At 66.7% G+C, this 56635-nt stretch carries 56 protein-coding genes and 1 pseudogene (1 of these 57 only partly in view); 24 read left to right on the top strand and 33 right to left on the bottom strand.

Annotation, left to right across the window (positions count from 1 at the left end; all coding sequences use genetic code 11):
* Positions 1-79 precede the first annotated feature (79 nt).
* The gene (locus EV650_RS34320; protein WP_238174664.1) at positions 80-844 is read right to left on the bottom strand and encodes a phytanoyl-CoA dioxygenase family protein; all 765 of its coding nucleotides are present in this window, start codon (positions 842-844) and stop codon (positions 80-82) included.
* Positions 845-1070: 226 nt separating this feature from the next.
* Between EV650_RS34320 and EV650_RS34325 the strand changes: the two genes are divergently transcribed.
* From EV650_RS34325 to EV650_RS34340, 4 genes are all read left to right on the top strand, one after another.
* Positions 1071-2093 (top strand): LCP family protein, encoded by a 1023-nt coding sequence (locus tag EV650_RS34325; RefSeq protein WP_134123315.1) that lies wholly within the window; start codon positions 1071-1073, stop codon positions 2091-2093.
* Positions 2090-2869 (top strand): YndJ family protein, encoded by a 780-nt coding sequence (locus EV650_RS34330; protein WP_134123316.1) that lies wholly within the window; start codon positions 2090-2092, stop codon positions 2867-2869. The genes EV650_RS34325 and EV650_RS34330 overlap by 4 nt, the downstream gene beginning before the upstream one ends.
* Complete coding sequence (locus tag EV650_RS34335) at positions 2866-3429, top strand: DUF1990 domain-containing protein (protein WP_134123317.1); 564 nt, start codon at positions 2866-2868, stop codon at positions 3427-3429. Before EV650_RS34330 ends, EV650_RS34335 begins: the two co-directional genes overlap by 4 nt.
* Before the next feature lie 133 nt (positions 3430-3562).
* Entirely contained in the window at positions 3563-4810 is a 1248-nt protein-coding gene (locus EV650_RS34340) for a GAF domain-containing protein (protein WP_202875179.1), read from the top strand.
* Here the strand turns inward: EV650_RS34340 and dhaK are convergent.
* From dhaK to EV650_RS34360, 4 genes are read right to left on the bottom strand one after another with little or no spacing between them, the layout of a single operon-like run.
* Entirely contained in the window at positions 4797-5792 is a 996-nt protein-coding gene (gene dhaK, locus EV650_RS34345) for a dihydroxyacetone kinase subunit DhaK (RefSeq protein ID WP_134123318.1), read from the bottom strand. The genes EV650_RS34340 and dhaK overlap by 14 nt on opposite strands.
* Positions 5789-6451 (bottom strand): dihydroxyacetone kinase subunit DhaL, encoded by a 663-nt coding sequence (gene dhaL / locus EV650_RS34350; protein WP_134123319.1) that lies wholly within the window; start codon positions 6449-6451, stop codon positions 5789-5791. The genes dhaK and dhaL overlap by 4 nt, the downstream gene beginning before the upstream one ends.
* Positions 6444-7232: an HAD-IA family hydrolase gene (locus EV650_RS34355; protein WP_134123320.1), complete on the bottom strand. Its 789-nt coding sequence runs from the start codon at positions 7230-7232 to the stop codon at positions 6444-6446. Before EV650_RS34355 ends, dhaL begins: the two co-directional genes overlap by 8 nt.
* Entirely contained in the window at positions 7229-8086 is an 858-nt protein-coding gene (locus tag EV650_RS34360; protein WP_134123321.1) for a class II fructose-bisphosphate aldolase, read from the bottom strand. The genes EV650_RS34355 and EV650_RS34360 overlap by 4 nt, the downstream gene beginning before the upstream one ends.
* Before the next feature lie 74 nt (positions 8087-8160).
* On the opposite strand from EV650_RS34360, the gene EV650_RS34365 reads away from it, so the two are divergent.
* The 4 genes from EV650_RS34365 (at position 8161) to EV650_RS34380 (ending at position 11568) form a co-directional block, all read left to right on the top strand.
* On the top strand, positions 8161-8838 hold the full coding sequence (locus tag EV650_RS34365) for a uracil-DNA glycosylase (RefSeq protein WP_134123322.1): 678 nt from the start codon (positions 8161-8163) through the stop codon (positions 8836-8838).
* Positions 8839-8924: 86 nt separating this feature from the next.
* The gene (locus EV650_RS34370; RefSeq protein ID WP_134123323.1) at positions 8925-9626 is read left to right on the top strand and encodes a DUF969 domain-containing protein; all 702 of its coding nucleotides are present in this window, start codon (positions 8925-8927) and stop codon (positions 9624-9626) included.
* Positions 9623-10594, top strand: coding sequence for a DUF979 domain-containing protein (locus EV650_RS34375; RefSeq protein ID WP_134123324.1), 972 nt, complete (start codon positions 9623-9625; stop codon positions 10592-10594). The genes EV650_RS34370 and EV650_RS34375 overlap by 4 nt, the downstream gene beginning before the upstream one ends.
* Before the next feature lie 8 nt (positions 10595-10602).
* The gene (locus EV650_RS34380; RefSeq protein ID WP_134123325.1) at positions 10603-11568 is read left to right on the top strand and encodes a DUF2891 family protein; all 966 of its coding nucleotides are present in this window, start codon (positions 10603-10605) and stop codon (positions 11566-11568) included.
* Here the strand turns inward: EV650_RS34380 and EV650_RS34385 are convergent.
* Positions 11516-13303, bottom strand: a complete 1788-nt coding sequence (locus tag EV650_RS34385; RefSeq protein ID WP_134123326.1) for an ABC transporter ATP-binding protein — start codon at positions 13301-13303, stop codon at positions 11516-11518. The genes EV650_RS34380 and EV650_RS34385 overlap by 53 nt on opposite strands.
* Entirely contained in the window at positions 13300-14955 is a 1656-nt protein-coding gene (locus EV650_RS34390) for an ABC transporter ATP-binding protein (RefSeq protein WP_134123327.1), read from the bottom strand. Before EV650_RS34390 ends, EV650_RS34385 begins: the two co-directional genes overlap by 4 nt.
* 145 nt (positions 14956-15100) lie before the next feature.
* On the opposite strand from EV650_RS34390, the gene EV650_RS34395 reads away from it, so the two are divergent.
* From EV650_RS34395 to abmR, 5 genes are all read left to right on the top strand, one after another.
* The gene (locus EV650_RS34395; RefSeq protein ID WP_134123328.1) at positions 15101-16288 is read left to right on the top strand and encodes an ROK family transcriptional regulator; all 1188 of its coding nucleotides are present in this window, start codon (positions 15101-15103) and stop codon (positions 16286-16288) included.
* 10 nt (positions 16289-16298) lie between these two features.
* Entirely contained in the window at positions 16299-17555 is a 1257-nt protein-coding gene (locus EV650_RS34400; RefSeq protein WP_134123329.1) for a 6-phospho-beta-glucosidase, read from the top strand.
* Positions 17543-18547 (top strand): N-acetylglucosamine kinase, encoded by a 1005-nt coding sequence (locus tag EV650_RS34405; RefSeq protein ID WP_134123330.1) that lies wholly within the window; start codon positions 17543-17545, stop codon positions 18545-18547. Before EV650_RS34400 ends, EV650_RS34405 begins: the two co-directional genes overlap by 13 nt.
* Positions 18548-18641: 94 nt before the next feature.
* On the top strand, positions 18642-19364 hold the full coding sequence (locus EV650_RS34410; RefSeq protein WP_134123331.1) for a hypothetical protein: 723 nt from the start codon (positions 18642-18644) through the stop codon (positions 19362-19364).
* 40 nt (positions 19365-19404) lie between these two features.
* Positions 19405-19935 (top strand): ATP-binding transcription factor AbmR, encoded by a 531-nt coding sequence (gene abmR / locus EV650_RS34415; protein ID WP_134123332.1) that lies wholly within the window; start codon positions 19405-19407, stop codon positions 19933-19935.
* Between the two features lie 70 nt (positions 19936-20005).
* On the opposite strand, the gene EV650_RS34420 is transcribed toward abmR, so the two are convergent.
* A complete protein-coding gene (locus tag EV650_RS34420; protein WP_134123333.1) occupies positions 20006-20860 on the bottom strand; it encodes a mechanosensitive ion channel family protein in 855 nt (284 codons plus the stop codon).
* 240 nt (positions 20861-21100) lie between these two features.
* Here EV650_RS34420 and EV650_RS34425 point away from each other — a divergent pair, with 240 nt between their 5' ends.
* Positions 21101-21556 (top strand): GNAT family N-acetyltransferase, encoded by a 456-nt coding sequence (locus EV650_RS34425; protein WP_134123334.1) that lies wholly within the window; start codon positions 21101-21103, stop codon positions 21554-21556.
* Here the strand turns inward: EV650_RS34425 and EV650_RS34430 are convergent.
* Genes EV650_RS34430 through EV650_RS34445 form a run of 4 tightly spaced genes read right to left on the bottom strand, consistent with a single transcriptional unit; the run spans position 21543 to position 25878 of the window.
* Entirely contained in the window at positions 21543-22415 is an 873-nt protein-coding gene (locus tag EV650_RS34430) for a neutral zinc metallopeptidase (RefSeq protein WP_134123335.1), read from the bottom strand. The genes EV650_RS34425 and EV650_RS34430 overlap by 14 nt on opposite strands.
* A complete protein-coding gene (locus EV650_RS34435; RefSeq protein WP_134123336.1) occupies positions 22412-23368 on the bottom strand; it encodes a neutral zinc metallopeptidase in 957 nt (318 codons plus the stop codon). The genes EV650_RS34430 and EV650_RS34435 overlap by 4 nt, the downstream gene beginning before the upstream one ends.
* Complete coding sequence (locus EV650_RS34440) at positions 23368-24654, bottom strand: neutral zinc metallopeptidase (RefSeq protein ID WP_134123337.1); 1287 nt, start codon at positions 24652-24654, stop codon at positions 23368-23370. The genes EV650_RS34435 and EV650_RS34440 overlap by 1 nt, the downstream gene beginning before the upstream one ends.
* Positions 24655-24672: 18 nt before the next feature.
* On the bottom strand, positions 24673-25878 hold the full coding sequence (locus EV650_RS34445) for a neutral zinc metallopeptidase (RefSeq protein ID WP_134123338.1): 1206 nt from the start codon (positions 25876-25878) through the stop codon (positions 24673-24675).
* Positions 25879-26115: 237 nt separating this feature from the next.
* Here EV650_RS34445 and EV650_RS34450 point away from each other — a divergent pair, with 237 nt between their 5' ends.
* Entirely contained in the window at positions 26116-26538 is a 423-nt protein-coding gene (locus EV650_RS34450) for a hypothetical protein (protein WP_134123339.1), read from the top strand.
* Positions 26539-26791: 253 nt separating this feature from the next.
* Positions 26792-28516, top strand: a complete 1725-nt coding sequence (locus tag EV650_RS34455) for a 13E12 repeat family protein (RefSeq protein ID WP_134123340.1) — start codon at positions 26792-26794, stop codon at positions 28514-28516.
* Here the strand turns inward: EV650_RS34455 and EV650_RS34460 are convergent.
* The 10 genes and pseudogenes from EV650_RS34460 to EV650_RS41600 form a co-directional block, all read right to left on the bottom strand.
* Entirely contained in the window at positions 28500-29225 is a 726-nt protein-coding gene (locus EV650_RS34460; protein ID WP_238174665.1) for a class E sortase, read from the bottom strand. The two genes, EV650_RS34455 and EV650_RS34460, sit on opposite strands and share 17 nt — an antisense overlap.
* Positions 29226-29265: 40 nt before the next feature.
* Complete coding sequence (locus EV650_RS34465; RefSeq protein ID WP_134123341.1) at positions 29266-29808, bottom strand: MOSC domain-containing protein; 543 nt, start codon at positions 29806-29808, stop codon at positions 29266-29268.
* A gap of 4 nt (positions 29809-29812) precedes the next feature.
* Positions 29813-30553 (bottom strand): aminoglycoside 3'-phosphotransferase, encoded by a 741-nt coding sequence (locus EV650_RS34470; RefSeq protein ID WP_134123342.1) that lies wholly within the window; start codon positions 30551-30553, stop codon positions 29813-29815.
* Positions 30543-32039 (bottom strand): arylsulfatase, encoded by a 1497-nt coding sequence (locus EV650_RS34475; protein WP_238174666.1) that lies wholly within the window; start codon positions 32037-32039, stop codon positions 30543-30545. The genes EV650_RS34470 and EV650_RS34475 overlap by 11 nt, the downstream gene beginning before the upstream one ends.
* Positions 32003-33001, bottom strand: coding sequence for a LacI family DNA-binding transcriptional regulator (locus EV650_RS34480; RefSeq protein WP_202875180.1), 999 nt, complete (start codon positions 32999-33001; stop codon positions 32003-32005). The genes EV650_RS34475 and EV650_RS34480 overlap by 37 nt, the downstream gene beginning before the upstream one ends.
* Before the next feature lie 17 nt (positions 33002-33018).
* Complete coding sequence (locus EV650_RS34485) at positions 33019-33894, bottom strand: carbohydrate ABC transporter permease (RefSeq protein ID WP_134123343.1); 876 nt, start codon at positions 33892-33894, stop codon at positions 33019-33021.
* Positions 33891-34847: an ABC transporter permease gene (locus EV650_RS34490; RefSeq protein ID WP_134123344.1), complete on the bottom strand. Its 957-nt coding sequence runs from the start codon at positions 34845-34847 to the stop codon at positions 33891-33893. The genes EV650_RS34485 and EV650_RS34490 overlap by 4 nt, the downstream gene beginning before the upstream one ends.
* Positions 34848-34850: 3 nt before the next feature.
* Entirely contained in the window at positions 34851-36476 is a 1626-nt protein-coding gene (locus EV650_RS34495; protein WP_134123345.1) for a type 2 periplasmic-binding domain-containing protein, read from the bottom strand.
* A gap of 166 nt (positions 36477-36642) precedes the next feature.
* Complete coding sequence (locus EV650_RS34500; RefSeq protein WP_202875181.1) at positions 36643-37464, bottom strand: DUF11 domain-containing protein; 822 nt, start codon at positions 37462-37464, stop codon at positions 36643-36645.
* A gap of 2227 nt (positions 37465-39691) precedes the next feature.
* A pseudogene (locus EV650_RS41600) lies at positions 39692-40216 on the bottom strand (adenylate/guanylate cyclase domain-containing protein); the annotation flags it as partial.
* Positions 40217-40264: 48 nt separating this feature from the next.
* On the opposite strand from EV650_RS41600, the gene EV650_RS34510 reads away from it, so the two are divergent.
* Entirely contained in the window at positions 40265-40888 is a 624-nt protein-coding gene (locus EV650_RS34510) for a hypothetical protein (protein ID WP_134123348.1), read from the top strand.
* Between the two features lie 162 nt (positions 40889-41050).
* Here the strand turns inward: EV650_RS34510 and EV650_RS34515 are convergent, their stop codons facing one another.
* Both EV650_RS34515 and EV650_RS34520 read right to left on the bottom strand, forming a co-directional pair.
* Positions 41051-41659: a VOC family protein gene (locus EV650_RS34515; protein WP_134123349.1), complete on the bottom strand. Its 609-nt coding sequence runs from the start codon at positions 41657-41659 to the stop codon at positions 41051-41053.
* 57 nt (positions 41660-41716) lie between these two features.
* Positions 41717-43906 (bottom strand): carbohydrate-binding protein, encoded by a 2190-nt coding sequence (locus EV650_RS34520; RefSeq protein WP_134123350.1) that lies wholly within the window; start codon positions 43904-43906, stop codon positions 41717-41719.
* 192 nt (positions 43907-44098) lie between these two features.
* On the opposite strand from EV650_RS34520, the gene EV650_RS34525 reads away from it, so the two are divergent.
* Positions 44099-44458, top strand: a complete 360-nt coding sequence (locus EV650_RS34525) for a YciI family protein (protein WP_134123351.1) — start codon at positions 44099-44101, stop codon at positions 44456-44458.
* A gap of 84 nt (positions 44459-44542) precedes the next feature.
* On the top strand, positions 44543-45061 hold the full coding sequence (locus EV650_RS34530) for a P-loop nucleotide/nucleoside kinase family protein (RefSeq protein ID WP_202875183.1): 519 nt from the start codon (positions 44543-44545) through the stop codon (positions 45059-45061).
* On the opposite strand, the gene EV650_RS34535 is transcribed toward EV650_RS34530, so the two are convergent.
* Both EV650_RS34535 and EV650_RS34540 read right to left on the bottom strand, forming a co-directional pair.
* Positions 45058-45393: a hypothetical protein gene (locus tag EV650_RS34535; protein ID WP_134123353.1), complete on the bottom strand. Its 336-nt coding sequence runs from the start codon at positions 45391-45393 to the stop codon at positions 45058-45060. The genes EV650_RS34530 and EV650_RS34535 overlap by 4 nt on opposite strands.
* A 241-nt stretch (positions 45394-45634) precedes the next feature.
* Positions 45635-46228, bottom strand: coding sequence for a sigma-70 family RNA polymerase sigma factor (locus tag EV650_RS34540; protein ID WP_166678377.1), 594 nt, complete (start codon positions 46226-46228; stop codon positions 45635-45637).
* Between the two features lie 132 nt (positions 46229-46360).
* Between EV650_RS34540 and EV650_RS34545 the strand changes: the two genes are divergently transcribed.
* Entirely contained in the window at positions 46361-46744 is a 384-nt protein-coding gene (locus tag EV650_RS34545; RefSeq protein WP_166678378.1) for a nuclear transport factor 2 family protein, read from the top strand.
* A 31-nt stretch (positions 46745-46775) separates the two neighbouring features.
* Here EV650_RS34545 and EV650_RS34550 read toward each other — a convergent pair whose 3' ends face one another.
* Complete coding sequence (locus EV650_RS34550) at positions 46776-47255, bottom strand: MarR family winged helix-turn-helix transcriptional regulator (protein ID WP_134123356.1); 480 nt, start codon at positions 47253-47255, stop codon at positions 46776-46778.
* A gap of 81 nt (positions 47256-47336) precedes the next feature.
* On the opposite strand from EV650_RS34550, the gene EV650_RS34555 reads away from it, so the two are divergent.
* Positions 47337-48245, top strand: coding sequence for an alpha/beta fold hydrolase (locus EV650_RS34555; protein WP_134123357.1), 909 nt, complete (start codon positions 47337-47339; stop codon positions 48243-48245).
* A gap of 34 nt (positions 48246-48279) precedes the next feature.
* On the opposite strand, the gene EV650_RS34560 is transcribed toward EV650_RS34555, so the two are convergent.
* The 3 genes from EV650_RS34560 to EV650_RS34570 form a co-directional block, all read right to left on the bottom strand.
* Positions 48280-49161 (bottom strand): hypothetical protein, encoded by an 882-nt coding sequence (locus EV650_RS34560; protein WP_134123358.1) that lies wholly within the window; start codon positions 49159-49161, stop codon positions 48280-48282.
* Positions 49158-49730 carry an RNA polymerase sigma factor gene (locus EV650_RS34565; protein ID WP_134123359.1) on the bottom strand — a complete coding sequence of 191 codons (573 nt, stop codon included), beginning with the start codon at positions 49728-49730 and terminating at the stop codon, positions 49158-49160. Before EV650_RS34565 ends, EV650_RS34560 begins: the two co-directional genes overlap by 4 nt.
* A gap of 137 nt (positions 49731-49867) precedes the next feature.
* Entirely contained in the window at positions 49868-50167 is a 300-nt protein-coding gene (locus EV650_RS34570) for a hypothetical protein (protein WP_134123360.1), read from the bottom strand.
* Positions 50168-50919: 752 nt separating this feature from the next.
* On the opposite strand from EV650_RS34570, the gene EV650_RS34575 reads away from it, so the two are divergent.
* Genes EV650_RS34575 through EV650_RS34585 form a run of 3 tightly spaced genes read left to right on the top strand, consistent with a single transcriptional unit; the run spans position 50920 to position 54152 of the window.
* The gene (locus EV650_RS34575; RefSeq protein WP_202875185.1) at positions 50920-51471 is read left to right on the top strand and encodes a hypothetical protein; all 552 of its coding nucleotides are present in this window, start codon (positions 50920-50922) and stop codon (positions 51469-51471) included.
* A 52-nt stretch (positions 51472-51523) separates the two neighbouring features.
* Positions 51524-52843 carry a Shedu immune nuclease family protein gene (locus EV650_RS34580; RefSeq protein WP_166678379.1) on the top strand — a complete coding sequence of 440 codons (1320 nt, stop codon included), beginning with the start codon at positions 51524-51526 and terminating at the stop codon, positions 52841-52843.
* A gap of 13 nt (positions 52844-52856) precedes the next feature.
* Positions 52857-54152, top strand: coding sequence for a Shedu immune nuclease family protein (locus tag EV650_RS34585; RefSeq protein ID WP_202875187.1), 1296 nt, complete (start codon positions 52857-52859; stop codon positions 54150-54152).
* A 243-nt stretch (positions 54153-54395) separates the two neighbouring features.
* On the opposite strand, the gene EV650_RS34590 is transcribed toward EV650_RS34585, so the two are convergent.
* From EV650_RS34590 to EV650_RS34600, 3 genes are all read right to left on the bottom strand, one after another.
* Positions 54396-54983, bottom strand: coding sequence for a hypothetical protein (locus EV650_RS34590; protein ID WP_134123362.1), 588 nt, complete (start codon positions 54981-54983; stop codon positions 54396-54398).
* Between the two features lie 398 nt (positions 54984-55381).
* The gene (locus EV650_RS34595) at positions 55382-56110 is read right to left on the bottom strand and encodes a hypothetical protein (protein ID WP_134123363.1); all 729 of its coding nucleotides are present in this window, start codon (positions 56108-56110) and stop codon (positions 55382-55384) included.
* Positions 56111-56463: 353 nt separating this feature from the next.
* Positions 56464-56635: the end of a hypothetical protein gene (locus tag EV650_RS34600; RefSeq protein WP_134123364.1), read on the bottom strand. The gene runs 335 nt beyond the window's last position; 172 of the gene's 507 nt are visible here — the last part of the coding sequence; its start codon lies beyond the right edge, outside the window; the stop codon is at positions 56464-56466.

Raw genomic sequence — 56635 nt, forward strand, 5'->3', positions numbered from 1 at the left:
CTCCTCCGACTCGGTTCACACTTCCGAGCGGCACCTTAACCGAAATGAATGTCGTTAGCGAGAAGCATCCGGATATCGGTCACAACCCGTCGCGGTCGTGCCAGTGGTTCTGCCAGCGGGCGTCGATGGCGTCGACGGCCCGCTGGTACCGGATGTCCGTCGACAACCGTAGCTCGGTCGACACGTTGTCCAGAGCGGCGTGGACAGTGTGCGCCGTGTGGACAACCACGTCTCCCGCGGCGTAGTCGGTGACCAGCCAGTCAGCGTCGTACTCCGTCGCCAGAGCGGGCAAGTCCGCGGTAATGGACGCCGCAGGTCGCTTCAGTCGACCAGCGGCCTCCTCAGCGAGCACGCGGTGGTGGCTGCCTGCCAGGTAGGCCAGTCCGCCGCGGCTGACCGGACAGTCCCCCAGTGGGATCCACGCGGACAGCACCTGGTCAGTCCCGTCCCGCAGGTACAGCAGGTCGTAGTGCGCCTGCGTCGCCGTACCAATCCCGTTCTCACCTGGCGCCGTCTGCCGGATGATCTTCCGGCGGTGCAGAAACGGCTCACCGCCGAGGAACCACTCGAACCAGCCCTTCAAGGCCGGCTGAGCACAGAAGGCGGCGTACTCCGGTCCCGGCACAATCTCCTCGAACAGCACCTTCCGGTACGACGCTCTGTCGGTCACAGCGCCCGTCAACCCGAAGTAGTACTCGCGGAACGCCCGTACGACCGCAGGGTCCAGCAGCCCGCTCAGGAACAGGTACCCGTCCCGCTGCAGCCTGGACCGCAACCGCGTCCGATCACCACGCTCCTCCTCGGGCACCGGGACCAGTTCGCCCAGCCGTCGTTCATCCAGCACGTATCCGTTAGACGTCAGCACCCCTCCATTCCAGCGGTGTCCGGCGCCGAGCGGAATGGACCCGAATGGCCGTCTCTTGGACTCTTCTGCCTCCGCGTTCCGGCCGTCTGGTTCGCTCTCGGAGCCGATTTCCTCCCTTCGAAGGAGGCGGGATCTACTTTTGGACGTGTAAAACCATTCAGTGGGGTGACGTGCTCAGGGGGCGGGCACCGATACGGTCGTGGCTATGAGTGATACGCAGCCAATCGACCCGCGACGCGCGGACCGGTCACCGCGACGCCCGAAGAAGCGCCGCAACTGGTTCCTCCGGACCGTCGGACTGATCGTCCTGCTGTTCGTTCTGATGCTGATCGCGGTCCCGCTCTACGCCTGGAGCCGGATCGACAAGATCGACGCGATGCCGACCGGCCAACGGCCCGCCGACACGCCAGGTACGACGTACCTGATGGTCGGGTCGGACGCCCGCGAGGACCTCAGCCGGGCCGAGCGCGCCCGGCTGCACACCGGCGGCGACGCCGGGCCGGCCCGGACCGACTCGATCATGCTCATGCACGTGCCCAAGTCCGGGCCGACGGTGCTGATCAGCATCCCGCGCGACAGCGCGGTCAACATCCCGGGCGTCGAGGGCAAGCAGAAGATCAACGCCGCCTTCAACAAGAGCCCGGCGCTGCTGATCCAGACCATCGAGAACGTCACCGGGCTGCGCGTCGACCACTACGTCGAGGTCGGCTTCGGCGGCTTCGCGTCGGTGATCGACAGCATCGGCGGTATCCAGATGTGCTTGCCCAAGGCAATGAGTGACGACAAGGCGCACATCAACCTGCCGGCCGGCTGCCAGAAGCTCGACGGCGTGAACGCGCTCGGGTACGTGCGGTCGCGGCATGCGGACGGCAAGAACGACTTCGGCCGGGTCGAGCGGCAGCGGCAGATGGTCGGCGCGGTCGCGAAGAAGGCCAGCTCGCCGTCGACGTTCCTGAACCCGGTCCGCTACTACAACGTCGCGACCAAGGGTGTGGACGCACTGACCGTCGACAAGGACATGGGCCTGTTCGACTTCGTCGGGTTCGCCCGCGGCATGCGAGCGATCTCCGGCAGCAGCGGCGTCACGCTGACCGTGCCGATCAGCGATGACAACTACAACCTGGGCCATAACCGCGGCGTCGCCGTGAAGTGGGACACCGCCAAGGCAAAGGCCCTCTTCGACGCCATCAAGCAGGACAACACCAGCGGCCTCAAGAGCAGTAGTTGACCGTACTGGTCCACGCGGTGGTGAGCCTGGGGTTGCTCATCGTCGTACCACTCGGCCTCACTCTGCTCCCGACGCGAACCACCAGCACTCGCTGGTGGTTCGCGTTCGCCGTTCCCGGCGCAGTTGCTCTCTGGCTGCCCCGCGGCGCGGTATCGATCACCCTGGCGTCGATCTACCTCGCCGGCACACTCGTCCTCATCACGCTGGCCGCCCGCCACTTTCTGCAGCACAGGACACTTGGCGCGCGTCAGGTCGCGCTGTACACCGCGCTGGCGACTCCGTCGATCGCAGCGCTCGCCCTGGTCGCCGAACGGTCGTCGTACGAGCTGTTCGGGTTCAACCTGACGGTGCTGTCGCTGACAGTCGCCCACTTTCACTTCGCCGGCTTCGCGGCCGCGCTGATGGCGTACTTGTCTGCAGACGGTCTGGCAGCTGTGAGTGTTCCGCTGGGCACACTGCTCGTGTTGCTCGGGTTCTTCCTCGGTGATCCAGTGGAACTCGCAGGTGCCGTCGTACTGACCGCAGGAATGTGGTTGGTCGGCTGGAACCTCTGGCGCCGCTCGCAGCGCACTGACCGGACCACAGCGATCCTGCTGGTCGTGTCGGCTTCGGTGCTTGTGGTGACGATGCTGCTAGCAGTCAGCTGGGCCTTAGGGCACGTGGTGGATACGCCGTATCTACCGTTGGAGTGGATGGTTGCCACGCACGGTGTGGCCAATGCGGTTGGGTTTGCGTTGTGTGGCGTACTGGCGATGCGGCGGGAAGGTGTCGGATGAAGCTGGCGGACCTGGCGGACCTGCGGTTCAACTATGACGTTGTGGGGTCGACGCGATACGACGGGACGCCGGAGGGATATCACCGGCTGGAGCACCGTGAGCGAATCGGCACCGGCGACGAGGTGTTTCAGCGGGCCGGTGAAGCGTTGTTCCAGTGGCGCATGCAGCGGACGGCCGGCCTGCCGGTGACGGCGACCGATACGCCCCCGCGGGTTGGCACCAACTCGCTGGCCCGGCTTGGGCCTGGACTGTTGGTGGGGAGGCTGCGGACGCTGGTGCCTATCGCCAACCTCGGGCTCCCGGTCCCCTGCCGGGTTGTCTGGATCGTCGACGAGGCGGACCGGATCGGCTTCGCATACGGCACGCTCCAGGGCCATCCCGAGTCCGGCGAGGAGTCCTTCGTCGTCACCCGGGACCCGGACGGCATCTACTTCACCATCCGCGCGTACAGCCGCGCAGCCTCCTGGTACACCCGCCTGGCCGGCCCAGCCACCCGGATGGCCCAGTCGTACGCCGCCCGTCGCTACGCAGCAGCACTCCGCCATCTGTCCGCGGCATGACAAGGCCCCGCAAGCTCATACCGTTGCGGGGCCGCAGCCTTTGTACCAGGCGTTTGAATCCCACCAGGTGAGCAACACGCCAACACCAGAAGACGCTCTGGACTTTCTGGGGTTTCGGCAGTTCCCTGGAGGCGTGGATCCGGTGGACCGGTGGTTGCGCCGCCGGCACGAGGAGTTTCTCGAGGGTGACGCGCAGCAGCGCGTCCGTGGACTCGTCGCGGCCTCGTGGACCCGGTCGATCGCAGCCGGGCTCCAGTCCGACACGGCTGCCCCGTTCGCGTTCCAGGACGGCGAACTGGCGTCGTACCGGGCCGAACACCCACTCGCCGCAGTCTTCCCGATGCTGTACGACGTACTCGGCCGGGCGGCTGTGGACAGTGACTGCGTGATGGCCGTCGGCGACAGCGACGGCAGACTGCTCTGGGTGTGCGGCCGTCCCGACGTACTGCGGGCCGCGGACGGCATCCACTTCGCCGAGGGTGCCTGGTGGGCGGAGCGACACGTCGGCACCAATGCGCTCGGTACGTCGCTCGAGCTCGACACCGCGATCCAGATCCGGTCCGCCGAACACTTCACCGTCCTGGTGCAACCCTGGTCCTGCGCGGCCGCGCCCATCTACGACCCAGCAACGCAACGGATCCTGGGCGTCGTCGACATCACCGGCACCGCCGACGCCGCCACGCCACAGTCACTCGCGATGGTCCGCGCCGCGGCCCGGATGGCCGAGGCAGAGCTCGGCCGCCTGATGGTTCTGCGCACAGTCCAAGGCGACGCGGGCCAGCGCATCCAGATCCAGGCGCTCGGCCGACCGGACGCCGAAGTACGCATCGACGGCCACGAGTTCCGCCTGAGCCGCAGGCACAGCGACATCGTCGCCCTGCTCGCCGAGCACCCCGAGGGCCTCAGCTCTGAGGAGCTCTCCGACGGCCTGTACGGCGAAGCCGACCACCGCTCGTCGCTCCGCGGCGAAGTCACCCGGCTGCGTGCACTACTAGGCGCAGACATCGTCGAGTCCCGCCCGTACCGGCTCCGCCACGACATCACCGCGGACTGGTTGGAGACCGCCGACGACCTCGACGGCCACCGCCTCTCCTCAGCACTCCGCCGGTACGTCGGTCCGCTACTGCCCCAATCCGACGCACCGGGCGTGGTCGCGGCCCGGAACCGGCTGGAGAACCGCATCCGGGCCGCAGTACTGCAGACCCACGATGTCGACCTGGTGGTCGCATGGACCCGCTCGTACGCCGGTGTGAACGACCTGGGCGCCTGGGAGCACCAACTCGCCCTGCTGTCGCCCACCTCGCCACTGTGGCCGGCCGCGCAGGCAGAGGTACGCCGCCTGCGCACCGACTACGGCCTCAGCACGTTCAGAACACCCTGACGGCGATCTCCGCCGGTGCGGCCAGCAGACGCTCGATCTCGTCGTCCAGCTTCACCAGCGTGACCGACGCACCGGCCATGTCCAGCGACGTGCAGTACTCGCCGACGTAGTTGCGCCGGATGTTGATCCCGCGGTCGGTCAGCACCTGGTGTGCCCGGCCGTAGAGCAGGTACAGCTCGCTGATCGGCGTACCGCCCAGGCCGTTGATCATCAGCGCCACGTTGTCGCCCGACTCGTACGGCAGGTCCGAGCGGACCGCCCCGAGCACCTGGTCGATGATCTCGTCCGCCGACGCGAGCTTCTCCCGGCTGCGGCCTGGTTCGCCGTGGATGCCGACACCCATCTCCATCTCGTCGGCGCCCAGCTCGAACAGCGGCGAACCCTTGGCCGGCGGCGTGCAGGCGGTCAGCGCCATGCCCATCGTCCGCGTGACCGAGTTGACCTTCTCCCCGATCCGGACCAGCTCGTCGAGGTCCGCGCCCTGCTCGGACGCCGCACCGACAGCCTTCATCACAAAGAAGTTGCCGGCCACGCCGCGCCGCCCGACGGTGTACGTCGAGTCCTTGACCGCCACGTCGTCGTCGATGATCAGCGTCTTCACGTTCAGCCCGTCCGCCGCGCTGAGCTCCTGCGACATGTCGAACGCCATCCGGTCGCCGGTGTAGTTGTTCACCAGCAGCAGCACGCCCTTCTCGGACGCGAGCAGCTTGGTGGTCTCGTACACGTAGTCCATCGGCGGCGCCGCGAACACGTCACCAGGACAGGCCGCGTCGAGCATCCCCTTGCCGACCGTCATCACGTGCGCCGGCTCATGTCCGGAGCCGGAGCCCTGGATGACCGAGACCTTGTCGTCGCGCGGTGCGTCGGTTCGCATGATCAGGTTGTACTCCGGGACGTACTTCAGCGTCTCGGGATTGGCCAGCGCGATGCCGCGCAGCATCTCCGGCACGTAATTCTTGGGATCGTTGACGAACTTCTTCATTCCGATGCCCTCCCCTTTTCAGCAATTAAGAGCTGCCAGCTTGCTGCTATTTGCTCCATCAGTACGGCGACAGCGGTGGCTCCCGCATCGACCGAGCCCCTGCTGCGTTCGCCTGTGTAGGCGGCCCGACCGCGCCGCGCGACCATGTCGATCGTGGCGTCGGCGGCCGATCGCGCGGCGACCGCGGCCCGTGCGGCGACCTCGGCGCTGCTCAGCCCTTCGGCGACCGCCGCCTCGATCGCGTCGGTCATCGGGACCAGCGCGTCAAGCAGCGTCTTGTCTCCCAGCTCGGCGCTGCCGCGGGCCATGATCCCGGCGATCGCGGACCGCAGCATCGCCACGACCGTGGGTCCGTCCAACGAGGTCGTCGTACCGGCGGTCATCCCCGCGCGGAGGAAGCCGGTGCCCCAGATCGGGCCGGACGTGCCGCCGATCCGGGAGGTCACCAGCATCCCGACCCGCTTCAGGAACGTGCCGATATCGGTCCGGTCCAGCTCGCCGTACTGCGCCTTGAGCTTCTCGAAGCCGCGGGCCAGCGAGTACCCGAAGTCGCCGTCGCCGACCACCGAGTCCAGGTCGCCGAAGTACTTCTCGTTGGCGAGGCAGGTGTCGACGATCGTGGTCAGGACGAGGTCGACCTCGCTCCAGCTGTCACTCATGTCCGCCCTCCTTATGGCCGGTCAGGCGAGCGAACTCGTCGAGGGTGAGCGCGCCGACCGGGCTGATGTTCCAGGGATCCGCGAGTACCTCGAGCTGCTCGCCGTCGGGGTCACCGAGGCTGGAGACGACGAGCGCGGCCCCGGTGAAGTCCTCGTCGCGCGTATAGCCGGACACAGTCACGACCGTCGCCAGTCCGGCTCCGGTCGCGGCCTGCAAGCCGTTGCTCGAGTCCTCGATGACGAGGGTGTGATCCGGGACCAGCGCGAGTTGATGCAAGGCCAACTCGTAGACCGCAGGGTCCGGCTTCTTCCGCGGTACGACGTCACCCGCGAAGATCGGGATCCGGGCCGCCAACTCCGCGCCGACCGCACCGACTAGCACAGCGCGGACCGATGCGATCGCCGACGTGGACGCGACGGCGACCGTCCAGCCGGATCGCAGGGCTTCGGTGATGATCCGCCGTACGCCGGGACGCGGCGGAACCACCCCGGCTGCGATCAGATCGGTGAACGCCTTTGTCTTGTACTTGTGCCAGCTCGCGATCACGTCAGCACGCTCATCCGCCGACGGCGAGCCCGCCGCCTTGAACACCTCGGGGTCGTCAAGCACGGTGGCCAGGCGTTCCTTGCCGCCACCGATCTTCAGCAGTCGCCCGTACTCCTCGACCGACCAGCGGACCGGGAGCCCGAAGTGGTCGAAGGTCGCGTTGAAGGCCGGCAGATGACCGTCGCGTTCGGTGTCGCCGAGTACGCCGTCGCAGTCGAAGATCAATGCGTTCATGCGTGCCCACCGCTGCCGAAGATCTCGATGTGCTCGGCGGCCATCGCCTTGACCGCGGCGTGGATGTGGCGGAAGAGCGACGGCGGGTCCCACTTGTTCGCAGCGCGGGCCTGCTCGAGGTGCTCCAGCGACGAGGTCATGTAGGCGACCTTCAACGCGGTGGAGATGTTGACCTTCGCGCAGCCGCGGCCGATCAGGTCCTGGAACTGCTCACGAGACAGACCGGAGCCACCGTGCAGAGCCATCGGGATGCCGGTCGCGGTGACCAGATCGGTGATGCGCTGGTAGTCGAGCTCCGGCGCGGAATGGTAGATGCCGTGGGCGTTGCCGATCGCCGGCGCGAACACGTCCACACCGGTCGTCTCGACGAACGTGGTCGCGATGTCGAGCGACTGCCGTTGCGATGCGGTGTCCGATCCGACCCCGTCCTCGACTCCGGTGATGCCTTCGATCTCGCCTTCGACATGAGCGCCGTACTTCCGCGCCTCGGCGACCACCTCGACCGTCTGCCGCTGGTTCTCCTCGACCGGAAGGGACGACGCGTCGAACAGCACCGAGTTCCAGCCAGCCTCGAGACAAGAGCTGATCACGGCGCGATCCGGACAGTGGTCGAGATGCAAAGCCACCGGGACCGGCGCGGGCGTGACCACCGCGTCGAACATCGCCTTGAGTACGTCGCGACCGATCGCCTTCACCGTCTTCACCGAGGTCTGCACGATCAACGGCGACCGCAACTCCACCGCGGCATCCACCACCGCCTGCAAACTCAGCTCGTCCACCACGTTGATCGCCGGCACCCCGTACCCCTTGGCCAGCGCCTCGTCCACCAGGCCCTTCAACCCCGCAACACCCATCACAACCCCTCTCCACCCACTGCCAATCTCCCTCGCCGGACGCTGCACGAGTGCTGCATGCGAGACTGTGGCGGGTGAGTCCAAAGACGTTGTCGGATCTGGTCGCGCCGGACTGGGCGGAGGCATTGGGTCCGGTCGAGGAAACCGTCGCGCGGATGGGTGAGTTCCTCCGCGGCGAGATCTCCGCCGGACGCGCCTACCTGCCGGCCGGCGAGAACGTACTGCGAGCCTTCCACCGACCGCTGGCCGAAGTGAAGGTGCTGGTCGTCGGCCAGGATCCGTACCCGACGCCCGGACACCCGGTGGGGCTCAGTTTCTCGGTGGCTCCCGACGTACGGCCGATCCCGCGGAGTCTGGCGAACATCTACCGCGAGCTGATGGCGGACGTCGGCGTACCGGCGCCGTCGAACGGTGATCTGACGCCGTGGGCCGACCAAGGCGTGCTGATGCTGAACAGAGTGCTGACCGTGCAGCCGGGCAAGTCCGGCGCGCACCGCGGCAAGGGCTGGGAGAGCGTCACCGAGCAGGCCATCCACGCGCTGGTCGACCGCGGCGGGCCGCTCGTCGCGATCCTCTGGGGCCGCGACGCCCAGACCCTCAAGCCGATGCTCGGCAGTACGCCGTACGTCGAAAGCGCACACCCGAGCCCGATGTCCGCGGACCGTGGCTTCTTCGGCTCCCGCCCGTTCAGCCGCGTCAACGCGATGCTCGCCGACCAAGGCGCGGCCCCAGTCGACTGGCGCCTGCCCTAGTAGTTTGTTCGAATGATCCATTGCAGGATCGTTCAACAATCTTCTATGGTGACCAGAATCGCCTCGTTCCGTCCCCGGGAGGAACCATGTGGGTTCTGCTCGCCATCGCGGTGGTCGTCGTCGGGTTCGCCCTGCGGATCAACTCGATGCTGGTGGTCACCGCGGCCGGGATTGTCGCCGGCCTGATCGGCGGCCTGTCTCCGGTCAAGATCCTGAATGCTTTCGGCGACGGTTTCGCCGGCAGCCGCTCCGTCACCGTCTTCATCGTCACGCTGCCCGTGATCGGGCTGATCGAGCGCTACGGCCTGCAGCATCAGGCCCGCAAGCTGATCAGCAAGCTCAAGGTGCTCACCACCGGCCGCCTGCTGGCCATCTACCTGCTGATCCGCCAGGGCACCGCGGCCCTCGGCCTGACCAGCATCGGCGGTCCCGCGCAGGCGGTCCGCCCGCTGATCCACCCGATGGCCGCCGGCGCCGCGGAACGCCGCTACGGCAAACTCCCGGAGAAGGTCCAGGAGAAGATCAAGGGCTTCGCGGCCAGCGCCGACACCGTCGGGCTGTTCTTCGGCGAGGACATCTTCGTCGCGATCGGCTCGATCCTGCTGATCACCGGCTTCGTCGACACGACGTACGGCCTGCACCTGGAGGCGATCGACATCGCGCTCTGGGCGATCCCGACCGGTATCTGCGCGCTGCTCATCCACGGCACCCGATTGCTCTTGCTCGATCGCCAGCTGGACAAGCTCGCCAGGGAAGCGAAGGACGCCGAGAAGGAGGCGGCCCGATGATCAAGGTCGAGTGGTTCTACTGGCTGTGCGGGATCTTCTTCGTGCTGATCGCCCTGCAGGTGCTGAACGATCGCAGCAACCCGAAGCGGATCGGCAGCGCCGCGTTCTGGGGCATCCTCGGACTGTCGTTCGGCTACGGCACCTTCGTGGTGCACAAGCAGGCGCCGTCGTGGCTGCTCGGCATCGCGGTGATCGGCCTGGCGGTGCTCGCCGGCTCGGGCTTCCCGGGCAAGGGCGAGGAGCGTACGACGACACCGGCTGAGCGCGTGCACTTCGCCGACCGGTTCGGGAACAAGCTGTTCCTGCCGGCGCTGGTGATCCCGGTGGTCGCGGCGATCTTCGGGGCCTGGCTGGCCAAGGTGAAACTCGGCGGTGGCAAGCCGCTGCTGGAGTCCGGGTCGGCGACGATCATCGGCCTCGGCGTCGCGTCGATCCTCGCGCTGATCCTTGGCATGGTGTTGCTGAAGCCGAAGTCTCCCGCCGTACCGCTTCATGAGGGCCGGCGGCTGCTCGAGCACATCGGCTGGACGGCGATCCTGCCGCAGATGCTGGCCACGCTCGGCCTGCTGTTCAACGCGTCCGGCGTCGGCAAGGCAGTCGGGCGAGTCACCGACCATATGATCCCGAAGGGCTCGCTGATCGCCGCTGTCGCGCTGTACTGCATCGGCATGGCGATCTTCACGATCATCATGGGCAACGCGTTCGCCGCGTTCCCGGTGATGACGGCCGCGGTCGGCTGGCCGCTGCTGGTGCAGCAGTTCCACGGCACCCCAGCGGTCGTGTTCGCGGTCGGAATGCTGGCCGGCTTCTGCGGCACCCTGTGTACGCCGATGGCCGCGAACTTCAACCTGGTCCCGGCCGCGCTGCTGCAGATGAAGGATCAGTACGGCCCGATCAAGGCCCAGATCCCGACCGCGATTCCCTTGCTGGGCTGCAACATCGTCGTCATGTACCTCTTCGCTTTCTAAGGAGTCCCATGAAGTACGCCGCCGCCTGGGCCGACATTGCTTGCACGGTGCTCGAAACGCCGTACCCGTACGGCGCCGCGCACGCGTCGAGCGGTCCCGACGACGTCGACGTGACCCCGGATCGTCTGCACCCCGCCTTCCACGGGTCCTACGACTGGCACTCCAGCGCACACATGCAGTGGTCCCTGGTCCGGTTGCTGACGCTGGCGCCGGACCAGGTCGGCCGACGGCCGATCGACGTACTCGACAAGCGCCTCACGCCGGAGGCGATCGCGACCGAGGCCGCGTACCTGCGGGCCAGGTCGTCGTACGAGCGTCCGTACGGCTGGGCCTGGGCGGCGATGCTGGTGGCTGCGGGTCGACAGACCCAGTGGGCGGATGTTCTCACTCCACTGGGCGAGGTCATCGCGGACCTAGTACTCGCGTGGCTGCCTCGCCAGGCGTATCCGGTGCGGCACGGCGTACACCTCAACTCTGCCTTCGCGCTCGCTCTCTTGCATGAGGCGTACGGCGACCTGCAGCGGCAGGATGTGGTCGATGCGATCCGTGCGCGGGCGTTGGAGTGGTTCGGCGAAGACACGGCGTACGACACTCGCTTCGAGCCGTCGGGGACTGACTTCCTGTCGCCGGCGTTGTCCGAGGCGGAGCTGATGCGACGAGTGCTTCCGGACGAGGAGTTCGCGACCTGGTTGGCTGCCTTCCTGCCTGGTCTCGGGACGGACGCTCACCTGCATCTGCTCGACGTACCGATCACTGACAACTCTGGTGATGGTCAGCTGGCGCACCTGTCCGGGCTGGCGCTGTCACGCGCGTGGCAGCTTCGGACCATCGCACCTGCTCTGCCTGACGTGGCCGACGTACTGAAGGCTGGTGCGGATCGTCAGGTTGAGGCAGTGCTGCCGACTGTCACCGACGGGGACTTCATGTCGACGCACTGGCTGGTGTCGTTCGCCCTCCTGGCCGATCAGGCGTAGACGTACCGGTCCAGCTCCGCCAGAGCTGCGCGTACCGCCCGCCGTCGGCCAGCAGTTCCTGATGCGTTCCTGACTCGACTACTCGTCCATGCTCGAGTACGACGATCCGGTCCGCCTGCTCTGCCTGGGTGAGCCGGTGCGCGACGATCAGCGTGGTCCGGCCGGCGGTCGCTGCCACACTCGCCCGCTCCAGCTCACGCGCTCCCGCACTACCGGCTTCCGCAGTCGCTTCGTCCAGTACGGCGATCGGCGGGTCAGCAAGCACCAAACGAGCAAAGGCGACCTGCTGAGCCTGCGCACTGGTCAATTGGTGACCGCTCTCGCCCACGACGGTCTCCACGCCATCCGGTAGCGCACGTACCCACGCGAGTGCACCAACTCGCTCCAGCGCGCTCTCCACGTCCGCATCGGTAGCGTCCGCGCGTGCCAGTCGTACGTCGTCCACCAGCGGCCCAGAGAACACGTGCACCTCCTGACTGAGCAGAGCGACCTGCGCCCGAGTCCGGTCCTCACCGAGCTCACGCAACTCCACACCGCCCAGCTTCACCGTGCCGGCGGTAGGTACCAGCACCCCGGCCGCAATCGCAGCCAGCGTGGTCTTTCCGGCACCGCTCGCACCGACCAACGCGACACGTTCCCCAGGCTCTAACCGCAGCGCTACCTCGTCCAACACCAGCGGACCGTCGTACGCATGCCCGACCCCAGTCAGCTCCAGCGACGCGTCACCAGGCGCCGGACCCGGCGGCGGCTCGGGAACCGCCTCAATCTCCAGTACGCCGGCCAACCGGGCAAGGCCCGCCGCCGCAGTCTGGATCTGGTCGAACTCCATCAGTACGACATTGATCGGATTGAACAACCGGTGGAAGTACAGCGCGGCCGCGGTCACCGCACCGACGCTGACCAGGTCGTCCCGAGCCAGGAAGAACCCGGCCACCAGGATCGCGGTCAGCCCGGTGAACTCGGCGTGGTTTATCCGCATCGAGAAGAAGCTGAACAGCTTGAAGACGTGGATCGAGATGTCCCGCGCGGTCCCGGAGGTCGCGCCGATCGTCTCGAGCTGCCGGTCCTCCAACCGGTAAGCACGCACGGTCGCGCTGCCACGCAGTGAGGCGATGATCGCTTCAGACCGATCGCCCATCGCGACGCGCTCCTGGCGGTAGAACGGCGCCGATCGGCGCAGGTACCACCGCAGCGCCAGCAGGTACATCGGCAAGGCGAGCAGACCGGCCAGACCAAGCCGCCAGTCCAGCACGAAGATGCCGCCCACGGTGAGGACGATGGTCAGCGCCGCGCCTAGTACTGCCGGTCCGACTTCAGTCAGCGCCGAGGCGACCGCAGCAACGTCGTCACCTACGCGGGAGAGCAGATCGCCCGTTCGCACCTTGTCCAGCACCGGTGCGGGCAGTTGCAGCACGCGATCCAGCACCTGTTCCCGGATCCGCGCCAGCACCGTCTCGCCGACCCGCGCAACCAGAGTCACTCCGAGGGACGTCAGCACTCCAGCCACGATCGCCGCAGCACCGATCAGTACGACGACCTTGACGATCGAGGACTGGTCGGCCTTATCGGCGACATCGTCCACCAGCACACCGAGCGCCCACGGCGCGACCAGACCGGCCGCACTCGCACCGGTGATCACCACTGCGGCGATCACCGACAACCCTGGCAGCCTCCGGATCTCTCGCCACAGAACGGCCCAGGTCTCACGTGACCCAGCCACAGGAAGCAGGTTCATCGGAGCACCGCCTCCTGGTAGACGGAGTCTGAGGCCGCCAGCTCCGAGTGGAGGCCTTCGGCAACCACTGCTCCATCGGCGATCACGACCACCCGATCCATCTTGCCGAGCAACGCCGGACTGCTGGTCAACACCAACGTGCTCAAGCCGGCACGTTCCTCGGCCAGCCCCTCCGCCAGCAATTCCTCGGTCACCGCGTCCACCGCCGTGCTCGGGTCGTGCAGCACCAGCACCGGCGGCTCAGCCAGCAGCGCACGCGCCAGGCCGAGCCGCTGACGCTGCCCACCGGACAACGACTGCCCCCGGTCGGCCAACGGGCGGTCCAGCTCGTCGATGAGGTCAGCGGCGCCTGCTGCAGTCATCACCCGCTCCAGCGAAGGCGAGTCCACCAGTAGGTTGCTCCGAAGCGTGCCCTCGAACAGATCGGTCTCGTGGCGCTCCAGCAGGACAGTCCGTCGTACGACGTCGATGTCGAGCTCCTCGATCGGCGTACCACCAACGCGCAGTACGCCGGTGTGCTCGGGCGCCCGACCGGACACGACACTCAGCAGCGCATCCGCGTCCCGCGGGTCGTAGCACAGCACGCCGACCGACTCGCCTGGCGTAAGCACGAGATCCACTGCGGACAAGGACTTGTAGGACACCTGATCCAGCTCGAGCAGCGGCTTCGACGGGTCCACCGTCGTACCAGAGCCGCTGGTGATGAGTGGCGGCGATGACAGCACTGAAGCCAGTCGGCCGGCCGACGCGCGAGCCATGGCAAGGATCTGGCTGGCATACCCGAGCGTGCCGACCGGCTCGGCCACGAACTGGGCCAGCCCGACCACGGTGATCAGCTGACCGATCGTGATCCGTCCGTTGAGTGCGAACCACCCGGACACTCCAGCGACCGCAGCCAGCAGCAGACCGCTCAGTGCGGTCGTCACGCCGTCCTGCAGCCCGTTGGTCGACGCCGCCCGCAGCGTGGCCCGCAACGTGGCCTGACTGGACCGCCGGTACCGCGCGGCCGCATTGTGCTGCGCCCCGATCCCCCGCAACGTCCGCAGACCACCAACGAGGTCAGTAGCCAAAGCGGTGGTCTGAGCGACCGCCTCCTGCTGGCTCGACGTACGACGCGTCAACAGCGGAGACAACGCCTGAATCCCCAGCACCAGCAGCGGTACGCCGATCAGCACCCCGAGCCCAAGTGGTACGTCGACCAGCAGCAACGACACCGACGACACAATCAACGCCGTAGCCGCGGCGCACCCGATCGAGACGGCACGCATCACAAGCGCAGCCTTCTCCGCATCGGAGGTCGCGATCGACAGCAGTTCACCCGACCGCAGCCCGGTGCGGTGACCACGTGGGTCCAGCACACGCTGGGCGATCTCCAGCCGGAGCAGGTGGGTCTCGTACTCGATCGCCCAGACGACCTGCCTCGCACCGGTCTTCCAGGCGTTCGAGAGTACGGCGAACAGCACGACCATCATCAGCACGCACCACAGCAGCGGCTCGAACCGGCCCGTCGCCACCGCGCGGTCCACGAAGATGCCGATCGCGACCGGCACCGCCGCCTCGGTCGCCTGGTGCAGCGACAACACCAGCACCCCGGCGATCATCCGGCCCCGATGCCGCCGGATCGCGCGCCTCAACAACTCACCAGTCGACATAGTTAGGTAACCCTAACTCACCTCCGGCGATTGACACTCGCCGAAGTCCGCCGTACGGTCTCGCGTTAATAGTAAACTTTCCTAACAGTCTGCGTGGTCAGCGCGGCGCGTACCCGCGGGCGGCGGAGGGAGGCAGGGTTGGCCTATGGCAACAACTCCCGGAACGCCGCGCCTGCTGCGCGCGATGAACGACCGCGCCGCCCTGGACCTGCTGCTCAGCCAGGGGCCGCTCTCCCGCACCACGCTGGGCAACCTGACCGGGCTGTCCAAGCCGACCGCGTCCCAGCTGCTCGCGCGCCTCGAGGCCGCTCATCTGGTCCGCCCGAGCGGCACCACCGCGGGCCGTCCGGGCCCGAACGCGCAGCTGTACGAGATCAACGGCAGCATCGCGTACGTCGCCGGCCTGGACGTGACGCCGACCCGGATCCGCGCCGCCATCGCGGACCTGACCGGCAAGGTCGTCGGCCACTACGAGCTGGCCACGCCGGGACGCAGCGCCAAGGGAACTGTCGGCCGGGTGGTCAAGGCGATCGAGGGTGCGGCCGGCGAGGCGGGCATGAGCCGGGAGCGCCTGCATCGCGTCGCCATCGGTACGCCGGGTGGTTTCGACCCGACCACCGGCCGGCTGCGGTACGCGACCCACCTGCCCGGCTGGCACGCCCCGCACCTACTCGAGGAGCTGGCCGCGGCTGTCGCCGTACCGCTGGAGGTCGAGAACGACGTCAACCTGGCCGCGATCGCCGAGCAGCAGATCGGCCACGCCCAGGACCACGACAACTTCGTGCTGCTTTGGGGCGAGGAAGGCATCGGCGCCGCGATCGTGATCAACGGCCGCCTGCACCGTGGAGCGACCGGCGGCGCGGGCGAGGTCGCGTTCCTGCCGCTCCCCGGTACGCCGCTGGTCCGCAACGTCGGCCGGAACAACGCCGGCGGCTTCCAGGAGCTCGCCGGTGGCGAACCTGTCCTTGAGTTGGCCCGCGAGCACGGTCTGAAAGCCCGTACGCCGGAAGCCGCGATCGCGGTCGCTCTGCAGACCGAGGGTGCCGGTGACGCCGTACTCACGGAGTTCGCGCACCGACTGGCCGTCGGTCTGGCCGCGATCGTCGCGGTCGTCGACCCGGAGCTGATCGTGCTGGCCGGTGGCGTCATCACAGCGGGCGGCGATCGCCTACGCGGACTGATCCAGGACGAGCTCGCCGATCTCGCCGTACCGCGTCCGCAGCTGTTGATGACCGCGATCAGCACTGACCCAGTCCTGTCCGGAGCACTGCAGTCGGCGCTCAGCACCACCCGCGACGAAGTCTTCGACACCGCAGGTCCACCGATCCCCTAGGAGTCACAGGGTGAAACTCACAGTCGTTGGTGGCGGGTCCACCTACACGCCCGAGCTCGTCGACGGGTTCGCCCGGTTGCGGGACACGTTGCCGGTATCGGAGCTCGTGCTCGTCGACCCGGCGCCTGATCGGCTGGAGTTGGTCGGCGGGCTGGCACGGCGCATCTTCGCAAAACAAGGGCATGCGGGCCGCGTGATCACCACATCCGATCTGGACGCGGGGATCGAGGGTGCGGACGCCGTACTGCTCCAGCTGCGCGTCGGTGGGCAGGCAGCGCGCAACGAGGACGAGACGTGGCCGCTGGAGTGCGGTTGCGTCGGCCAAGAGACCACCGGGGCCGGCGGGCTCGCCAAGGCGCTGCGGACGGTTCCTGTGGTGCTGGACATTGCAGAGCGGGTACGGCGTACCAATCCGGACGCGTGGATCATCGACTTCACCAACCCGGTCGGGATCGTGACGCGGGCACTGTTGTCGCACGGGCACAAGGCAGTCGGGTTGTGCAACGTGGCTATCGGGTTCCAGCGCCGGTTCGCTGCGCTGCTCGGGGTCACGCCGGAGGAGGTTTCGCTGGACCACGTCGGCCTCAATCACTTGACCTGGGAGCGTGCGGTCCGCGTCAACGGTGACGACATGCTGCCGAAACTGCTGGCCGAGCACCTGCCTGAGCTGTCCGAGGACCTGCACCTGCCGGCGGACGTGGTGCGGCAGCTGGGCGTCGTGCCGTCGTACTACTTGCGCTACTACTACTCGCACGACGCTGTGGTGCAGGAGCTGCTCACCGTGCCGTCGCGGGCCTCTGAGGTCGCTGCGCTCGAGAAAGAGCTGCTGGACATGTACGCCGATCCGCAGCTCGACGAGAAGCCCGCACTACTCGAGCTGCGCGGCGGGGCGTACTACTCCGAAGCTGCTGTCGCACTGGCGTCCTCGCTGCTCAACAACACCGGCGACGTGCAAGTGGTGAACACGCTGAACAACGGCACGTTCCCCTTCCTCGCCGACGATGCTGTCATTGAGGTGCCTGCAACGGTCGGCGCCGAGGGCACGACGCCGGAGCCGGTGGCCCCGCTGGAGCCCCTGTACGCCGGACTGGTCGCACACGTGACGGCGTACGAGGAATTGGCGCTGGAGGCTGCGGTGAAGGGCGGATCCGAGCGGGTGTTCAAGGCTCTGCTGGCGCATCCGCTGGTCGGGCAGATCTCCATTGCGCAGGAGCTGACCGACAAGCTGCTCGCGCACAACAAGGCTTATCTGCCGTGGGCGCGCTAGTACCGGGTGGAGTCCTCGCCTTCGACGCCGGCAACAGCAAGACCGACGTCGCACTGGTCGCCGCAGACGGGACAGTGCTCGGTACGGCGCGTGGGGGTGGATTCGAGCCGCAGAAGCTCGGTGCGGCGGCCGCTGTGGGCGGACTGGAGCCGTTGGTCCACGCTGCGGCGGAAGAGGCCGGCTTGCGGCTTGGCGACGTACCGCTGGTGCAGCAGGTGTCAGCGTGCCTGGCGAACGCTGACCTGCCGATCGAAGTGGAGCAACTGACTGCCGCGTTCGAGCAGCGCGGGTGGGCGGAGTCGGTGTACGTCACCAACGACACGTTTGCGCTACTGCGGTCTGGGGTGGACGAGCCGCGTGGTGTGGCCGTGGTGTGTGGTGCGGGGATCAACTGCTCGGGGATGTTGCCGGACGGGCGGACCGCGCGGTTCACGGCGTTGGGGAAGCTGACTGGTGACTGGGGTGGCGGTGCGCAACTGGCCGAGGAGGCGTTCTGGTCGGCGTCGCGGGCGGAGGACGGCCGCGGTCCGGCTACCGCACTGCTGACCGCGTTGCCCGTGCACTACGGGTTGCCGTCGTTGGCTGCTGTGATCGAGGCGTTCCATTTCGGTGAGCTGCCGGCCGAACGGCAGTTGGAGGCCGGGCCGGTGTTGTTCCAGGTCGCGGTCTCCGGCGATACCGTTGCCTTGGGCATCATTCAGCAACAAGCCGAGGAGATCGTCGCGATGGCGGTCAGCGCGCTGCGCCGGCTCGAGTTGCTGGGCGAGCGCGTGATTGTCGTGCTCGGCGGCGGAGTACTGACTGCTGGTCACTCGGTGTTGCTCGACCGCGTCACCCACCTGCTCGCGGAGGTCGCCCCGAAGGCAGTTCCGCGGGTGGTCGACGTACCGCCGGTTGTTGGTGCGGCTTTGCTCGGACTGGACCACACGGCCGCTGGAGCGAATGCGCAGGAGCGATTACGCGCCGCATTCGCACCACCACCGGCAGCTTGACATTGCAGCCCCGTTTCATTCGAAAGCGATGCAAACTCTCTCGGGTGATGTGGCGTCCCACTGAGTAGGACCACATCCACTCGGGAGGTCGATGATGATTCGAAGGATCATAGGTCTCGGCAGTACTGCGGCACTCGCGGTGACAGCACCGATCGTGCTCACCGGAGCCGCCGCCCCGGCCAACGCCGGCACCACCACCACGACAGCGAGTTGCACCCAACTCGCGTCTGCGACCAACATCTCCGCGGCAACCTACGCCGACCGCTTGGTGCGGGCCTGGGGCAGCGGTGCGACCGCGACGGCCAACTGCTACGCGTCGACGGCGACCACGCGAACCCTCTACGGGCAGGCGTTGCCGGGCGGCATCCACTGGCGGCGGGTCTCGACCGAAGGTGCCGCTGGGACGATCTACGTGACGTACCACGACGATGCGCGCGGCGGGAACCTGACGATCGGCGTACAGAACGTCGGTCTGCGCGCGGCGAACGGCTGGCACGCGGCGTACACCGCGAAGTTCAGCGGCGAACCGAAGGCGTGGAACGCGGTCCAGTGGTCGGACAACCTGGTCCGGGCCTGGGGACGCGGTGACACGAAGTGGACGGCGTACTACGCGACTCCGACCGCGGCCAAGCAGCTGCACAAGGTCGCCGCCAAGGGCGGATCGCACTGGACGCGGATCGCCACAGAAGGTGCGGCCGGTACGACGTACGTGACGTATCGGAACACCGTCACCCGGCACACGCTGGTGATCGGGGTGTCGAACGTCGGCCTGTCACAGGGTGACGCGCACGCGGCGTACACGGTGCGGTACCACTGATCACTTGAGCTCGATTTGCTTGGGGTGTAATCATGATTACATGAGTACACAGACCGAGCAGGAGAAGGTGCGGGGCTGGCTGACCGGGCGGTTGCCGGGCGACTGGTTCGACGGTGAGATCGAGCTGTCGATCGATCGGGACGAGATCCTGATCGTCGGCCGGATCCCCGCACCCGAGCAGGACAAAGACGTGAGCGCCTCCGAGCGTTCCGCCGCCGAAGCGGGCCGGATCAAGCAGTTCCGCGAGGACACCCGCGACCACCGGATCGAGATCGCCCGCGAGCTCGAGCACTCCACCCGGCGGAAGGTCGCCTGGGGCGTGCTGTGTGGTGAGACCAAGACCATCTTCACCTCGCTGTCCGCGCCGGTGATGACGCGGCTCCGTCAGCCCGAGCGTCAGGTTCTCGACACCCTCGTCGACGCCGGCGTGGCACGGTCCCGCAGCGACGCCCTCGGCTGGTGCGTCAAGCTGGTCGCCCAGCACAGCGAGACCTGGCTGGCCGACCTCCGCGAGGCGATGACGAAGGTGGAAGACGTCCGTCGCGCGGGCCCGGACGCCACCGAGGAGTAAGACAGGCGACGGGCGGCAACCCGATCGGATTGCCGCCCGCCTGAGGAGAACCGCCTTTGTTTACTGGCTTCTACTGACCCGGCTGCCAGTTGCCGTTCTGCGGCTGGGTGCCGTTGGACCAGCCCGCACTGTGTGCGGCCGGGTGCTGCTCGGGCTGGCCGGACTGCGGGTAGTTCCCTTGGGCCGGGTACGCCGCTGTGCCGTTGGAACCCATTCCGTTCGAGCCTGCGCCGTTCGAGCCCATCGCGTCCGGGTCGGCGGCCGGCTTCTTGATGTTGTCGCGGCTGAACAGGCTGCTCAGCGCCTGCCCGGCCATCTCGCGGCCCCCGAGGCCGAAAGCAAGACCGAGGGCGAGCGCGGCGCCGGCGAGCACGATCAGCAGCGTGTTGCCGGTCAGCTGGACCGCGATACCGAGCTGGGTCAGCGCGGCGAACGCGGCGTACACGAGGATCGCGTACTTGCCCACCTTGGCCAGGGTTTCGTTGCCGGTGGCACCACGGATGATCGCGGCCAGGAAGTTCGCGAACAGCGCTGCCAGGCAGATGATCACGATCGCGGCGAAGATCCGCGGGATGTAGCCGAGCATGCTGCTCATGAAGTTCGAGATCTCCGGCACGCCGAGTGCGGAGGCGAACATCGTGAAGCTGATCAGGAACACGAACCAGAACACGACCTTGCCCAGCATCGCCGAAGCGGTCAGCCCCGTGCCCGACCGTTGCAGCACACCGGAGACACCGGCTCGTTCCATCCACTGGTCGAAACCGACCCGGCCGAGCAGGGTGCCGACCAGTTTCCCGAGCACCTTCGCCACGAAGTAGCCGACGACCAGGATGACCAGGCCGCCGAGCAGGTTCGGGATGAACGACAGAAGCTTGCTGAAGGCATCTTCGAACGGTTGAGTGAAGTCAATCGCTAACGCTGGCATCGGATGAACCTTTCAGGACTGGGCCCGCATCCGCTGCCGCGCAGAACTGCACACACGACCCCGGCACACGGGCGGATGCAGTGGTGTCCAGTATCACTGGTACCCGTGGTTGCGGTAGGCAAACAGTCCGTCCGGGCGAGCCGGGCAACGAAAAGTCTTTGCATAAGGCAATCACCGTTGCGGTACTTCGGTGCTTACCCTGCCGACTGAACCGCTTCAGGTGTTTGCGATGCTGTGCCTGTGAACGACATCCTGATCCGCCGTGCCACCGCCGCCGATGTCGGCCCCATCGTCGCGATGATCGCCGACGACCAACTCGGCGCGACCCGCGAGTCGCTCGACGACCTCACGCCGTACCTGAAGGCGTTCGAGCAGATCGACACCGACCCGAACCAGGTGCTGATAGTTGCCGACCGCAACGGCGAGGTGGTCGGCACGCTCCAGCTGACGATCATCCCCGGCCTGTCCCGCCGCGGCTCCACCCGCGGCCTGATCGAAGCCGTCCGGGTAGCCGCCCCCGCCCGCGGCGCCGGCCTCGGCACCACCCTGATCCAATGGGCCATCGAAGAATCCCGCACCCGAGGCTGCACCCTGGTCCAACTAACCTCCGACAAATCCCGCACCAAAGCCCACAACTTCTACGAAAACCTGGGCTTCGAAAACACCCACGAAGGCTTCAAACTCAAACTCCAGTAACACTGCTCGCCGGCGCAGCCCAGGTGATACAGCCGGCCGGGCCCTTGCTGAATGCCTGCCGCAACCAGTGATCGAAGTTGACCATGTCAGCCTCGGTGCGGTCGTATCCCGGGTGCCCGTAGCGCGAGAGACGCTCACCGTGGAGGTGGAAGGTCTTTCGGTTCGGGCCGAAGAAGGCCGCGGCGAGACAGTGGGCCTGCATCTCGTTCCGGTTCTCCTCCACCTTCTCGGCCGCGGCACCGTTGGCGGCCTGGTAGCGGGCGTCGTAGTCGTCCGCCATTCCGGTCAACCACTGCACGTGGTGGCCGTACTCATGACCGATGAGCCATTGCACCCAGGCCCGGCCTTCTTCCTGGCCTGACGATTCCTTGACGACGTACTCCGGCCAATTGAAGTAGATCCCGCGGTCGGTCTGGCAATACATGCCGAAGTCCTCCTTGTCCATCGCTCCACATGCCGTCGTCGCGCCCGGCTTGGCGGGGAGGACGGCAGAGGGCGGGAGAAAGTCGAACCCGGCGCGGGTGATCAGCGGCGCCCAGGACCTGTTCAAGCACGCGACGTACGCCGTTGCGTACCGGATCAACGCTTGCTGATTCGAGAGCCTCGCGGTCGGCAGCGAACAACTGACAACCGTAACCTGCCCGGACCGGTAGAGCGGGTTGTACAGCAGAAACTCATCCACGATCGGCGCCGGCTGAGCGACCGTCCACGCGACGGGTGGCCGCGAAGGTGCAGTGGTCGGCGCAACAGTCGGCGTCGCAACGGCGACGTGCGGCGGAGCGTCCGGCGTACAAGCGGCAACGAAGAGCATGCACAGCGCGGTGGCTATCGCGAGTGCTGGGCGTTCAGGCAATTTCACGTGACTCGCTTTGCGGGGGCTGCCCAGGTGTTGCAGGCGGAGGGGGACTTGGCTTTGAAGGCGGCTTCGGCCCAGGCGGTGCTGCTCTCGCGGGATCCGTGGTCGGGTGTGGTTGCCGGTGGGTCGTCGTCGCCGGAGCGCGCGGCGTCCAGGTAGGCCTGGAGCTTTGCGTAGTACAGGTCCAGGGTCTGCTGATTCGCGCCGAAAAAGGCAGACGCGAAGCAGGACGCCTGGAGTTCGTGTCGGCGCATCTGCTCAAGGCGAGCCGCGCCGGTGGCCTCGGCCCAGCGGTCGTCGAAGTACGGCGAGATCCCGACCAACTGCTGCACGTGGTGCCCGAACTCGTGCGCAATCGTGAACTGGAGGTACACCCCGGCCCACTCCCGTCCGTGCGCGTCGTCCTCGACGAACTGCTGCCAGTCGAGATAGATCCCGGAGCCCTCGGAGCAGTAGAACCCCCCGAGCTCCTTGGTGAGGATCCCGCAGCGGGTCTTCGAGCCCGCGTTGACGGCGTACACCTTTGCGGGGAAGAACGCGACGTCCGAACGCTCGACAACTGGCTTCCAGGCTCGTTGGAGACAGCCCAGGACCGCGCTCGCGTACTGCTGCACTTCCTTCCGCGTCGTCAGCTCGATCTGCGGCAGCTCACAGGTCACCGCCGGAACCCGGCCCGCCGAGTAGATCTTGTTGCGGACCAGGTAAGTCTTCTCCAACGATCGGTACGTCGGGGTCGCCTCCGTCGCCTTCGGCCGAGCCCGCACGGTCTTCGGCGCAACCGGTGCTCGGCTGGGTTTAGGCGTCGGCGTCACCAGCGGAGCCACCGGGGAGGGCGTCGTCGTGGACGGTGTCGTCGCGGAGGGTGCCGATGCAGCGGCAGGCGCGCGGGACGGTGTACAACCAGCGGACAACACGACGGCCAGCCCGACCAACGCCGTCGCCAGGCCGCGGCGCATCAGCTCACCTTGGTGGGCGGTGCGGTGAAGGTGTTGCAAGACGCGGGGCTGGTGGATTTGAAGGCGGGGTCGGACCAGGTCCAGTTGCTCTTGCGGGAGCCGTGGTCGCGGACCTTCTTCGGGTTGTACTCGTCGCCGGAGTGCTGGGCTTCCCACTGCCACAGCCGGAGCTTCTCGCCGGACAGGCCCAGGGACTTCTTGTTGGCGCCGAGGAAGGCCGCGCTGAAGCAGGTCGCCTGCAACTCCCGGCGGCGCGCCCACTCGAGCTTCATCGCCTTCGAGTTCGTCCAGCCCTCCCGGGAGAACGACGCGGTGATCATCTCGGTCATCTGCTGGACGTGGTGGCCGTACTCGTGCGCCATCGTGTCAAGCATCCAGACCCGGGCGGCAAGCGGCTCGTCCTTGTAGTACTGCAGATCGTTCTTCCAGCTGATGTTGATGCTTTCGTCCGCGCTGCAGTAGTAGGCCGTGTCCGACTCGCCAGTGCAGTCCTCGTCTGACGCCGGACCGGTCTGCAACTTCAGCTTCGGCGGCCTGAAATCGTAGCCTGCCTTCTTCACCACCGGCTCCCACGCCTTGTTCAGGCAGGGCAGCAGCGCCTGGTAGTAACGCAGGATCGCGGACTGCGAGTCCGGTTTGATCGCAGGCTCTTTGCAGCTGACGGCGGCGACCGTCCCCGAGGTGTAGATCTTGTTCTTCTGCAGTCGGACCATGTCCGGGATTCCCGGGACGGTGACGGTGACTGTTGGGTCCGGGAGGACTGGGATGGGGGCCTGGGACTTCTTGACCGAGGGTTGGGCCAGGGGGTTGTCGACTCGGCTGCCGTAGGAGTTGACGAGTTTGAAGCCGGCGACGGTGGCGCCGGTGAGCATGATCAGGACCAGGGCGGACAGGCCCGCGATCACCGCGCGGGAGTAGTGACGCGGGGGTTTGACCGGCGGTGGTTCCGACGAGAACTGCGGGATGCCACGGGCCGGATTCGAGTGCCAGCCGGTCGTCCGAGCACCGCCGATCCGGCGGGTGTCGGTGAGTGGCTTCAGCGGAGCACCGGTGAGCGGCGCGACCGGCGGGCCGCTGTACTCGCTCGTGGTGCCGGGCTCGGTCGGGATCGGGCGGGCCTTGCGGCGGACAGGCGAGTCGGCCACCGACACCGAGCGCGCTTTACCCAGGACGTCGGGCTGCCCCCTCCGCAGGGTCAGCGGACGGGTGCCGTCGGCGGGCAGTTCGCCGTCGCCGCCGGACAGGAAGTGTCCCGGCTTCGGCGTACCGTCCTCGGAGTCAGACATCAGCCATTCCCATCTCGCTCAGCTGACCTTTGCGGATGCTGCGACGAAAGTGTTGCAGGAGCCGGGGTTCGTCGTCGTCAGGCCCTGGTTCATCCACAGGGCCAGGCTCTTGCTCGAGCCGTGGTCGCGGACCTTGTCCTTGGTGCGCTCGTCGCCGCGGAGCTGGATCAGGCTGTTCCACTGCCGCAGCAGCTCACCGCGCAGCGGGAAGCTCGCCTCGGCCGCGCCGAAGAACACCCCGCCGAAGCAGTACGCCTGCAGCGACGCGCGCCGCTTCGCCTCCAGCTCGTCGGCCTTGCTCGCGGCCGTGTCGGCGAGGTTGTCGGCCGCATCGGCCATACCGGTCAGGTTCTGCACGTGGACGCCGTACACGAACGCGAAGGACTGCGCCATCTCCGCCCGGACCGCCGCCTTGTTCTTGGGGTACTGCTCGACCAGCTCCTGCCACGGCATCGTCGCGCTGCCGCCCTGCTCGTCCTGGCAGTACAGCGCGAGGTCCTTCTGTACGCCGCACGCCGTCTCGTCACCCTCGTTGTAGATGATCAGCCGCGGCGTCCGGAACTCGAACCCGGCCTTCTCCACGATCGGTTTCCAGGCCTTGTCCATACAACCGATCAGCGCCTGGTAGTACGAGCGCACGTTCTCCATCGACGTCGGCCGGAAGGCGGGCTCCTGGCACTTCGTCACCGGCATCACCCCGGCGGCGTAGATCGCGTTCTTGCCGACGATGTCGGCGTCCGGCGTACCCTTCCCGACCGGCTCGTTGGTCGTCGGTCCGCCGGTCGGCCGGATGGACGGCGTGACCATCGGGTTCACGTTGAAGCCGTCCGACGACAGCAGCTTGACGACGAACGTCGCGCCGCCGGCGATGACCACGAGCGCGGCGACCACGATCAGCGCGACCAGGCCCTTCGACCGCTTCTGCTCGACGTACGGGATCGGCTGCGGGTGGAACACCTCCCGGTACGCCGCGTGCGCGCGGTCGTCGGCCGGCGGCGGTCCGAGCCGGCTGCCGGACAACGTCGTACGGCGGGAGTCGATGCGGGACCCGCTCAGCTGGGGCGGGGTCTCCGGCGTACCGCCACCGAGCCGCGTCGTCGGCGCGGACAGCGGCGTACTCGTCGGCTGGTTCGGCTGGCTCTGCTGCTGCGCGCCCGTGAGTCCCTGCTCACCCTCGCCACCAGGCAGGAAGTGACCAGGCTTGGGCACCGGCTTGTCCGCCACGATTTCCCCGCTTCTCCCCAGTACCGGTCTGCCGCCGGTCCCACCCATTCACCCAGAGCGGCCGGAACACCCCCTGCTCACGGCCGTCCGCGATATTACGGCCTGGACCGCCTTGCCGGAAACCAAGTTGCAGCTATTGACACCGTTTCGCGACCGACAGCGTTCAACCACCAACACACCGTGTTCACCCCACTACTCAGCCGCCCGGAGAGCCCGAGTACCTGGCATGCTGGGGGCATGAGTTGGGCTGTGTACGCGGTGCGAGGACCGGGAGGCGTACGGCGCCTCGACGACATGCCGATCGACTACGAACCGCCATCGGTCGGTACTGCGACCGACGTGGTGGCCACGGTCCGCGAGGTGGTGCCGGATGTCGACACGAGCAAGCCGTCCTGGCTGGCGCTGCGAAGTCCGGAGTACGACGTCGAGATGACCATCGGCAAGGGCGTCGAGGTCCGCGACATCACCTTCTACCTGAACGACGGCCCGCGGTCGATCCCGATCGTGATGGAGATCAGCCGGCGGCTCGGCGTCACGCCGTACGACACCGAGTCGGGCAACTTCCTCACCGAGGAGTCCCGCCCGCCGGTCCCACCGCCGATGGAACCCGACGAGATCAAGATGAACAAACCCAAGTGGTGGAAGTTCGGCCGGAAGTAGTCCCTGCTAGCTGCTGACCGGGGCGCGACGCGCCAGGTGCTCATGGCAACCGACGAACAGTTCGCTACTCGATCGGTGGGGGTGCGTGCGCCGGCAATGTGGTTCCTGCCGATATCGCGATCGAGTCGCGAGAGGTCACGCCCGCTTACACGATCTGCAGCTCCGCATCGATGTGAGGTTTCCCCTTGTGGATAAGGGGTTCTCGGCTCTCTCGGATTTGCGTCAGGCTCGGCGAGTGCGTAGATTAGAACACATGTTCGAGGAAGATCTGGATGCGTTGCCGACGGTCGACCTGCTGGAGTCGGCCGCCGAACTCCGCGCCCTGTCGCACCGCGCCGAGGCCCGGCTCCTCCAACACGCCCTCGCCTACGCCGACCGCTATCACCCCTCCGCCCACCCCGCCCGCCGCCCAGGTCGTCGTTCGTGCGACGGCCGTGAACGGGCAGTCGTACTCGGTGGCGACGGCTGTCCGGAGATCCTCGAGTTCGCGATCGCCGAGTTCGGGGTGATGCTGGGCATCTCGCCGTGGGTGGCGGCCGATTATCTGGGTCAGGCGCTGGCTTTGCGGCACCGGTTCCCGTTGATGTGGGCGCGGGTCATGTCGGGTGAGGCGACCCCGTGGAAGGCGTGCCGGATCGTCGCGGACTGCAGGAAGCTGTGCGAGGTGGCGGCCGCCCGGGTCGACAAGCGGGTCGCGGGGCTGGTGGATTCGATCACCCCGGCCCGGTTGGAGAAGATCATCAAGGCCGCGCGGATGCACGTCGACCCCGACCAGGCCCGGGCCGAGGCCGCCGAGAAGGCCCGCGAACGCGGCGTGTTCGTCGGCCAGTCGAACGAACACGGCACCAAAACCATGTTCATCAAGGCCGCTGCGGGTGCGGTCGCCCGCCACGACGCGACGCTGTCGGCGATCGCGGACGCGTTGAAGGTCTTCGGCGACACCCGTCGGGTTCAGACCCGCCGCGCGGAGGCGGTCGGGATCATCGCCGATGCCCGTTTCACCGAAGAACTCCTCGCCCAGGCCCGCGCCCACCGCTCCACCACCCCGGATCCCGACAGCACCGACAATCCTGACCCGAGTACGCCGGACCCGACCGCCCCGGACATCGCCGCCCCGGACCCTGGTGCACGCTCGGCTGGGTCTTGCGTTGATGACGACCTGCTCCACGACCCGGCGACCGGGTGGGACGAGCCGGCCTGGGACGACCAGGCCGATGTCCCCGACGCACTCGACACACCCAGCAGCCCGGTCGAACCCTTCGACCTACGCGATCCCCACCTGCACACCGACCCCGACGACAGCGACCCCCTGGACGCCACCGCCGAACGGGCACTGCACGCGCGGCTGGCCCAGATCAAACACGACGCCTACACCAACCAACCCCACCCCCACACCACCGGCAACGGCACCGGAGCCAACGGCGCCGACGGCTCGGGTACCAACAGTGGCAGTGTCAGCGGTGGTGGTGATGTGCAGGTGCGGCCGGGGCAGACCGAGATCTATGTACACCTCACCGATCTCACCCTCGCCACCGGCACCGGAGTGCTGCGGGCCGAGACCCTCGGACCGATGCTCGCCGAACAACTCGCCGAGTTGGTCGGGTACGGGCCCTACACCGTCAAACCAGTGATTGATCTGAACGATGCGGTGAGTGTGGACGCCTACGAGATCCCCGACCGGATCCGCGAACGCGTCAAACTCACCCACCCCGTCGAAGTCTTCCCCTACGGCACCCAAGAAACCCGCCGCTCCATGGACCTGGACCACCTGCGCCCCTACGACCCACTCGGCCCACCGGGTCAGACCTCGACCACGAACCTCGCGCCGTTGGGACGCTACCCCCACCGGGTGAAGACCCACGCCCACGGCTGGAACGTGCACCGCGTCGACTACAAGACCCTCGAATGGAGCACACCCCACGGCTTCCGCTTCCACGTCGGCCCTCACGGCACCCACCGGATCAGGCGGGACGAGTAGCGACCAGGGTGCCGATCTTGTTGATGCGGTGTTCGGGGTTGCCCAGTTCGTCGTGCCAGTAGTTGCCGGCGGCGTGGTCTTCCAGAGTGGCGCACGTGGAGATCGAGATCATCGCGCGGGTCGGTCGGACGCCCGGTTGTCCGGGTACGGCGGCGTTCTGCTGGGCCTTCTCGGCGGGTTTCCGGAAGGAGATCGTCATCGTCCGGCTGACCACGTAGTCGTACACGGTCCCGCCCGCGGTGATCAGGATGTGGTCGCCGTTCCGCAACTCCGGCACGCGTTCCAACGGGCGTCCGTGGCTGACGCGATGCCCCGTGATGATGAAGTTCCCGATCTCACCCGGGCCGACCCCGCCGGCCTTCCCGCGCGGACTCGCGGCCACCCCTCGGTCCTGGATCTTGGTCCCCGGCCGATCGTCTGCCGTGCCCGTATACGCGACCACCCGCAACCCGCGGACACCGATCGCCGGGATCGACATGGTCACCGGGCCGGCGGCGGTCGGCCGCGGCACCAGGGTGGGCGGGGGCGTGGACGGCCTGAGCGTCCGCGTCGGATCGGTCGGGGCCGACGTCGGGTCAGTTGGGGTCGAGGTCGGGTCGGCAGAGGGCCGGGGCGTGGACACGGGTGATGCCGGGTCCGGGCTGGTCGGCGCCGCGTCGGTGCAGCCGGCCAACACCGCCAGCATCATGATCGCCCCGACCAGCCTCACCATCCGACGGTACGCCGGTCGGCCGAAAGCCGTCCGAAACTCAGTCCAGCAAGGTGAGCTCGGCCGGCCCGAGCCGCAGTACGCCGGATGTGAGCGGCGTCGCCCGGATCCCGCCGTGCCCGCGGAGCGCCCGCATCGCACCGGGCGCGAGGACCGCATCCATCCAGGCGCACGGGTTGGCCGGCCGATTGGCCTGGAACACAACCGACCCGGCTCCGGAGTCCACCGCGAATCGACGCCCACCAACACGAGTTCCGTCCGCCGCCCGATGCGCCGCCAACTCGTCGATCGGGTATCCACGGAGGGCGATGTTGCGGCGGGCGAGGTGAGGGTCGAGGGGTTCGGGAAGGTCGAGAACGCGGACCACCTCGTCGAGGGAGGCGGCGTCGATCAGGGTGACGGCGGCGTTCTTGTGGATCTTCTGGGCGTAGTAGCGGTCCCCGACGATGCCCAGTTCGGCGCGGAGTTCGATCTCGGTCCGGGCGACCGGTTCCGGATCGGGGCGCGGGCCGTCTTGTGGGCGACCCTCGAAGGCGTGCCGGCGGGAAACGACGAGCGCGACGATCTCGATCGGGATGCCCATCGGATCAGCCCCAGGTCAGCGGATCGAGGAGCCGGAAGAAGTGCAGGCGCCGACGATCCGGCTCAGGTACGCCGTAAGCCTCGAGGAACGGGGTCGAGTCGGCGGACCACTCGTCGTGGAATTGAATAGTGGTCAGGGCGAGGTCGGAGTAACGGTCCGCGATCCCGAGGCGGCCGAGGTCGATCAGGCCGGTGACCTCAAGGGTCTCCGGATCAAAGAAGATGTTCGGTAGGCAGGCGTCGCCGTGGCAGACGACGGGGTCGAGGACGCTTTCGATATAGGGGCGCTCGGCAATTACTTGGTCGAGTAGCTCTGATGGCTTCAGCAGGCGCCACTCGTCGGTAAGGAAGTCGGGGTTCACCGCATCCCGGCGTACGACGTCTGTCGCGGTCGCGATCACGTCCGCCAACGGGCGTTCGAACGGGCAATCGGTCAACGAATGCAGATCCCGCAGCACCGCACCGAAGCTCCGCATCGCGCGGTCGTACGCCGCCGGCGGAAGCGTGTCGCCAGCGACGCCCGGCACCGCAGACGTCATCAAACAAGCGCCATCCGCCGACTCCAACCAGTCGACGACCGATGCCCCAGGCAACCCAGTCCCCGCGAGCCACTCGACCCGGTCCCGCTCGGCAACGAGCTCCGCGACACCAGACGGCCCGCAACACTTGGCGAACACGCCACCCCGCCGGTAGACCGACGTATCGGACTCGCCGATCTCTACCGGCGCCCAGTCGTCAGACAGCAAGTCTCTCCCTTGTATGCCCGAGGATCGTCGTCACCGGCCGCCCGGTCACCAAGTTGCCGTCAGCAACGAAGCCTTCCTCGCGGCCGGTCAGGTCCTGGATCAGTCGCTCCCGCCACAGTGCACGCAACTCGGGGCGGGAGGCAACCAGATTCCGCAGCTCCCCCGGATCCTCGACGAGGTCGAACAGCTGCTCCACACCGCGCTCCGAACCCCACACGTACTTCGTCTTGCCGTCCGTCACCCACTGGATCGACTGCCCGAAGTGCACGTGTTCCCCGTGCAACCACTCGCGCACCGGCACGGACGATCCCCGCAGGAACGGAGCCAGCGAGCACCCATCCACCGACGGCGGAATCGGTACGCCGGCCAGGTCCAGCAAAGTCGGCATGAGGTCGCGCAGCTCGACGACCTGATCAACCACCCGACCACGGCTAGCGTCTGGAGCCGAAGCACGATCCGCAACGATGAACGGCACCCGAGCCGACCCCTCGTACGGCACCGACTTCCGGAACATCCGATGGTCGCCCATCATCTCGCCGTGGTCGGAGGTGAACGCGATGATCGTGTCGTCGTACACCCCGAAGTCGACCAGCGCCTCCCGGATCCGGTTGAGCTGCAAATCGATCTGCGCCATCAGCCCGTAGTACCCGGCCCGCGCCCGGTGGACGACGCGATCCGGCAGGTCCCCGATCGACGCCTGGTAGTCCCCGTCCCGCCGGAACTCGTCCCAGTCGCTCTCCCAGTCGCCCAGCTCGCGTTCGTACGGCGGCAACGCGTCGTACCGATCGAAGGCCCAGGCCGGCGGGTCGTACGGCGGATGCGGCCGATGAAACGACAAGTACAAGAAGAACGGTCGCGTCGGATCGCGCCGATACAACCAGTCGATCGTCTGGGTGCCGATCCAATGAGTCGGATGCAACGACTCCGCCTTGTCCCACGGCCGCGCGACCACCGAGTTGCAGTTCACGCCATGATCGAAGTACTCCGCATCCGGCGAAACCCCCGGCTGCCGCCGCAACCACGGCACGTAGTCGTCGAAGAACCCGAACTGCTGCCGATGCGCCCGTCGCGAGTGATGCAGGAACCCGTCATGCAGTACGACGTCGTCGAACCCGAGCCGCGCCCGCTCCGGCCAGACGTGCATCTTCCCGATCGCCTGCGTGTGATACCCCGCCCGCCGGAACTCACCCTGAATCGTCACCGGATGCGCCACGTCGAAAGGCACGCCGTCGGTGTACCCGACCCGCCCGTGCCGCTCCTGGGACTGCCCGGTGAACAACGCGACCCGCGCCGGGACACATGTCGGCGTCGCGGAATACCCGCTACTGAACCGCACCCCCGACCGCGCCAGCTCGTCGATGTGCGGAGTCTCGACATACGGATGACCGGCGCACGACAACGCGTCGCCCCGCCACTCGTCGACACAGATCAGTACGACGTTCGGCTGCCTCATACCGTCGACGACTCGCGCACGATCAGCTGCCATGGGAAGTCGAACACCTCACCTGGTGCACCCTCTCGATCGGTCAACCTGCTCACGATGATCCGCGCGAGCGAGTCGTTGAACTCGACCGGTCCGACCGTCGACAGCGACGGGTCGAGGTGCTCGCCCTCCGGAGTGTTTCCGACCCCGACAATGGCGAGCTCTCGCGGTACGTCGATCCGCAGCCGATGCGCTGCCCGTACGGCGGCGATCGCGGCGAAGTCCGTCGTACAGTAGATCGCCGTCGGCCGGTCCGGCTTGCTGAGCAGCGCCATCGCGGCCCGGTACGCGCCCTCCGGATGCTGCTCGAAGATCTCGATGTCGTCCTGCCGGATTTGCTGGCCGGCCGCGTGGAGCGTGTTCACGTAGGCGTCGAAGCGGGCGAACCCGGTCGTGCGCGAGGTGAGCGCGCCGACCCGGTCGTGATGCTCGAGCAGGTGCTCCACGGCGAGGTGGCAGCGCGGCTCGGCCCCCGACCGGATCACGTCGAAGCCCTCCGGTTCGAGCGTCTCGCTGAACGCGACGATCTGCACGCCCTGCGCCGCGAACGCCTCCAGCTCGGCGACCTGCAACGCATCCGGCTTGACGCTGTCGATAAAGATCACGTCAGGGGTCCGGTTCGACAGCACGGTCCGCCAGTCACCGTCCGCCACGATCAGCGCGGTCTTGCCGAGCGGGGTCACCGCCGTACTGACCGTCGCCGCGACTGCCTGCGACCACGGGTCCGCGAGCACGCTGAGCGAGAGCAGGACCAAGTCCGACTTCCCGGTCCGGATCGCGCGGGCCGCGTCGTTGCGCCGGTAGCCCAACCGCGACGCCGCGTCACGGACGCGGGTCGCGGTCGAGTCCTTGATCGTGTGGCTGCGATGGCGCCCGGACAGCACGTAGGACACGGTCGCGACCGAGACACCAGCCTCCTTCGCCACCATGCGCAGCGTCGGCCGATCGGCCGCAGGTGAGGACATGCACCAATTCTCGCAGATCAGCCTTTAACAGCGCCGGTGATAACGCCCTTGGTGAAGTGGCGTTGCAGGAACGGGTACACCATTGCGATCGGAACCAGCGCGACAACGACCACGGCCATCTGAAGCGACTGCGGTTGCGGTGGCGGATGTACGCCGAGCTGGTCCGCCGACAGCGACTTGCCCTGCAGTACGTAGGTCCGCAGGATCACCTGGACCGGCCATTTCGACGTGTCGTTCAGGTACAGCAGCGCGTTGAAGAACGCGTTCCAGAACCCGACCGCGTAGAACAACCCGACGACCGCGACCACGGCCTTCGACAGCGGCAGCACGATCCGCCGGAGGATGACGAAGTCACTCGCGCCGTCGATCCGGGCGCTCTCCAGCAACTCGCCCGGCACGTTCATGAAGAAGGTGCGCAGGACAACGAAGTTGAAGGCGCCCAACGCCCCCGGCAGGATCAGCGACCACAGGCTGTCCAGCAGCCCCAACTGCTTCACCACCAGGAACATCGGGATGATCCCGGGCGCGAACAGCAACGTGAACAGCACCATCAGCAACACCGGCCGGCCGAACAGCACCGGTCTCGACGTGGCGTAGGCCAGCGCGATCGTGACGGCCAGCGCGATCGCCGTACCGACGACCGTCACGAAGACGCTGACCAGGATCGCCCGTCCCATCAGGCCACCGCTGAACAACGTTTGGTACGCCTTGAACGTCGGGTGCGACGGCCAGAGCACATACCCGCCGGCGTCGATGATGTCGCGGTCGCTGGCCAGCGAGGTCGAGATCACGACGAGGATCGGTACGACGATCACGAGCGCGAAGCCGCCGAGCACCAAAGCCTTGATCGCTTGATACCCAGGAGAAGGACGTTCTTTCCAGATCGGTCTCATGCGCCGCGCCTTTGGAAGATACCCGGCTCGCCGAGCCGATGAGCAAGTGAGTTCGCGCCCCACAGCAAGAGTGCGCCGACCACGCCCTTTGCCAACCCGGCCGCGGCCCCACTACTCCAGTCGCCGCCGACCACGCCCGCGTAGTACGTGAAGGTGTCCAGTACTTCGGCCGCACCCGGACCGACCGAGTCGCGCTGCAGGATGAACTGCTCGAACCCGACGCTGAGGATGTCGCCGATCCGCAGGATCAGCAGCAGCACGATGACGGTCCGCAGCGACGGCAGCGTGATATGCCACAGCCGCCGCCATCGCCCGGCGCCGTCCGCCGCGGCCGCCTCGTACAGCGAGACGTCCACGGTGGTCAGCGCCGCGAGGAAGATGATCATTGCCCAGCCGGCGTCCTTCCAAATCAGCTGCGCGACCACGAGCAGCGGGAAGGTGTCCGGGTTGGTCATGAACGGGATCGGGTTCAGCCCCGCGTGCCGGAGCAGGTTGTTGATGAACCCGGCGCCGCCCAGCGACTGCTGGAACAGCGTCACGACCAGCACCCAGGACAGGAAGTGCGGCAGGTACGCGATCGTCTGGAACCAGCGCCGGATCTTGTTGCTGATCAGCGAGTCGACGATCAGCGCCAGCCCGATCGGCACCGGGAAGAACAGCAGCAGCTGGACGGCGGCCAGCAGCAACGTGTTCCGCAACGCGTCCCAGAAGTCCGGGTTGTCGTACAGGCTGACGAAGTTCTGCAGGCCGTTCCACTCGCTGTGCATGATGCCGAGGTAGGGCTGGAAGTCCTGGAACGCGACCACATTGCCCAGCACCGGCAGGTAGAAGAACGCGAGCAGGAAGACGACGCCGGGAATCATCAGCAGCACCATCTGCCAGTCGCGGCGCCATTTCACCGCAAAGGGAAGACTCGTCTTCTTCCGGGTCGTTGTCGATGACCTTTTCAGCATCGATCAGGACCCGGTCACCGGCACGCTCGACGGCAGTACCGCCGCGAACTCGTCGCGCATCTTGTCCCCGCCGCCGGACTTGAACCGCTTGAGCGCGTCGTCGTACGCGTTGATCTTCTGCCGGCCGGTGACGATATCGACGATCGTGTCCCGGAACGCCGCAGTCAGCTTCGGACCGAGCTTGCTCGAGGTGTCGGAGTACGTGCCCGCGGTCGGGTTGCGCATCGCGAACTTGAGCAGCTGCTGCTCGGTCGCGTAGATCTTCTTGGTGTCCTCGGGGTACGCCGGGTTGAAGATCACGCTCTCCGGGGCGTTCATGATCTGCAGCGCGCTGACCAGTCCGGGCGCCTGCTGGTTGCCGGCCTTGGTCAGCACCGGGTTCTTCTGCGCGTCCAGCTGGTACTGCTGACCCTCGACGCCGAAGTTCTTGACCAGGTACTCCTTGGTGCCAAATGGCGCCGACAGGTAGTCCATCAGCGCGAGCAGCTCCCGGATCCGCCCCTCGTCGGTCTGCTTGAACGGCGTGAACCCGACCGTGCCGTAGCCCATGTCGTACGTCGGCTTGGCCTTGCCGTCGTGGCCGAACGGGATCATCGTGTCCACGAACAGCGTCGGGTCCAGGTTCCGGAAGTCGGCGGTCGCCCGCGGACCGACCGTGACCTGCGCGGCGATCTGACCGTTCACGGTCTTCGGGGTCGCGTCGGCCAGGTTGAGGTCCGGGTAGAACACCTTCGCTGCCCAGAGCTTGGCGGCGTACTCGACCGCGGCCCGGTAGTTGTCCGTCTCGTAGAGGTGGGTCAGCGAGCGGTCCTGGTTGACCCGCCAGCTGTTCGGGGCGCCGAACCATTCGCCGAACATGTGCAGCATGTTGACGATCGCGGGCTCGAGCGCGTAGTTCGTCCCGTTGGTCAGCTCCTTGCACTTGGCAAAGAACTCGTCCGCGGTCTTGCACTGCAGACCGCCGACCTTGGCCCAGGTCTTCGGGTTGCCCATCATCACCTGGCCGAACGGCGTCGACGGGATCGGAGCGCCCCAGATCTTCCCGTTCACCACCGCGGTCCGCCAGGAGGCCGGCTTCAGCGCGGCCAGGTTCGGGTACTCCAGCACAGCGTCACCGGAGAGGTACTTCGTCAGGTCCTGGAACTTGGCCTCGAGCATCGGGCCGATGTTCGGGATGCCCTGGTTCGGCGGCAGCCACATCAGGTCCGGCAGCGAGTCGCTGGCCAGCAAGGTGGCGAACTTCTCCGGGTAGCCGGGGTCGGTGCCGATGGTCAGCCGGAGCTCGGCGCCGAGGGCCTGGTTCAGCGCCTGCCACATGGGGTTGCTGCCCATCGGCGGCGGAGGCGTCGCGAACGTCTCGGTCAGCGCGGTCACCGCGCTCTTCAGCGGCGGCGCCTTGACGCTGGCGATCGCGTCCGCCGGGAACTTCAGGAACCCGGGCTCGAGGCCGGACTCGGCACCGGCCAGGTCCGGGTGCAGGCCCGCGAAGGGTTTGTACGTCGGCAGCGCGAGATCGCTCGAGGCCTTCGCACCGCCGCTGGCCGTCCCGCCGTCACCGCACGCCGCCAGCGTGGACCCGGCGGCGATCGCCGCACCGGTTACCCACAGAAACCGTCGCCGACTGATCATAGCTGCTCCAAGTTTCGAAGAAGTGCTCACTAACACTCACTTAAACGTTAACCCGGACCGTAAACCTCACCCACCCCTCGATGCAAGGCGTAAGACCCAAAAGAGCCGGCGGCCGCGGGACTCGAGATCCCGCGGCCGCCGGCCGTTCTACTGGTTCAGAGCGTTGTCAGCACCTGACGATCAGCCCGGTGAGCGCGGTGCAGGTCCGGCTCGCCTTGTCGTTCGTCGCGACTGGGTCGTTCGGCAGACTCGCCGTACGCTCCGCCGTCGCGATCACCGGTCCGACCGCGACCAGAAGAGTGCTCACCGTCAACGTTCGCGACGCACTCTCGCCAGTGGCCAGCGTGCCGAAGTCGCAGTTGACCGTACGGGTGGTCCCGACCCGCGCACAGGTCGTCGCGACGTACGACGACTTGATCGAGAAGTTCCCGACCACGCGGACCGCAGTCGCGTCCACCGGGCCGTTGTTCGTCGCCGTGATCGTGTAGGTGATCCGCGCCGTGCCGACCATCTTCACCGCGGCACTCATCGAGACGGCGACGTCGGCGTGCTGCGGCGCCTCCTTGATGGTCAGGTCCGGACCGTCGAGGGTCTCGAACGAGAAGTTCTCGCCGTTGAACTGGTGCTGCAGCGTGATCGTCCCGAGTGGCGCGTCGTCCTTGACCCGCAAGGTGAAAGTGACCGTCTTGGACTCACCCGGCTGGACGTCGCCGACGCCGCCGCGGACGCCGATCCCGAGCGTGTCACACGCCGTGGCCTCCGGGCACGACACCAGGTCGACCATGTCAGGCAGTGACGCGTCCTTGGCGTACAACGTCGCCTTGCCGCCCAGCAGCACGGAACTGTCGGCGTTGTACACGGTTTGCTTGATCGTAAAAGTGTCCCCGCGGGCGACCGACGTCGTACTGACCTCGATCGCACTCGTCGGCGGTGCCGCATGAGCGGTCACCGGGACCGTCGCCAATGTCGCACCGGCAACGGCTGTCACCAGTGCAGCACGAAATAACTTCCAGGCATGCATAGCAATGCCCCCCCATCCCCATTTGAACCCCAGAAACAACTGCCCCCACAGACCGCCGATGGCGGTGCAAGCAGTATGGTGGGGCCGGTTACAGCGGTCAACAACTCGCAGTTGCCGTATACAACCTGTGTCATAACGCCAGCCGGGTGAGCAGATCCTCCACTCGTTCGGTGCGACCCGCCTGGCGGTGGCGTTCCCAGTCCTCATGGGACAGCGTGTCGCCGACCAGTTCGAGCGCCTCCGCGAGCTCCTCCTCGGCGTACGGGTTGGGGATTTCGAGCCGCTCGCCCATCGCCTCCTCCGCGCCGAACAACTCGGCGGCGCCGGCCGGATCGCCGCGGCGGAGCAGGATGTTCATCACCGTGTTCGAGAACGCCATCGTCAGCGTCGGGCTGCCCAGCGCCACCACGGTCGGCGTCAGGTCCCGGGCCAGCTCGCCCGCCTCGTCCACGCGGTCGGCGAGCGCTAGTAGATAAGCCAGGTTCTGACCCTGGACGGTCACCTCGTACGCGTCCCCGAGCGACTCGTTGATGATCAGGGACTCGCGGAGCAGGTCCTCCGCCCGGTCGAAGTGACCGAGCGCCTCCTCGATACCGCCGAGGTGCCCGAGAACCCGGGCCAGTCGCCAGGCGTCGTCGACGGCGCGGAGCCGATCGACGGCGTCGGTCAGGGTCTGCCGGGCCGCGTCGAGGTCGCCTTGCTGGCGTTGCGCCGAGCCCAGCACGGTCATCCCGAACGCGATGCCGGCCGCGTCCTCAAGCTCCCGGGACATGGTCAGGCTGCGCGTCGCGACCTCGTAGGCGCGCTCTGTCTCGCCTTGTATCAGCAGGAGGTTGCTCAGCCCGCGAAGACAGGCGGCCAGCTCGGGTGATGCCGTCGTACCCGCGGCTTCGACGACCTGCTCGTGCCAGCGGCGGCTCTCGGCGTGGTAGCCCCCGAGCAGCCAGACCCAGCCGAGAGCGGAGCACAGACGCAGCGCGGTGCGGAGGTCATGGCCGGTCGCCCAGGTGAGGGCGGCGCGGAAGTTGTCGAGGTCGGACTCGGCCCGCTCCACCGGCGGCTCGGACGTGGTCTTCTTCAGGTGCTCGAGTCGTTCGGCCAGGTCGGCGTAATAGGTCGCGTGCCGGCCGTGGATGGTTGCGGCTTCGCCGGTCGCCTGCAGCTCGTCGGCGGCGTACCGGTGGATCGTCTCCAGCAGCTCGACCCGCGTGCCGTCTGGTCCTTCGGCGAGGGTGATCAGGTTGGCGTCGTTCAGCTCCGCGACGGCGTCGAGGGGGTCGATGCCGGTAGCAACTTCTTGGATCGCGGCCAGGTCGGCGCCGCCGGAGAAGACGGACAGGCGGCAGAAGGTACGGCGGTACTCGGGGTCGAGCAGCTGGTAGGACCAGGCGATCGTCTCGCGCAGGGTGCGTTGGCGTTCCGGCGTCACGGTGCTCGTCGACGCGATGTCGAGCGACTGGTCGACCCGGGCCAGCAGTTCCTTGGCGCTGAGCAACCGGACCCGCGGCGCGCACAGCTCGATCGCGAGGGGAAGGCCGTCGAGCCACCGGCAGATCTCAACTACCTCGGGAGTCAGCGTGAAGCCGGGCTGTACGGCGTGGGCGCGCTCCATGAAGAGTTGTACGGCGGCCGACTCCTCGCCGGTCACCGGCAACGGCCCTACGGGGTGCTGGTACTCGCCGACCAGACCGAGCGCCCGCCGGGAGGTCGCGACGATCTTCACGTGCGCCGCGCCTTCGATGATCTCGGCAACGACCTTGCCGGCGTCCGGGAGCTGCTCGAGGTTGTCGAGGACCAGCAGCAGCGTGCGCTGGGCGAGGTATCCGACGATCCGCCCGCGTTCTCGGGGCGGTACGTCGAGTACTTCGGCGATCGTCGTCCACAGCACCGACTCGGACGTGGCCGCCGCCAGTGGAACGAAGTACACCGGGCCGGTCACCTTGGACGCCGCACCGATCGCGAGGCGGGTCTTTCCCGAACCACCAGGACCGGTCAGCGTGACCAGCCGTACGTCGGGTTGGGCGAGCGGACCGAGGATGCGTTCGAGGTCCTGCTCCCGGCCGAGCAGTGGGGTCGCCGGGGTCGGCAGGCTGGTCGACGTACCGAGGGTGCGCGGCGGCGGGAAGTCGGTCTGCAGACCGTCGATCGTGACCTGGAAGAGGTGCTCCGGCTCCGGAATGTCCTTCAAATGATGGGTTCCGAGGTCGCGCAGCGTCACGCCGTCGGCCAGCTGGGCAAGTTTGCTGGTGACCGCTGACACCAGCACCTGACCACCCTGTGCGGCCGCTCCGATACGCGCGGCGAGATGGACGTCCATCCCCCAGTAGTCGCCTTCGTGCACACCCGGCGTACCGGTGTGGATCCCCATCCGCACCCGCAACCGCTCGCCGCCCGGCCACCGGTGCTCCGCCAGACCGCGCTGCCCGTCGACCGCCGCGCGCACCGCGTCCCCGGCCGTCTGGAACACGACGAAGAAGCTGTCCCCTTCGGTCCCCAGCTCCGTCCCGCCGTACGTCGTCCAGACCGCCCGCAGGATCCGGCGATGTCCTTCCAGCGCATCGAGGTACCGATCCCCCAGCCGGCGCAGCAGCACCGTCGACCCCTCGATGTCGGAGAACAACATCGACACCATTCCCCCACCCATGCCGTCAGTCTCAACGGGCTGCTGACGAAGGTCGAGAGTTTGGCGGCAACTTTTCCGAACGAGCTGGAGTCTCATCCGGTGCGCGGCCAAGGAGGCAGCGAATTGATCTGGGGGTAGACAAGAATGAAGCGGTTCGGGATTGTTGCGGGGGCTGTCTCCGGGGTGGCTGCGCTGGCAGGCGCGGCGGCGCTCGTGCTGGGTGGCGCGCTGCCCAGCAACGCCGCGACCGAGCAGGTCAAGACGGTTGCTGCGAGCAACAGTGCGGCGTCGACACCGGTGCGGTACAAGACCCGGTTCTTCGTGCACTACAGCGAGGGCAACCACGCGATGGCGGTGCTGCCGTCCACCTGGCGCGCGGTCGAGCTCGGCAACTGGCAGACGCGCTTCGACGACAGCGCGAACAACCGGATGATCCGGTTCAACATCAACTACAACAACAACATCGGCACCGTGACCGCGCTGAACCGGAAGATCGCCGCGCTCAAGGGCACCCGCGGTCTGCACATCGTCGGCACCTCGACGGTCGGGATGAACTCGACCAACCACCAGGACCGGCTGACCGTGAGCACCGTGGTCTACACGTACAAGAGCGGCAACGCCACTCGCTGGGTCGCGACCCGGTACGTCGGTCAGCAGGGCCGCAAGAGCGCCGACGTCGAGATCTCGACGGCCGGCTCGCCCGCCGACAGCAAGGCGCTCGGCGCGGTCATCAACTACGCGACTCTGTCGCTCGCGCTGGCCGGCTAACTGATACCAGTAGTGCTCTCACGGATCACCAGGCTAAAGGGGCCTGGAGGCGGACTAGTTCGCCTCCAGGCCCCTTTTCACGTGGTGCCTGTAACGCCAGCCGGGCGATCGCGACCCGGTCCCCGGTAGTACGGCCGACCGCAGCGACTGGCGCTGACTGCATCAGGCCGCCGGCTCCCAGGCGAAGCCGTCGGGGTCGACCTGGCTGCCCGCATCCATATCTAGCGCGATCCGGTGCGCGCCGCTGCCGTCGACCGGTACGCCGGCGTCCTTGGCCAGCGCCTTCCGCCCGTACAGCCCCAGCTTCACCGGGCCGGTGGCGTCGAACTCGACGTACTTGCGTCCGAAGCTCCGCGCCACCGTCAGCCCGTTGTCTACGTAGAACTTCTTGCTCTCGGCCACATCCTCGCAACCCAGCAGCAGTACGACGGCGTCGATCTCGCGCGTCGCCGGACCGGTGTCCTTCTTCGCCGACGTGGCAATCTTCCAGATCGTCCCGTCGGGCGCCTGCACCACGCCGCCGTACCCCCAGAGCGACTTGGTCACCGGCTTCACCACCGTGGCACCGGCGCCGACCGCGGAGTCGAACAGGCTGCTCACCGTGCTCGGCTGCCCTACGGTCAACGACAACGTGAAGCCGCGGAAGCCACTCGTCTCGGCTGCGGACTCACGCACCCGCACCCGCTCGTCCAGCCCGAAGGCATCCTTGAGAAACCGCTCGGCCGCCACAACGTCGGCCACTTCCAGAACCACACCTTGAAGGTTTGTCATGCCTCCAAGCTAGGTTCGGGCGACCCCGGTCCGCTTCTCGATTCCTGACCAACTCGACTAGCTGCTGAGGCGCAGGTAGTCGAGGTTGAAGCCGCCGGTCTCGCAGTACACGGTGAGGTCTTGCTCGCCGGCCGGGAGCGTGACTTGAGTCGTGATCGACTGATAGTTGCCCCAACCCCCGGTGTCCGGGACTGTGGCTTTCGCGAGTGTTGCGTCCGTTGCGTCGCGGATCGAGATGGCATCCGTCGCCGGGGCTCCCGTGCCATTGGCGACGCGCAGCTCGAGGTTGTAGGTGCCCGCCTGCGCGATGTCGACGCTGTACTTGAGCCAGTTCCCCGGCGCCGTCCAACCAACATCCTTGCCGCCGCTCGCCGCAGAGTTGCTCTCAACAAAGTTGGCGCCACCATCGGTCCAGCCGTGCTGAGCGACGTACGACTCCGCCTCGACCTTCTCCCCGACCGGGGCGCCGTGCGGCCGTACGTTCACGTGCACCGTGATCTCGTCGTGCGACGCACCGTCGGTGACGCGGAACTTGAGGTCCAGCACGCCGGCGACCGTCGGGTGGATGGTCACGGTGTTGCCGTCCAGGCTGACTCCGCTCGGCAGGTCGGTGGCGTAGTACGCAAGCCGGTCGTTGTCGCGATCGGTCGCGTGGAGCTGGAGCTGCGTGGTCTGGTACTGATCAGCAGTCACATCGGGAACCGCCTGCAGCACCGGCGCGTGGTCGCGGTGCGGTACGTCGCCGTGCCAGCGGTACGTCGCGTAGGCGTTGGCCGGAACCGTCACGGTGAACGACTTGCCAGCCATCGTGACGCGGACCTTGCTGGCCGTTGCGTTGGAGTTCCCAACGATCGCGACGAAGTTGTCGCCTGCGTCCTTGTACACCACGTTGCTGATGCCGTTGGCGGTCGCGCTCGACTCGACCCGCGTGTGCTCCGGACCGAGGTACTTCGCGAACTGTCCCATCGCGTACAACTCGTCTCGCACGGTGAACGTCTTGGTGATCGTGTTCACCTTGACCAGCCGATCGGGCCACTTCGTCGTACGCGCGACCTCGTCCCAGTCCACGTTGTTGTCTCGGGCCGGCGTCCAGTGCAGCGTGCCGCCGTCCTGATCGGTCGTCTGCGCCCACATCACGTACGACGACGCGTCCAGCCGGAAGTAGTTCAGAATCGTCGCCGGAGACAGGTCACTCGTCTCCGTCATGTGCACCGGCTTCCCGTACTGCTCGAACGCATCCCGCATCACCGTCGGGTCACCCCAATACGGATGAAATGCGATCGCATCCGCGGCCTTGAGCGCCTTCGGGTCGTTGAAGATCCGGTAATAGTTCTTTGTTTCCGTACTGTTCGGGTCTTTCCAGTCCCAGAAGTTGAAGTCATGCACGTACAGATCCGTGTGCGGGCCGGCCCGGCGGACCTCCTGCTTGATGGCCACCGCCAGCTTCTGCTGCTGTTCGACACTGATGTCCATCGCCGGATAAACCACATCGATCCCCGGCTCGTTCAGCAAGGTCAGCGCATCGACCTTGATCCCGTACTTCGCATACGCCTGCAGGTATTTCACGTAGTACTTCGCGAACACGTCGATACTGTCGTCCCGGAGCTTGCCCACTTGGTAGTACGACGTCGTACTCCCGGGCTGCAAGGCGACCTCGCCGGTGAACCGGTTGTTGGTCTTCATCCACGCCGGCGCACTCCAGGCTGACGCGAAGAACGTGGCTTTCGGGTTGTACTTCTGGATCAGCTTCACCGTGTCCACGATGTGCGCGTCGACGTCCCGCTTGATCGAGAAGTACTTCAGGCTGCGGTCCTCGGTCACGCCGGCCGGCAACTCGTCGTACGACCAGAACGGCAGGTGCTCGATCAGATCCGGACTCCCGATGGTGAGGCGGAACCGATCCAGCCCCGCACCACTCTTCGGGTCAACCAGCAGCTTGACCGCTCGCTCGCGTTCGGCCGGTGTCAACTTCCACAGATTGGAAACACTGGTCTCGTCCAACGAGAACCCGACGCCCGAGTACTTCTGCCGGAGTGTGCTCGGGTCAACGACCACAGTCGCATCCACGGGGCCGCTCTGATCACCCCCGACGTACGCCGAAGGCAACGGCTGCCAAGCCTTCGCCGCCCCACTCGAGTACGTCCCACTCACGACAGCACCCCGCTGAGCCGCCGCCGGCACCCCACCCGCGGCCAACCCACTCGCCACGACCCCAACGACAACCGCCAACCCAAGACTCCGCCTCACAAAACCCTCCCAGCTGGTGGAAAGCCCTTACAAGCAGGCCGACTCTAGGTCGCGCGCTCCCCCACCAACACCCCCTACCGGTTCCGGAACTAATCCCGGAACTTTTGCCGCTAGCTTTGTCGGATTCACCGGACGCCGTTCGTAGCGTTGGTGCAGGCGGACAGCGGGTCCGCTCGAGCCGAAGGAGCAGCCATGCCCGAGTACCTCCTCTACTTCAACCAGCAGTGGGTGGGCGACCACACCGAGGAGTGGTTCCGCGGGCGCGGGCCACTCGCGAGGGCGGTCGTGGAAGAGATGAAGGCGGCCGGCGTTTACGTCTTCGCCGGCGGGCTGGAGGAAGAGGACGGCCCGGTCTACAGCGCCGACCCAACCAGCGGCGAGGTGTTGATGACTGACGGACCGTACATCGAGACCAAGGAGTTTCTGGGCGGGTTCGCTGTGGTGAGCGTGCCCGATGACGAGACCGCCAAGCTGTGGGCGGCCAAGATCGCGGAGGGATGCGGCTGGCCGCACGAGGTCCGGCGCTTCAAGCCACGGCCAAACGTCGGGTGACTCCAGTGCTTGGCTAGTACGGTGACTGACATCGTCTCGGCGTAGGAAGGCCACATAGCGATGCCAGTCGCCACACTGTTCTTGATGGTCGGGCTTCCCGGCGCCGGAAAGACCACCCGAGCTCAGGAACTGGCGAAGTCGCACGATGCGCTGCGGTTGACTCCGGATGAGTGGCACCTTTCCATGTTCGGCACCTCCTTGAGGGCCGACGGCAAGCGTGACCTCTTGGAAGGCTGGATGATCACGATCGCCCTGCGGACCCTGCGGCTGGGCACCAGCGTGGTCCTCGACTTCGGCCTCTGGGGCCGAGACGAGCGGTCAGCACTACGCTGGCTGGCCAGCCAATCCGGGGTCCAATGCCAGGTGGTCTACCTACCCGTCGACCTGGACGTCCAACTAGCCCGCATCGCCCACCGCCAGGCCACCACCCCCGGAACCTTCCCCATGCCCGAGGCCGACGTCCTCACCTGGCGCACCAAGTTCGAAGCCCCGGACGCCGCCGAACTAGCCGGCGCCGACACCCCTTCTCCACCCGACCCATGGACAACCTGGCCGTCCTGGGCCGTCGACCGCTGGCCAACCCTCACCACCGACTACTGCTAAATCGGCACGCTCGCGAATACCCTCGCACCACACTTGTTTTCAATGATCAGACCACCCTGCTCAGGACAAGCGTAAATCTTGATCTCGGTACCGGACGGCATATTCAGGTACAGGTAGGTAGTAGTTCCGTTGCCTTCGCGGTTCCACGCATAGTAGGGCCCTGTGTGCGCCAGGTCGTAGCGGTAGTAGATGATGCCGACCCCGTACCCATCCTTGTGCGAATCGTGAATGGCCAATATCTGGGTTTCCCCATTAAAATAGCCATAACCAGCCGAAGACGTCGCCTCGGCAGTGGTCGGATAAGCAAACGACGGCCCGGCAGTCACAGCCATACTCGTGGCCGTAGCAGCCACCATGACAGCAAGCCAAGTCACAGTGCGCTTAACACTCAAACCGGCCGACCAGCGCCTACGTCGCATGAATTTGCCTCCTCAGGCAGAACTCTTCGTCACATCCTGACGAAGATGAGACACCACCTCCCAGGTCCCTGCGGCACCTCAGCCATGTGACGTGCGCCACCGATCGTGCGGTGTCAGCCCAAGGCAGCTCGCGATGCTCCGCCGTACCGGAGCTCTACCCCGAGCATTCAGAGGCGAGTGCTTCGAAGTCGCCTCCGAATTCTGCCGCCGCGTGAAAGCGGTCGACGACAGCCTCCCGCTCTCCACGAGTCGGTGCGTAACGCAGGCGACCCGCGCGCACCTTCTGCCGGGCACGGTAGACAAGCTGCCGGGCAGCGTGATCAGTGCGGCCGGTGATCGAGGCGACCTCGGCATTGGAGAAGCCAAAGGCCTCATGGAGCAGGAAGGCGGCCCGTTCCACCGGGCTGAGAGTCTGAAGCACGAGTTGGAGAGCACTCAGCACCGAATCGGCCAGCTCGACGCCATCGTTGGGATCACCAACAGGCAACGGCTCGGACTCCGCGCGCAGTTCGATTTCGTTGCGGACAGCCACTTTTCGCAGCTCGTCGATCGCCAGGCGGGTTACCGTCTGATACAGAAATCCGCGCGGGTTCCGCACACTCCCGGCATCTACCTTTGCCCAACGCAACCATGCGTCTTGTACGACGTCTTCGGCACGGGACCTGTCACCAAGAACCCGGTAGGCGGCGGTGAGCAACCGCTCGCGATGCGCCTCGAAGGTCGCGTCTGCCTGTGTTCGTAGGTCCACGTATAACTCCTGGTTCAGTATGCCACCCCCATTCACATGACGGTCGCGCCCGCCTTGATGTCACGCGTGACGCGCCGTCGGCAGGCCACGTCATGCCGGTTGGAGAATCCATTGCAACGAAAGGACATGCTCATGTCGTCAGCCCGAGAGGTCGTTCTCGACCTGGTGCAGCGGTTCGGCTCCGGTGACATCGATGGCATAGGCGCGCTGCTGGCCGACGAGTTCGTCTCACACAACCCTCGCGTGACACATCGCGATTCGGCATCAGGGCGACAGTTGTTCCTCGAGTACCTGAAAGGTCCGGTCGGCGACGAGCTCATGAACGGCACCGTCGTACCCGCCCGCCTGATCGCCGACGCCGATCATGTGGCCGTCCACACCCATCTCACCACCCGCGACGGCCAGGATCTGGCGATCGTCGACATCTTCCGAGTCGTTCACGGACTGGTCGTCGAGCACTGGGACGTGGTGCAGCAAGTACCCGAGAGACTCTCCAACCCACACGGGATGTTCTGAGTACTACGGACGGTTGCTGCCTGGCGCTGCACTAGGAGGAGCCGCCGAGGTCGCGCGTCATCCAGCCGGGCGTGTCGAGGCGGACCGCGGAGCCGCCGACCAGTGTCGCCAGGTGCTTTTCCAGGCGCTCGAGTTCGGCTCGACCGATCCGTCGTACCCACTGGTCGCGCAGTTCGTCGAAGATCTCCTCGCCTTGGCGCAGTACTTCGAAGCCGAGGTCGGTGACCTGAAGGCGTTTGCGGCGGCCGTCGAGAGGATCGGCGTCGCGGGTCACGTATCCGCGTTCCTGCAGAACCGCGATCGTCTTCGCGGCCGCCTGCTTGGAAACCGACAAGCGCTGGCCGAGCCGTGTCGCGTCATCGGCGCCTGCGGCGATCGCCCGGATGGCGAAGTCGTGGACGGGCCGTACGTCCTGATAGCCGCGCTGAGCAAGCTCGTCGGTCGCATCGTCCACCAGCGAACGGAAGCCCCCGAGCAGGAGCAGCGCAAGATCGGCACCAGAACGGGACATGGCAGCAGGGTATGGGACTTGCGGTTAGACAACCTGGTTGACTAATATCTAGTCAACCAGGTTGTCCAATTGAGGAGTGCGATGAACACGACGCCGGCTGGCGCGACAATTCCCGGGGTCACCCACCACCGCGTCGAGGTGAACGGAACCACGCTGCACTACGTGGCAGCGGGATCCGGCGGAACCCCGATACTCCTGGTCCACGGGTTCCCCGAGACCTGGTGGGCGTTCCACAAACTCATCCCGTTGCTCGCCACCCACCACCGCGTGTTCGCCGTCGACCTACGCGGCTTCGGCGACTCCGACAACGCGCCGGGCACGTACGACAGCGCAACCGTGGCCGAGGACCTGCACCAGCTGATCGAGCATCTCGGCGCGGGCCCGGTCCATCTCACTGGCCAGGACATCGCCGGCGCCAGCGTGTTCCGCCTTGCGACCATGCACCCGCAGCACGTACTCAGCCTCACCGCGATCGAGACAGGGCTACCTGGATTCGGAATGGAAGTGCTGGCCGACATCACCCACGGCGGCATCTGGTACATCGGCGTTCTCGCCGCACCTGGCATCCCCGAGATGCTCCTGACCGGCCGCGAACGCGAGTTCCTGGGAGAGTTCCTGTTCCCGGCCCTGACCACAACCCCCGGAGCGCTCACCGAAGCCGACATCGCCGAATTCGCCCGCACCTACGCCCGCCCCAACGGCTGGCGCGGAGCCGCCGGCCTCTACCGCTCAATGCTCCACGAGGGCCCCGAAATCACAGCCCTCGCCCAAACCCCCGGCCTAACCGTCCCCGTCCTAGCAGTCGGAGCCCGCTCCGGCCCCTTCACCGTCACCACCATGACCCAGGCCACGACAAAAGAGGTAAGCGCGGCCTCCCTCGCCGGCGTAGGCCACTACGCCGCCCTGGAAGCCCCCGAAGAACTCGCCAAAGCAATCGTCGAGTTCACCACCCACATCGACCCGGTTGCCGGCGTCTTGTTGCACCACTGAGACGACCGGCAACCGGAGGACGCGCGTCGAGGAATCACCAGCTCCAGGCGACGCCGCGTGGGCACTGGCTGACCGGCGGCGTGCCCTTCCGTCCGCCGCCGACAAAGACGACCTTCGTGCCCTCGGGGTTGGTGAAGCAACCGTCAAGTTTGGCGTTCAGTTCCCGGAAGGTCTTGGGGCTCGCATAGACGAGCTTCCCGGTGGCGTCGTACCCGCGGACCGTGTAGGTCGGCGGGTCGCTGGGAGCGGTGCGGGTAAGGGTGTCCACGTACTTCATCGGGGCGAAGAAGAACCCGTTCCGGAGGACGGCCTCGGTGGCCGGTCCGGTGCCGATGGCGATGGTGATGCGAGCAACGGACTTCGTGTACGTCCCATTGCCCGCACCTGTCTTGTCCACCACGTCCATCTTGGTCTCGCCCTTGATCCCCCAGGAGAACTCCGTCTGCTTGCCCGTGGCATCGAAGCCGCAGGCCTTGACCAGGGACTTGGCCTCCGTCTTGATGACAACCCAGGCGAGCGCATGGGTGCCGGCGGGGGGATTCACCCATTTGAACCCGTCGATCACGGTGTAGACCCGCGCGGCCGGATCGGGACTCGCCTCAGCGCCGTGGTTACATGCCTTGGCGTACTTGTTCTTCTCGGCCGTGGTCAGCAGCTCGATAAGTGGTGTCGCTGCACCGATGCCCGTCCCGGCGGCCGGCCGCTGAGCTTTGTCGCCGCGCAGAGCCGGTACTCCGATCGCGAGACCGGCGGTGACCGCGACGACTGCCGCGGCCGCGGCCAGCGGGACCAGTCGACGACGAGGCGCGGCCTCGGCAGACTCGTGATCGACAATGGCGATCAACTCGTCGCGCTGCCGGTTGCGGGCGGCCGGGCGAAGGTCATGGTCCGGTGGGGGTGTGAGCTGGGTGTTCATGACTGAGCCTCCATGGAAGGAACGAGGTTGAGCTCTCGCAGATGCTTGCGGGCTCGGGACAAGCGGGACTTGACCGTGCCGATCGGGACGTCCAGCGCGACGGCAGCCGCCTGCTGGTCGAGGCCTGCCCAGAAGCACAGCTCGACGATCTCGCGCTCCTGCTTCGACAGCCGTTTCAGGGCCTCGCGAGCAGCGCTGATCTGCTGGTCGTCGTCGATCCGTCCGGCCACCTCGTCGGCGTGATCGCGGACGTGTTCGGTCAGCAGGTTGGCCGCCGCGATCGCCCGGCGGTACCGGGCCTTCGAGCGCCACTCGTTCCGCGCTGTGTACTCCGCCACCCGGTACAGCCAGGGCAGAGCGGACTCGCGGTCGAGAACGACCTCGGTACGTCGCCGCCAAGCGTGCAGGAACACCGCCGAGGTCAGGTCTTCGGCGTCACTCCAGGAGGCGGTCCGGCGGTAGAGGAAGTTGTAGATCGCTCGGGAATGCCGATCGTAGAGCTCGGCGAAGGCCGCCGAGTCCCCCTCGGCGGCTCGCTCCCACAGCTTCCTGTCGCTACTCTTCGCCATCGCCAGCCCATCGTGCCCGTCCTGCAGGGCTAACACAGCCTGGTTCCGGTCATATCGACGCGCATGTGCGCTCCCATCTCGTCTCGAACTCCGCTGCTTGCATCCGGGTTGTGTCCGAGCAAACAGAAAAGTTCCCGCTACTGACAACCACTCGACTCCTCCGGCAAGATCGTGGCGACCGCCGCGGGTACGGCGGTGTCGACGCCGCTCGCCGTCGAGAGGGAGGCCGGCGAGCGGTACACGCGGACAATCAAGCAGCTCGGCCTGGACGGCGCACCGGCCGACGGCTCGACGTAGCTGCTGAACCTGACGACCGGACAGGACGACCTCGTCCCGCCCCCGAGCGGGACGGCGAGCGTCCGGCTGCCGAAGGGCAAGTACGTCGTGAACGGCACCCAGCCGGCCGCGCGGGCGACCGGCGGCTTCGACGAGTTCAAGTTCGTGAAGCCGACTCTCGAGCTCGGCGCCGACACCGAGGGCGTGTTGGATGCCAAGACCGGCGGCCGCCGGCAAGACATCGTTAGGCGCGTGGGCTGGACCGCAGTACGTCGGGCAGGCCGTCGTACAGAAAGAGCCGGTGAGGGGACTCGAACCCCTAGCCCCCGCTTTACCGGGCCATGCCTGTCGTCGTACCGCACCACTACTCGAAAATTGCCGTTGACCTGCTTACTCTCCATTAGAGAGTAAGCAGTTGTTGGCGACTATGCTCAGTATGTTTCATCCAATCCGGTGAGTAAAACGGTGAGTTGTCGTGGGCATGAAGCGGCTTGGGCTGAGGCGATCGGGCACACAAGAGACATCACGCGGGATGGAGGGCTGTTTCACGGCAGGCAGCGACAGACCACGGAGTCGCACGGTCATCCGCTTGAACAGCGCCGCCGAAGAGCCCACGTGGTGGTGGAACTAGCTCAGCTACGCCGTCGACCGACCCGAGCCGGCCAGGTGGGCTACCCGCCGATGGCGCGGCCGGTACCGCGGATGTCATCCCGGGCTGCGGACCGAGACGTCTGGTATGCCCAGGTCCGGGACGCCGATAGTCGAAACACGGGGGGCGCATGTATCAATTCGGAGCGTAGGCAGTTCCTTAGTGGGTGAGGTTGTGCCGCTCGACCCCGATCACCGATCCGGAAGGTTCCCCGATGGTTCGCAAAACCATGACCGCTGCCGGCTCTACTCGCAGTACCCCTACATGCCGCGCCTGCGCGACCGCTCAGTTCTCGACGCAGGCATCCTCGACCGGCCGATGATCTGGCAGACGGACGCATTCGCACTCGCGGCTGGCTACGACGAGACGGCCGGGCGCGACATCGGCCTATGGACTCCTCAGGACACGGAGGGCGCCCCGGTCGCGACGGACTCGTTGCTGCTCGTCCGTCCCGACGTTGCTCAGAAGCAGCGCGCGGAGGAGCCCGGTCCCGCGCCGGCTCCCGGACCCGACCCGGAACCCGGCCCGGGGCCGTCGCCCACCCCGCATTCCGGCCCTGGCCCGAAGGTCGACATCGTCTGGCCGACCCGCTTCTACGGGGTCAAGACGCTCAACTCCGACAAGACCGCACTTGAGTTCAAGAACGTCGCCGACGAGGTGCTCGCACACCTTCGCTCCGGCAAGCACACGAACGTCACGGTTCGGATCGAGATCGAAGCCACCGACTCCGAGGGGTTCAACGAGAGTCGTGTCCGCACGGTCTCCGAGAACGCACGCACGCTCAAGTTCGACCAGTCGGGCTTCGAGGAAAGCTGATCGACGAATGGCGCGATTCGGAAGGGAGCCGGGAGACCGCGGAGCTTTGGATGTGCGCACAACTGGGCGAGGGGCGATTCAGGGCTTCTTCGTCCCCAAGGACACTCCGGGCCCTGGGACCGACGCGGCCGATCGCCTGGCCGCCGGCGTCAAGCTGTTCGAGGCGAGTCCGGCCAGGGGTCAGCTGACGATCTACCCCACAGACACGCGGTCGTGGAGTGACGATTTCCTCGCTCCGAAGTACGCCAAGATCACCACGATCATCATTCCTGCCGAAGTCGAGCCGGATTGGGACGTCGCCGACGGTCTTGAGGAGTTGCCGGCCGGGTTCACGAAGGACTACGAATACGGACTCGGTCTGGCGCAGGAGTGCGAGGTCATCATCGACCTGATCGAAGACAGCACCGACTGTGCGGTGATCGAGTTCGTCCCGTCAGGCGATGCCGCAGTCGTCGGCGCGACCTTCCGCATCAGCTTCGCGCGTTTCGATTCCTTGCGAGCGGACCTGGCGCGCATCAAGAATCGAGGCGACCTCGGGATTCGTCGCGTGAAGGAAACGCACGTCCACAATGACCTTGCTGAGGTCCTCGGCTTGGAGAGACGGACGCTCTCACTCGGGCGGCTCCCCACCTCGAAGTGGATGACCAGAGTCGCCGCGGGTGACGTGCCTCTCAACGAGGAGGAGCAGGACGCCCTCATGGCCGCGACCACCGCGAGCGCTGCTCAGATCGCGTCGAAATTGCCAGCGAAGATGGCTCGTCTCCAACGCGACATCGAGGTCGTCAATCTAGAGCAGCTGATCGTCTCGTACGCGAAGGCGCTCGACGACGGCCACAACGAGGACTGGTGGCAAGACTTCTTCGAGGAGAACGTGTTTGCCCTTCAGCTCCTGTTCGGTGGCCCGACGGTGTTCGTCGACGCCCAGGTGCCGATCGGGGAGGGCGACAATTCGATCAAGGGCAAGAAGATCGCCGACTACCTGCTCAAGAACGCGATGACGAACAACGCCTCGCTGGTGGAGATCAAGAAGCCCAGCACCAAGTTGATGAAGAAGCGGGCCTACCGCGAGGGCGTCTACGGCGTCCAGTCCGAGATCGGCGAGGCCGTGACCCAGGTTCTCGATCAGGCTCTTCAACTCACGCGCCACGAAGCAGACACGAAGGCGAGGATTGGCGATTCGTCTTGGGTGAGCAACGCTCCCCGCTGCTTCGTCGTTGCAGGACGCCTCAGCGAGCTCGACACCGACGACAAGAAGAAGTCGTTCGACCTCTACCGCGAGCACGTGTCGGGAGTCCGCCTCGTCACGTACGACGAGATCCTGGAACAGTTGAAGACGCTCCGCGACTTCCTCGCAGCTGAGGCTTCAACGTGATTGGGGGGACGTAGTGCCGATCGTGACGTTCGCCGATCTGCCGGAACCGAACGAGGTCACGTACGCCGAGGGCCGACTCACTACACGAACCTACGCCAGCCGCAGCTTCACGTTGGAGTTCGGACGCGACCGTGGGCAGCCGGCGAGGTATATCTATCGCGTCTTCGACGAGGTCGTGACCGAGGACGACGACGAGTGGGAATGGACTAGTGACGTGGTGTACACAACTCCGGGCGGGCGCAAACAGCTTCAGTTGCAAGTGGCGCGTGAGGCGGGCGCTGTTAGAAAACTCCGCATCCAGAAGGTTCCGACCTCGGGCGATCTCAGCCGGCTCGAGACAGCACTTGAACTCAACCGGGAGCAGGCCGCCAGCCTGATCGACATGCTGCGGGCCATCGACGCCATTCCGATCGAAGGCGAGACCACAGTCCACGTAGACGACCAACTGCTCCGCGACGTGTTCGCCGACCCCGTGGCGATGGCGAGCGTCTACGCCAACGACCCCGAGCGGTTCCGCGCTCTCATCGAAAGCGACGCCAACGCCGGCGACGTGATCGCGCTCCAGCACCGCCGCGAGGTCGCTGCGACCATGCGTCAGTGGCTGGATGACGACGACGCGTTTGCAGAGGCGAACGCCGCGGCGGGCGGCCCGGAGAGGGCCTGGCAGCAGTTGCTTGAAGCGAACCCGTGGGTGCTCGGGATTGGCCTTGGTGGTCAGCTCTTGACCTCATGGGAGGAGGGGAAACTGGAGCAGACTGTCGTTGGCCGAAGCATCAAGGGCGTAGGCAAGCGCGCTGACGCACTACTCCGCACCGCGGGGATAGTTCGGTCTCTGGTCTTCGCGGAGATCAAGCACCACCAGTCCCCCCTGCTCGGACAGCTGTACCGATCGGGCGCGTGGAGTCCGTCGAAGGAACTCGCTGGTGCGGTTGTCCAAGCTCAGCAGACCGTGCACCTCGCCAGTCGCGAACTCGGTGACTACATCCTCGACCAAGCTCACGACGGTGAGCTGTTGGGCAGCGGAACGTTCATTCTCAAGCCCCGGTCGTACGTGATCGTCGGCTCGCTCAGCGAGCTGATCGGCGACGGCGGTGGTCCAATTCCGGACAAGGTCCGGAGTTTCGAGCTGTTCCGCAGGAACCTGCAAGAGCCTGAGGTCATCACATTTGATGAGTTGGTCGCGCGGGCCGAATGGCACATCGAGGCCGCCGTACAAGACGTGGCCGTGGACGACGTCGAAGAGCAGGGGTCCGAGGACCCCTGGGCGACAGGCGCGAACCCGTGGGCCTCTGACGAGCCGCCGTTCTAAGCGGATCATGAGCGCAGACACGCCCCTGATGCGAAACGTGCCAATTGGGACCACGTGGACGAGGAAGCGTCCTGCTTATTGGGCCCGGCTAGGACGGCGCCCCGGCGCCGCCCGCAGTCCGGGCCGCGCGCCGAAGGTGCGCCCTTGACCGTGAGAGGTCAATCCGGAGGAGTCGAGTGGCCGGAGTCGGCGGATCGGGAGGCAAACCGGAGGCGACAGCTGCGCAGCTACTCGACCGCATTGTCAGGCCGGGCTCAGCGTCGGCTCGAGGCGAACCAGTCCCTCGGGCAGTGCGTCGGCCCACTCAGCCATCTCAGCGGTGACCCGGAACATCATCGCCGCGATGAACGGTTGAGCCTGCTGATCGGAGCCGGTGCCGAAGGATTCCAGGCGCCAGTTTCGCCAATTGGCGTGCAGGACGTCGTACACCTCGTCGATCTGAGCGCGGGTGAACCGGCTGGGCACCACGCATAACTGTCGTGGCAGTTTCGGCGACAACTGCCGGATCACCGCGTCCACATCGGTGGCAGCGACGACCAAGACTTCCTGCTCCGGGGAGGGACGGAAGATCGCCAGGTGGACGATCGGTCCGGACGACTCGCGGTCGCGGAGGTCAACGTCCAGCTCGACCATGCCGTGCCGCCAGCCACCGGGCGGCGGCGGGCAGGGCGGGTCCCTTCGAGCTGCACGCGCCTCCCGAGCGGGGATCTCCGCCGACAGGACCTCGACCTCGATGCTCTCGTCGCCCCAGATCCCAACCACCGAGACGTAGCCCAGACCTCGGTTCGCTGCGATGCCGGCAGCGACTGCCTCGCCATCTGCCCCGATCAACCGAACCGACCGATCTGACTTCCAACCCGGTTCTTTCCACGTCAAATCATGCACGCGGGCCAAGTCCAACCAATCACCGTCCGCCCCGGCCACGAACCGACCCCAAGTCCGAACCCTGTCCCCCACCCCGAACACCAAATCCCTAGCCGCCATAACTACATGCTGCTCCGCCCGAACGCTTTCGGCATGCCCCCAGAACCCGTCATACCGCGGGACCAAGCCCCCAGGCGCTACCAGCTCGGCGTAAGTCCGCGCCGACCGAGACAGTTGCTCGGCGGGCCTGGGCGAGGGCTACACCCCCACGACCTCGACTACGGCACCCGTACGACGTACGAACGCGAAGGCGAAGGCCTGATGCCTCGCCATCGACGGCTGCCGTCGCCGACGGCTGAGTGCCATCAATCGCCGTTCGAGTTCCCGGGCGTTGGCAGTGTGCTGTCCGTTGGCCCGGCCCACGATTCGGGGGGTGGACCGAATGCGCGACGGCCGGCTCTCACCGCCAGAGCGGCGAGAGCAGCGTTGGCGCCGCCACCAATCACAACGCCGATACCGAACGGCGCCACCCGGCCGAGAACGATGATCCCCTGCTTGGTCCCGTACTTCGTGACAAAGTGTTTCCCCAACACCTTGTTGATCTGACGCAACGTCTCGACAGGCACCTTGGCGACCACCTGACGTCCCCAGTGCTGCCCGGTACGCTCGGCGACCCTGCCGATAATCGCAGAGCCGGACCCACCGAGCATGATTCCCATGACGATCGTCCGGCGGCGCTCGAGCTCGTCGAGGGGGACTCCGTGCACTTCGGCGATCGACAGCGCGAAGAGCGCGCTCAACTCGAGACTCGAGAGACCCTCGCCCGTCGAAAGCGCCAGTGCGACTCCCGTGCCGACACCAGGCGCGGCGGCAACTCCTCCGACTGCAGCACCAGTCCCGGTCAAGGCGCTGACGTACATCCGTTCCAGACTGCGGATCACCTGTTCTGGTGTAGCGTCCGGGTTCCGCTGGCGAGCTCGGGCAATGCTCTTCTGCACCAATGAGCTCTGAACGGCGATCGCCTTGTCCAGTACGTCGAGAATTCGCTGCCCGGCCGCCTCTGCCCCCGGCGCGTCGTGCGCATCTGTTGCCATGCCATTAAACCCCCTGTTTCGTCACGTTCCGACCGAGTCTCCCACCGGACCCGGACCTCGCGTCAGATGAACCACCCGCCGGCCACGAGGCTGGAATCAGAGTGCCAGGGCAACCGTCGGCAGGAGGTAATTGTCGCCCTCCTGCGAATCCATCCACCACCGAACCGTGCCTACGCCGATCTCAGCGCAGTTTCGATGGCGGATCGTGGCTCGGGGCCTCAGCGGTGATCCGGCAAGACGCCGCGGACAGCCTGAGCATCGGGTCGGGCTTCCCCTGCTCGGCGCATGCAGACTAGAGCACCCGACAGCCGCGCCCGGCACGTGCGCCTTGCTAACAAACTCAGGCGATTCACCTAGCAGGCGACACCGCCCGACGTGACGGTGTAGATGGCCTGTGCATCGTCCCCGCCGAGAATGTCAAGGGCGACGATGATGATCGGTACGCCATTGCACGCCAGAGCCGGAAGGGCGAACAGAATCTGAAACTCCCCCGCCTCGTTCGTCACTGCCGTGGCCTGCTGACCT

It is taken from the genome of Kribbella kalugense, from assembly GCF_004365875.1.
In the GTDB taxonomy this organism is placed as follows: domain Bacteria; phylum Actinomycetota; class Actinomycetes; order Propionibacteriales; family Kribbellaceae; genus Kribbella; species Kribbella kalugense.

Bases quoted from the DNA above. Each gene is read 5' to 3' on its own strand.
- EV650_RS34325 (WP_134123315.1), top strand. From the start codon at position 1,071: ATGAGTGATACGCAGCCAATCGACCCGCGACGCGCGGACCGGTCACCG.
- EV650_RS34335 (WP_134123317.1), top strand. From the start codon at position 2,866: ATGAAGCTGGCGGACCTGGCGGACCTGCGGTTCAACTATGACGTTGTG.
- dhaK (WP_134123318.1), bottom strand. From the start codon at position 5,792: ATGAAGAAGTTCGTCAACGATCCCAAGAATTACGTGCCGGAGATGCTG.
- dhaL (WP_134123319.1), bottom strand. From the start codon at position 6,451: ATGAGTGACAGCTGGAGCGAGGTCGACCTCGTCCTGACCACGATCGTC.
- EV650_RS34355 (WP_134123320.1), bottom strand. From the start codon at position 7,232: ATGAACGCATTGATCTTCGACTGCGACGGCGTACTCGGCGACACCGAA.
- EV650_RS34360 (WP_134123321.1), bottom strand. From the start codon at position 8,086: ATGGGTGTTGCGGGGTTGAAGGGCCTGGTGGACGAGGCGCTGGCCAAG.
- EV650_RS34370 (WP_134123323.1), top strand. From the start codon at position 8,925: ATGTGGGTTCTGCTCGCCATCGCGGTGGTCGTCGTCGGGTTCGCCCTG.
- EV650_RS34375 (WP_134123324.1), top strand. From the start codon at position 9,623: ATGATCAAGGTCGAGTGGTTCTACTGGCTGTGCGGGATCTTCTTCGTG.
- EV650_RS34380 (WP_134123325.1), top strand. From the start codon at position 10,603: ATGAAGTACGCCGCCGCCTGGGCCGACATTGCTTGCACGGTGCTCGAA.
- EV650_RS34385 (WP_134123326.1), bottom strand. From the start codon at position 13,303: ATGAACCTGCTTCCTGTGGCTGGGTCACGTGAGACCTGGGCCGTTCTG.
- EV650_RS34390 (WP_134123327.1), bottom strand. From the start codon at position 14,955: ATGTCGACTGGTGAGTTGTTGAGGCGCGCGATCCGGCGGCATCGGGGC.
- EV650_RS34395 (WP_134123328.1), top strand. From the start codon at position 15,101: ATGGCAACAACTCCCGGAACGCCGCGCCTGCTGCGCGCGATGAACGAC.
- EV650_RS34410 (WP_134123331.1), top strand. From the start codon at position 18,642: ATGATTCGAAGGATCATAGGTCTCGGCAGTACTGCGGCACTCGCGGTG.
- abmR (WP_134123332.1), top strand. From the start codon at position 19,405: ATGAGTACACAGACCGAGCAGGAGAAGGTGCGGGGCTGGCTGACCGGG.
- EV650_RS34420 (WP_134123333.1), bottom strand. From the start codon at position 20,860: ATGCCAGCGTTAGCGATTGACTTCACTCAACCGTTCGAAGATGCCTTC.
- EV650_RS34435 (WP_134123336.1), bottom strand. From the start codon at position 23,368: ATGCGCCGCGGCCTGGCGACGGCGTTGGTCGGGCTGGCCGTCGTGTTG.
- EV650_RS34440 (WP_134123337.1), bottom strand. From the start codon at position 24,654: ATGTCTGACTCCGAGGACGGTACGCCGAAGCCGGGACACTTCCTGTCC.
- EV650_RS34450 (WP_134123339.1), top strand. From the start codon at position 26,116: ATGAGTTGGGCTGTGTACGCGGTGCGAGGACCGGGAGGCGTACGGCGC.
- EV650_RS34455 (WP_134123340.1), top strand. From the start codon at position 26,792: ATGTTCGAGGAAGATCTGGATGCGTTGCCGACGGTCGACCTGCTGGAG.
- EV650_RS34465 (WP_134123341.1), bottom strand. From the start codon at position 29,808: ATGGGCATCCCGATCGAGATCGTCGCGCTCGTCGTTTCCCGCCGGCAC.
- EV650_RS34475 (WP_238174666.1), bottom strand. From the start codon at position 32,039: ATGGCAGCTGATCGTGCGCGAGTCGTCGACGGTATGAGGCAGCCGAAC.
- EV650_RS34480 (WP_202875180.1), bottom strand. From the start codon at position 33,001: ATGTCCTCACCTGCGGCCGATCGGCCGACGCTGCGCATGGTGGCGAAG.
- EV650_RS34485 (WP_134123343.1), bottom strand. From the start codon at position 33,894: ATGAGACCGATCTGGAAAGAACGTCCTTCTCCTGGGTATCAAGCGATC.
- EV650_RS34490 (WP_134123344.1), bottom strand. From the start codon at position 34,847: ATGCTGAAAAGGTCATCGACAACGACCCGGAAGAAGACGAGTCTTCCC.
- EV650_RS34495 (WP_134123345.1), bottom strand. From the start codon at position 36,476: ATGATCAGTCGGCGACGGTTTCTGTGGGTAACCGGTGCGGCGATCGCC.
- EV650_RS34510 (WP_134123348.1), top strand. From the start codon at position 40,265: ATGAAGCGGTTCGGGATTGTTGCGGGGGCTGTCTCCGGGGTGGCTGCG.
- EV650_RS34515 (WP_134123349.1), bottom strand. From the start codon at position 41,659: ATGACAAACCTTCAAGGTGTGGTTCTGGAAGTGGCCGACGTTGTGGCG.
- EV650_RS34525 (WP_134123351.1), top strand. From the start codon at position 44,099: ATGCCCGAGTACCTCCTCTACTTCAACCAGCAGTGGGTGGGCGACCAC.
- EV650_RS34530 (WP_202875183.1), top strand. From the start codon at position 44,543: ATGGTCGGGCTTCCCGGCGCCGGAAAGACCACCCGAGCTCAGGAACTG.
- EV650_RS34535 (WP_134123353.1), bottom strand. From the start codon at position 45,393: ATGGCTGTGACTGCCGGGCCGTCGTTTGCTTATCCGACCACTGCCGAG.
- EV650_RS34545 (WP_166678378.1), top strand. From the start codon at position 46,361: ATGTCGTCAGCCCGAGAGGTCGTTCTCGACCTGGTGCAGCGGTTCGGC.
- EV650_RS34550 (WP_134123356.1), bottom strand. From the start codon at position 47,255: ATGTCCCGTTCTGGTGCCGATCTTGCGCTGCTCCTGCTCGGGGGCTTC.
- EV650_RS34555 (WP_134123357.1), top strand. From the start codon at position 47,337: ATGAACACGACGCCGGCTGGCGCGACAATTCCCGGGGTCACCCACCAC.
- EV650_RS34560 (WP_134123358.1), bottom strand. From the start codon at position 49,161: ATGAACACCCAGCTCACACCCCCACCGGACCATGACCTTCGCCCGGCC.
- EV650_RS34565 (WP_134123359.1), bottom strand. From the start codon at position 49,730: ATGGCGAAGAGTAGCGACAGGAAGCTGTGGGAGCGAGCCGCCGAGGGG.
- EV650_RS34575 (WP_202875185.1), top strand. From the start codon at position 50,920: ATGCCGCGCCTGCGCGACCGCTCAGTTCTCGACGCAGGCATCCTCGAC.
- EV650_RS34595 (WP_134123363.1), bottom strand. From the start codon at position 56,110: ATGGCAACAGATGCGCACGACGCGCCGGGGGCAGAGGCGGCCGGGCAG.